The following is a 56836-nucleotide window of genomic DNA, read 5'->3' as shown; positions in this document are numbered from 1 at the left end:
CAAACTCAAACTGCGCAACAACCGGCTGGTGCCGAGCGCTATGGAGCCCCGGGCCTCGCTGGCCCAGTACCACCGGGCCACCGAGGAGTACACCCTCTACACCACCAGCCAGAACCCCCACATCCACCGCCTCATCATCTCGGCCTTTGTGATGGGCATCCCCGAGCACAAGCTGCGGGTGATTGCCCCCGACGTGGGCGGGGGGTTCGGCTCCAAGATCTACCAGTACCCCGAGGAGATCATCGTCCTCTACGCGGCCAAGAAACTGGGCCGGCCCGTCAAGTGGACCGCCCGGCGCTCGGAGAGCTTCGTGATGGACTCCCACGGGCGCGACCACGAGACCGAGGCCGAGATGGCGGTGGACCAGAACGGCAAAATCCTGGCCATCCGGGTGAATACCATCGCCAACATGGGCGCCTACCTGACCACCTTCGCCCCGGCGGTGCCCACCTACCTCTACGGCTGCCTGCTGGCCGGGCCCTACACCACCCCCCACATCTACTGCCACGTGACCGCCCCCTTCACCCACACCACGCCCGTGGACGCCTACCGGGGGGCCGGGCGGCCCGAGGCCACCTACCTGCTGGAGCGGCTGGTGGACCTGGCCGCCCAGGAGCTGGGCATGGACCCGGTGGAGCTGCGGCGCAGGAACCTGATCCCCCCCGACGCCTTCCCCTACCAGACCCCGGTGGCCTTGGTCTACGACTCGGGCAACTACGAGGCAGCCCTGGACCGGGCCTTGGAGATGGCGGACTACCCGGCCCTGCGCAAGCAGCAGGAGGAGCTGCGCAAGCAGGGGCGCTACATCGGGATCGGGGTGGCCACCTACATCGAGGCCTGCGGGCTGGCCCCCTCGGCCCTGGTGGGGAGCCTGGGGGCCCAGGCGGGGCAGTGGGAAAGCGCCTTGGTGCGGGTGATGCCCACCGGCAAGGTGGAGGTCTTTACCGGCACCCATAGCCACGGCCAGGGGCACGAGACCGCCTTTGCCCAGGTGGTGGCCGACGAGCTGCAGATCCCGGTGGAGGACGTGGTGCTGGTCCACGGGGACACCGGCCGGATGCCCTATGGCTGGGGCTCCTACGGCTCCCGCTCGGCGCCTACGGGCCTCTCGGCCATCGTGCTGGCGGCCCGCAAGATCGTGGACAAGGCCAAGCGCATCGCCGCGCACCTCTTGGAGGCGGCCCCCGAGGACATCGTGCACGAGGACGGGAAGTTCATGGTCCGCGGGGTGCCCGACCGGGCCAAGACCTTCTTCGACATCGCCCTGCAGGCCCACCTGGCCCACAACTACCCGGCCGACCTCGAGCCTGGCCTCGAGGCCACCCACTTCTACGACCCCAAGAACTTCGTCTATCCCTTCGGCACCCACATCGCGGTGGTAGAGGTGGACCCCGACACCGGCAAGGTCAAGCTCCTGCGCTACCTCTCGGTAGACGACTGCGGCCCCGTCGTCAACCCCCTGATCGCCGAGGGCCAGGTGCACGGCGGCATCGCCCAGGGCCTGGGCCAGGCCCTGCTGGAGGAGGCCGTCTACGACCAGGAGGGCCAGTTCCTGAGCGGCAACTACCTGGAGTACGCCCTGCCCCGGGCCGACGACATGGTGCAGATTGAACACGACCACACCGTGACCCCCTGCCCGCACAACCCCCTGGGAATCAAGGGCATCGGCGAGGCCGGGACCATCGCCTCTACTGCTGCGGTGGCCAACGCGGTGATGGACGCCCTGCGGCCCTTCGGCATCCGGCACCTGGACATGCCCTACACCCCGGAGAAGGTCTGGCAGGCCATCCACGGAAGCCGGCTGGCCCAGGCCGCCGACTAAGGAGGAAGCATGTACACCGCTGCCTTCAACTACAAGCGCGCCAACAGCCTGGCAGAGGCCCTGGCCCTTCTGCAGCAAGACCCGGAGGCCAAGCTCCTGGCGGGGGGGCACAGCCTGATCCCGGCCATGAAGCTGCGCCTGGCCGCCCCCTCCACCCTGATCGACATCTCCCGGCTGCCCGAGCTCAAGGGGGTGCGCAGGGAGGGCGACACCCTGGTGGTGGGGGCGGCCACCACCTACCGCGAGCTCGAGGACAACCCCCTGGTCAGGGAACACTGCCCCCTCCTGCCCCAGGTGCTCCAGCACGTGGGCGACCCCGCGGTGCGGAGCAAGGGCACATTAGGGGGCTCGCTGGCCCATGCCGACCCCGCCGCCGACCTGCCTGCGGCCATGCTGGCCCTGGGCGCGCGGATGAAGGCCATGGGGCCCACGGGCAGCCGGGTCATCGAGGCCGATGAGTTCTTCACCGGCATGTTCAGCACGGCCCTGAACGAGAAGGAAATCCTAACCGAGATCCACATTCCCATCCGGTCTGGGGCCAAAACAGCCTACGCCAAGTTCCCCCACCCCGCGAGCCGCTATGCCATCGTGGGGGTGGCGGTGGTGGTGGACGGGGGCACGGTGCGGGCCGCGGTCACCGGGGCCGGCGAGCACGCCATGCGCCTCACCAAGCTGGAGGAGGCTCTTTCCGGAAAGGAGCTGACCGCCGAAAACATCGCCCAGGCCTGTCAGAACCTTCTCTCCCCTGAGGCGCTCAACGAGGACCGTGCCGCCTCGCGCACCTACCGCGCCCACCTGGTGGACGTGATGGCCAAGCGCGCCCTGATGCAAGCCCTGGGGCTCTAAGGACCGGCTTGGTGATGGGGGCCGGTGCACCCCGGCCCCTTTTGTGTGAAGATGGAAAACATGCTGCCCACCTCCGTGGAGGAAACCCAAAAGGCCCTCGAGGCACACCAGTACATCGCCGATAAGGGGCTTGCGGTGGCGGTCTTTCTGGCGCTCAGGCTCGAGCGGCCCCTACTTCTAGAGGGCGAGCCCGGGGTAGGCAAGACCGAGATCGTGAAGGTGCTGGCCCGGGTCCTGGGCACCCGCCTGATCCGGCTCCAGTGCTACGAGGGGCTGGATGTGAGCAGCGCGGTCTACGAGTGGGACTATGCGCGGCAGATGCTCCAAATCCGGCTTTTGGAGGCCGCAGGGGAGCGGAGCCAGGAGCGAATCCACCAGGAGGTCTTCGGCCCCAACTTTCTCCTCAAACGCCCCCTGCTCCAGGCCCTGGAAAGCCAGAACGGCAGGCCCCCGGTGCTCCTGATAGACGAGATTGACCGGGCCGATGAGGAGTTCGAGGCCTTTTTGCTGGAGTTCCTCTCCGACTGGCAAATTACCGTGCCCGAGGTGGGCACCCTCAGGGCCGAGCGCCCCCCGGTGGTGGTCATCACCTCGAACCGCACCCGCGAAATCCACGATGCCCTGAAGCGGCGCTGCATGTACTACTGGATTGACTACCCGAGCTTCGAGAAGGAGTACCGCATCGTGCGCCAGAAGGTGCCCGGCGTGCCCGAAAAGCTGGCCCAGCAGGCGGTGGCCTTCGTGCAGGCCCTCCGCCAACAGGACCTGTACAAGGCCCCGGGGGTCGCCGAAACCCTGGACTGGGCGGCCTCGCTGCTCGCTTTGGGCCAGACCGAGCTCACCGAAGGGGTGGTGGAGGAAACCCTGGGCGCGCTCCTCAAGTACCAGGACGACGTGCTCAAGACCAAAAGCCAGGTGCGCGACCTCCTGGCCCGGGCCCAGGTCTCGGTCTAGGAGCCCTATGACCTCCCTCCTCTCCCACGTGGTGGCCTTCGCCCGGGCCCTGCGCCGGGAGGGCATCCCCGTGACGCCGGGGCAGGCCGCGGCCTTTGCCCGGGCTTTGGGGGAGATCGCCATTTTCGATCCGGAGAGCTTTTTCTTCGCCGCCCGCTGCACCCTGGTCACCCGCCGGGAAGACCTGGCCAGGTTCGACGAGGTCTTCCGGCGCTTCTGGAAGGCGCTGGGGCTGGAGGGTTTCCCCGCCGAGCTGCTGCACCAGACCCCTCTGCCCCCCAAAAACCCCAAGGCCCGCCCGGGGGAGGTGGGGCGCAGCCCACAGACCACCCCGTCCACCGACGGGCCGCCGCAGCCCCTGGTGGACCGCGCCCTCACCTTCTCCGAGCTCGAGGTGCTGCGCCAAAAGCGCTTCGACCAGATGAGCGAGGCCGAGCTCGAGGCCGCCCGCCGGCTCATCCAGGGCCTGGCCTGGACCCCACCCGAACGGCGCTCCCGCCGGATGAGGCCCATGGGCCAGGAGCAGCCCGACCTGCGCCGGAGCCTGAGACGGGCCCTGCGGCACCAGGGCGAGGTGCTCTCGCTGGCCTGGCGCAGCCGCAAGCGCAAGCCGCGGCCCATCGTGGCCCTGGCCGACGTCTCGGGCTCCATGGAGCGCTACGCCCGGATGCTCCTCCAGTTCCTGCACGCCTTTGCCTGGGCCGAGACGCGCCGGGGCGTGCGGCGGGTGGAGGTCTTCACCTTCGGTACCCGCCTCACCCGCATCACCCGCTCCATCAAAAAACGCGACGCCAACACCGCCCTGGCCGAGGTGGGGCGGGAGGTCAAGGACTGGTCAGGGGGCACGCGCATCGGGGCCTGCCTGCACACCTTCAACCACACCTGGGGCAAGCGGGTGCTGGGCCAGGGGGCCATCGTGCTCATCATCTCGGATGGCTGGGACCAGGGGGACCCCGAGCTTCTGGCCTTCGAGATGGAGCGGCTGCAGAAGTCCTGCCACCGCCTGGTCTGGCTCAACCCCCTCCTGGGAACCCCTGGCTACCGGCCCCTCACCCGCGGCCTGGTGGCGGCTTTGCCCTACGTGGACCACTTCCTGCCCATCCACAACCTGAGCAGCCTGGAGATGCTGGCGGAGGCCCTAGAGGGGCTCTAGGTAGCCTGCCGCACCTCCTGCACGAACTGCCGGGTCTTCTCGTTATGGGGCCGCGCGACCCAGGGGACGGCCCTGGCCCCCGGCCAGCGGTCAAAGAGGGCATTGAGCCACTGGAGCAGCAACTCGGCGGTCATGGGGCCGGAGGACTGGTAGTGCACCTGCCCCCCCTTCAGCGTCACCTTACCCAGGGCCTCGTAGTGGCTGGGCGAGGTGTGCTGCACCAGGATGCGAAAGGTGTCGCCTGCCTCCTCCCCCACGCACTCCAGCACCTGCCCCTCGGCCAGGCTGTTGATCTTGGATAGGGTGACCATACCCTGATGCTACGCCAGCCGGCCCCAGGTTTCCACGGGTTCACTCCCGCACCACGATGTTCAGCAGCTTCCCGGGCACATAGACCTCCCGGAGCACCTCCTTGCCCGCCAGGTGCTGGGCCACGTTGGGAATCTGCCGGGCGATGGCCCTGACCTCCGCCTCACTGGCCCCCACCGCCACCTGGGCCCGGCCCCGCACCCGGCCGTTGACCTGGACCACCAGCTCGAAGACCTCGGCCACCAGCGCGCCCTGGTCCACCTCCGGCCAGGGATGGTGGAAAACCGAGTCCTGGTGGAACTCGTGCCAGAGCTCCTCGGCCAGATGGGGGGCGAAGGGGGCCAGCATCTGGATGTAGCGCAGCACCGCCTCGCGGAAGACCGGGGTTACCCTAGCCTCCTTGCGGTAGTCGTAGAGGGCATTCAAAAGCTCCATCAGGGCCGCGATGGCGGTGTTGAAACGGAGGTTTTCCAAATCCTCGGTGACCTTCTTGATGGTCTGGTGCAGCTTGCGGTAGAGGGCCCTGTGAACACCCTCCAGCGCGGCCGGCTCGAGCTCCCCAACCTGGGCCAGAAGCTCGGCCCGGTTCTCGGCCACCAGGCGGTAGACCCGGTTCAGGTAGCGCCAGGCCCCCTGCACCCCTTCCTCGGTCCAGACCATCTCGTTTTCCGGCGGAGCGGCGAAGAGGATGGTGATGCGGGCAATGTCGGCCCCCTGCTCCCTCACGAAGGGCCCCACCATCACCCCGTTGCCCAGGCTTTTGCTCATCACCGCGGGCTTCCAGAAGTGGGGCCTACCCCCCTCTTCCCGCAGCTCGGCCCCCATCTTCTGGGCTTCCTCCAGGGTGAGCCCCTGGGGCAGCTCGAGCTTGCTCCGCCGCGCGTCGTCCTGGAAGTAAATCCGGCCCTCCCTCACCTCCACCTCGCCCACATCGGTCCAGCCCATCACCATGCCCTGGGTGAAGAGGCCCTCGAAGGGCTCCTCGGCCTCCACCATGCCCAGATCGTGCAGGAACTTGGTGAAGAAGCGGGCGTAGAGCAGGTGCAAAATGGCGTGCTCCACCCCGCCGATGTACTGGTCCACCGGCATCCAGAAGTTGGCCTTCTGGGGGTCGAAGGGCAGGTTTTCGTTCTTGGGGTCGGTGTAGCGCAGGAAATACCAGGACGAGTCGAAGAAGGTGTCCATGGTATCGGTGTCCCGCCGGGCCGCAGCACCGCACCTGGGGCAGGTGCACTGGTAGAACTCGGGGTGCGCGGCCAGGGGGCTTTTACCCTTGGGCCGGATATCCTCCACGTCCTTGAGGGTGGGCAGCACCACCGGCAGGTCCTCGTAGGGCACCGGCACAATGCCGCAGCTATCGCAGTGGACCATGGGGATGGGGGTGCCCCAGTAGCGCTGGCGGCTTATGAGCCAGTCGCGCAGGCGGTAGTTGACCTTGGCCTGGCCGATGCCCTGCTCCTCCATCCAGGCGATAATCTTCCGCTTGGCCTCCTCCACGTAAAGCCCATTGAGGAAGCCCGAGTTGATGGCAGGGCCGTCCCCGGTGTAGGCCTTGCCTTCCCAGCCCGGCGGGGGCTCCACGGTGCGGATGATCTCCAGCCCGTACTTCTCCGCGAACTCCCAGTCCCGCTCATCTTCACCCGGCACGGCCATGATGGCCCCGGTGCCATAGCCTGCGAGCACGTAGTCGGCTACCCAGATGGGAATCTCCTTGCCGTTGGCGGGGTTGATGGCGTAAGCGCCGGTGAAGACCCCGGTCTTCTCCCGGTCCTCGCGCTGGCGCTCCACCTCGCTTTTGAGCCTGGCCGCGGCCACATAGGCCTCCACCTCGGCCCGCCGCTCGGGGGTGGTAATCTCCGCCACCAGCTCGTGCTCGGGCGCAAGCACCATGAAGGTGGCCCCGAAGATGGTGTCGGGGCGGGTGGAGAAGACCCGGATCTTGACGGGGTGCCCTTTGACCTGGAAGTCGAACTCGGCCCCCACGCTCTTGCCAATCCAGGCCCGCTGCATGGCCTTGACCTTCTCGGGCCAGCGGGGAAGCCTGTCCAGGTCGTTCAAAAGGCGCTCAGCGTAGTCGGTTATCTTGAGGTACCACTGCTCGAGCTCCCGCTTTTCCACCAAAGCCCCGCTGCGCCACCCCCGCCCGTCGATCACCTGCTCGTTGGCCAGCACGCTCTGCTCAACCGGGTCCCAGTTCACCAGGCTCTTCTTGCGGTAAACCAGGCCCCGCTCGTACATCTTGAGGAAGATCCACTGGTTCCACTTGTAGTAGTCGGGCAGACAGGTGGTCACCTCGCGGCTCCAGTCGTACTGGATGCCCATGAGGGCCAAGGACTCCTTGGACTGTTTGATGTTGCCAAAGGTCCACTCGGCGGGGTTTACCCCGAACTTGAGCGCAGCGTTTTCAGCGGGCAGGCCGAAAGCATCCCAGCCAAAGGGGTGAAGCACGCTGTAGCCCTGCTGGACGCGGAAGCGGGCCAGGGCATCGCCCATGGTGTAGTTCTTGAGGTGGCCCATGTGCAGGTCGCCCGAAGGATAGGGAAACATGACCAGGACATAGGCCTTTTTCTTACCTCTGTCCTCGCTGGCCCGCAGAAGACCTATCTCCTCCCAGTACTTCTGCCACTTGGGCTCGATTTCATGCGGGTTGTATCTGTCGGTGGTAACCATGGTTATCCCAGGATATTGTAAGGCCTGGCGCGAGGGGCTCGAGCGCGCTTTGCGTGCTACCCCCCACCAACGACTCAAGCGGTGTGGTGCCGGGGATGGGACTCGAACCCACACGCCCTCGCGGGCAACGGATTTTAAGTCCGTAGCGTCTGCCGTTCCGCCACCCCGGCGAAACCGCCTACCAGTTTAGCAGCTTTGGGCCGGCGCTGCGGCCGCTAAAAAGAGGGGTAGGCGCGGCGTAAAGCCCCACATCCTCACCTCAAGCCTGCAAAGCCCCGCAGGCAGGCCGCCGGGGTCCAGTAAACCCCTGGCTGGAAACAAAGGCTTTATGCGAAAACCCGCGAGCACCCCGCACAAGGAACGCCGGCCTCCACCGGCTAGACTGGGGGGGTGCACAGACTGCCCCGCGAAGTCTACATCCTGGGCTCGGTCAGCTTTCTGAGCGACGTGGCCTCCGAGATGGTTTACCCGCTGCTGCCCCTCTTCCTCACCGGGGTGCTGGGGGCCTCAGCCGTGGCGGTGGGGCTTATCGAGGGCATCGCCGAAGCGACCGCCAGCCTTTTCAAGGTGGTGGGGGGGCGTCTGTCCGACCGGGCAGCCGCGCGCAGGCCCTTTTTGCTGTTGGGCTACGGCCTCCCCGCCTTGCTGAGGCCCGTGCTGGCCCTGGCCCAAACCCCCGCCCACGTGCTCGGCTTCCGCTTCCTAGACCGCATGGGCAAGGGGCTTCGCACGGCCCCCCGCGACGCCCTGATCGCCGAGGCCGCCCCCAAGGAGGCCTACGGCCGGGCCTACGGTCTCCACCGGGCCATGGACACCCTGGGGGCCACCCTGGGGCCCTTCCTGGCTTTCGCCCTGCTGCCCCTGCTCGATTTCAGAGGGGTGTTCTGGGCCTCAGCCATCCCCGCCGCGCTGGCCACCCTGCTCATCGTCTTCTTCCTGCGCGAAAAGCCGCGGCCAAGGCTTCCCCTACCTCCTTTGCGCTTTTCTTCCCTCTCCCCCGCTTACCGTCGGTTCTTGCTGGTAGCGGCCATCGCCACCCTGGGCCTTGCTTCCAACGCCTTCCTGCTGCTCCGCCTGAGCGACCTGGGCCTGAACGTCGCCCAAACCACCCTGGCCTACACCGCCTACAACCTGCTCTACGCCCTGCTGGCCTTTCCCCTGGGCTCCCTGGCCGACCGGCTGGGGCTTCGACGGATGGTGATGGGTGGGTTTGCTTTCCATGCCCTGGCCTACCTGGGCTTTGGGCTGAGCAGCCAGCCCTGGCACGGGGTGGCCTGGCTTCTCTGCTATGCGCTTTATAGCGCGGCCTTCGAGGGCAGCAGCCGCGCCTATCTGGCCTCCATAACCCCCCCACAGGAAAAGGCCAGCGCCATAGGGCTCTACCACACCGTAACCGGCCTGTTGCTGCTGCCCGCTGGCCTGCTTTTTGGCCTGCTTTGGGAGCTGCTGGGCCCGTCTTGGGCTTTCTTCACGGGCTCGAGCCTGGCCCTTCTGGCCCTGGGGCTCTTCTGGCTTGACCCAACCCAGCGGCGCTCCTATACTTAGGGCTTGGCCCTGGGGGCCAGGAGGAGGCTTTGGCCCTCCAGCTAAAGCCCACCCGACGAGGAGAAAAGCATGCCCTTTACGCGCGAAGAAAAAACCAAGATCATCGAAGCATACGCCCAAAAGCCCGGCGACACCGGCTCCACCGAGGTGCAGGTGGCCCTCCTCACCGAGCGCATCAACCGCCTTTCGAACCACCTGAACGCCAACCCAAAGGATATGTCGGCCAAGCGAGGGCTGCTGATGCTGGTGGGGCAGCGCAAGCGGCTTTTGCGTTACCTTCAGAAGACCGACGAGGAGCGTTATAAAGCGCTCATCGAGAAGCTGGGCTTGAGAAAGTAAAAAGGCTCCGGGGGCAACCCCGGAGGCAGTTTTTCGTGTAGAATATTAACTCAGGTAGGCGGGGCCGGGGGCTGGCTCCGCTGCTGGTTTGCAAGAGCCGGCGAATTCCGGGATTGCGCAATTTATGCCGTGCACAACAAAAACGCCCTCTCAACCATCCGCATCAAGTGGGGCTGGGGGGTCTTTCGCGAACCCAAAGCGCGCCCGGCGCTTAAACCGGGTCTGAACTACGGGAGCAAGCATGAGCCAGGAAATCCCAACACCCCAAGGCAGGCGCTACAGCGTGGAGGTGGGGGGCCGCACCCTGAGCATCGAGACCGGAAAGTACGCCAAGCAGGTCTCGGGCTCGGTATGGGTACGCTACGGGGGTACCGTGGTGATGGCCACCGCCCAGGCCTCTGATGCCCCCATCGAGGCCGACTTTCTGCCCCTTACGGTGGAATTCGAGGAACGGCACTATGCGGTGGGCCGCATCCCCGGCAGCTTCATGCGGCGGGAGGGCCGGCCAGGCGAGAAGGCCATCCTATCGGCCCGCCTCACCGACCGGCCCATACGCCCCCTCTTCCCCAAGGGCTTCCGCCACGAGGTGCAGGTCATCCTCACCGTGCTCTCGGCCGACCAGGAGAACACCCCGGACATCCTGGGGCCCATCGCTGCGAGCGCAGCCCTGATGCTCTCCGACATCCCCTGGGAGGGCCCAATAGCAGCGGTGCGCGTGGGGCTGCAGGACGGGCGGCTGGTGCTAAACCCCGTGGCGCAGGAAAACAGCGCCCTGGACCTGGTGGTGGCCGGCTCGAAGGAAGCCATCATCATGGTGGAGGCCGCTGCGCAGGAGGTGCCGGAGGACAAGCTGGTGGAGGCCCTGGAGTTTGCCCACCAGGCCATGCAGCCCATCCTGGCCCTGCAGGAGGTGATGCGGGCCGAACTGGGCAAGGAGAAGTTTGCCTTCACCCCCCCGCCCCAGCTCGAGCCCGAGGCCCAGGCCGCCCTCTACCAGCGCGCGCGGGAGAAGGGCCTGGCCGCCGTGCTGCAGACCGCCTCCAAAGGGGAGCGCTCCAAGGCGCTGGAGGCTTTTGCCCAGGCCCTGGTGGAGGAGTTCGTCCCCCCTGCCGAGGACGGCACGGTGGATGCTGCCCGGCGCAAGCTGGTGGCCGAGGCCTTCGACGAGGTGGTCCGCCAGGAGCTCCGCCGGCTGGTGCTGGAGGAAAACAAGCGGGCCGATGGGCGCACCCCTGAGCAGGTGCGGCCCATCTGGATCGAGACCGATGTGCTGCCCCGGGCCCACGGCTCGGCCATCTTCACCCGGGGTGAGACCCAGGTGCTGGGGGTGGTCACCCTGGGCACCGGCCAGGACGCCCAGCTCGTGGACGACCTGGGCCTCGAGACCGAGGACCCTTTTCTGGTGCACTACAACTTCCCCCCCTACTCCACCGGCGAGGTGCGGCGCCTGCGGGGGGTGAGCCGGCGCGAAGTAGGGCACGGCAACCTGGCCAAGCGCGGCCTCAAGGCGGTCATGCCCTCCCACGAGGAGTTTCCCTACACCGTGCGGGTGGTGGGGGATGTGCTCGAGTCCAACGGTTCTTCCAGCATGGCCACGGTCTGCGCGGGCTGCCTCGCCCTCCTGGACGCGGGTGTGCCGCTTAGGAAGCACGTCGCCGGAGTGGCCATGGGGCTGGTCAAGGAGGGCGAGCGGGCGGTGGTGCTCACCGACATCCTGGGGCTGGAGGACGCCCTGGGGGACATGGACTTCAAGGTGACCGGCACCCGCGACGGCATCACCGCCTTGCAGATGGACATCAAGGTCAAGGGCCTCTCCCCCGCGCTCATGCGCCAGGCCCTCTACCAGGCCCGCGAGGCCAGGCTGCACATCCTGCGCCTGATGGAGCAAGCCCTGCCCACCCACCGGGCCGAGATGAAGCCCCATGTACCGCGCATCCTCACCCTTAAGGTGAGCCCGGAGAAGATCGGCCTCATCATCGGGCCGGGAGGCAAGAATATCCGGCAGCTCGAGGAGCTTGGGGTAGAAATCGATATCGAGCAGGACGGCACCATCCGCATCTACAGCGCCAACGCCACCGCCGCCGAGGAGGCCAGAAATCGCATCCAGGGCCTCACCGCCGAGGCCAAGGTGGGCGAGATATACGAGGGCACCGTCACCCGCATCACCAACTTCGGCGCTTTCGTGGAAATTCTGCCCGGAAAAGATGGCCTGCTGCACATCAGCCAGCTCGCCAAGGGGCGGGTAGAACGGGTAGAGGACGTGCTCAAGCTCGGGCAGAAGGTGCGGGTTAAGGTCAACAGCATCGACGAGCAAGGCCGGGTGGACCTGATTCGCCCAGAGCTGGAGGGCCTCGTGCCCCGCCGCCCCCCAGCCAAGCGCTGATGGCTGCACGAGACTGGGCCGACCGCCAGGCTGCGGTCCGGGCCCTTTAGCAGGAGCAACCATGGACGAAAAACCAGGCTTCAGCCCAAGAGGGCCACGCCGGCGACAACCCCGGCCCAAGCCCAAGGCGCCCCTTCTGCTGGGCAAACCGGGGGGAGCGGTGGAGATTGTCTTCCTGGGCGGTACCGGCGAGATAGGCAAGAACATCACCGTCTTCCGCTATGAGGACGAGATGTTCGTAATCGACGGGGGGCTGGCCTTCCCCGACGAGCGCATGCTGGGGGTGGACATCGTCATCCCCCGCATCGACTACCTGATTCAGCACAAGGAGCTCATCAAAGGCTGGGTGCTCACCCACGGCCACGAGGACCACATCGGGGCCCTGCCCTACCTCCTCCCCCAGCTCCCCAAAGTGCCCATCTACGGGGCCAGGCTCACCCTGGGGCTGGTGCGGGGCAAACTGGAGGAGTTCGGCATCAACCCCGGGGAGTACGAGTTCAAAGAGGTCTCCACCGACGACCAGATCCGCATCGGGCGCTACTTCCTGCTGGACCTCTTCCGCATGACCCACTCCATCCCTGATAACTTCGGGATGATCATCCACACCCCGGTGGGCAAGATTGTCCACACCGGCGACTTCAAGCTAGACCCTCACCCCATCGACGGCCAGACCTCCCACCTGGAAAAGATTGCCCAGGCCGGGGCGGAAGGGGTGCTCTGCCTGATCGCCGACTCCACCAACGGCGAGCGGCCCGGCACCACCCCCAGCGAAAGCGAGGTGGCCGAGGAGCTGGACAGGGTGATTGGGGCGGCCAAGGGGCGCATCTTTGTGACCACCTTTGCCTCCCACATCCACCGGATTCAGTCGGTGGTAACGGCAGGGGAAAAGTACGGGCGCAAGATCGCCGTGGACGGCCGCTCGATGCTCAAGCACGCCCGGATCGCCCTGGAGCTCGGCTACTTCAAGCAGAAGGACCGCTTCTACACCCTGGACGAGGTCAAGGACCTGCCCGACGAGCAGGTGCTGGTGATCACCACGGGCTCCCAGGGCCAGCCCGAGGCCGCCCTGTCCCGCCTGGCAGCGGGAAACCACGCCAAGATTGCCCTCAAAGAGGGCGATACGGTCATCCTGAGCAGCAGCCCCATCCCGGGCAACGAGGAGGCCGTCAATCACGTCATCAACCGCCTCTATGCGCTGGGGGCCTACGTCTTCTACCCCCCCCGCTACAAGGTGCACGCCTCGGGCCACGCCAGCCAGGAGGAGCTCAAGGTCGTGCTCAACCTGGTGCGGCCCCGCTTCCTTCTGCCCTGGCACGGCGAAATTCGTCACCAGGTCAACTTCAAGTGGCTGGCCGAGAGCCTGCCCAACCCGCCGGAGAAAATCCTGATTCCCGAAAACGGCCGCCTTATAAAGCTGACCGCCGACAACATCGAGTTCGACGGCAAGGTGCCCCACGGCCAGCTCTATGTGGACGGCCTGGGGGTCGGCGACATCACCGACGAGATTTTGGAAGACCGCAACCACATGGCCGCCGAGGGGGTGGTGGTCATCACCGCTTTGGTAAGTCGCGACCCTCTGGTGGAGGTTATTTCCAAAGGCTTCGTGAAGGCCGGGGAGCGCCTGCTGGGCGAGGTGCGCAAGATGGCCCTGGACTCCCTTTATCGCGGGATGCGGGAGAAAAAGCGGCTGGAAGAGATTCGCGACGACATCTACTACCCGGTCAAGAAGTTCATCGCCAAGAACACCGGGCGCAACCCGGTCATCCTGCCGATTGTGATTCAGGGCTAGCCCCGGCCAGGACCGCGTGGGCGGCCCGGTACATGGCCCCCACGTCGGGCTTGAGGCCGGTCCAGAGCTCGAAGGCCAGGGCCCCCTGCCAGACCAGCATGGGCAGCCCCCCGAGGACCCGCAGGCCCGCGGCCTGGGCCTCGCGCAACAGGCGGGTCTCGAGGGGGTTGTAAACGATGTCCACCACCACCCCCCGCCGGGGCAGCAGCCCCTCGGGCAGGGGAGAGGCCAGGGGGTCCTTCATGCCCACGCTGGTGGCGTTTACCAGCAGGTCGCAGCCCTGCACCGCCTCTTTCAGCAAGGCCGGGCCCACCCAGCGCACCCCCAGGTCCTGGGCCAGGGCCTGGGCCCGTTCCAGACTGCGGTTGTAGACCGCCACCCAAGCCCCCTGCTCGCGCAGGGCGTAGACCACCGCCCGTGCAGCCCCCCCGGCCCCCAGCACCAAAGCCTGCTTCCCCCGGTAGGGGATGCCGGCCTCATCAAGGCCGGCGATGAAGCCCGCGGCATCGGTGTTGTAGCCCAGCAGCCGACCCCGGTCGTTGAGCACGGTGTTGACCGCGCCAATGGCCTTTGCCTCCGCGCTCAGCTCATCCAGGTAGGGCTGAACGCTTTCCTTGTGGGGGATGGTCACGTTCACCCCGGTGTAGTCCCGCCGCACCTCCTCCAGGCGGGCGCGCAGGAAGGCCGGGGGGGTCTCCAAGGCCCGGTACGACCCCGAAAGGCCGGCGGCCTCGAGGGCGGCCTGGTGCATGGCGGGCGAGACCGTGTGGGTCAGGGGGAAACCGATTAGGCCCAGCTTCACAGGGGGATTCTACAGGCCCTCCGCAACCCAGGCCAGCCCACCCTACACTCCCCAAAGCCTTGCTTGCTAAGATAGTCTTCGGTGAGAAACTTCTTTGCGGCTCTCCTGTTGCTGGCCAGCCTGGCGCAGGCCCGGACCTACATCATCCCCATCGAAGGGACCATCGACGGGCCCCTGGCCACCTTCGTCGAACAATCGCTGGCGCGGGCCGAGCGGGAGGGGGCCAGCGGAGTGGTCTTCCGGGTAAACACCCCAGGCGGACGGGTGGACGCGGCCATCCGCATCACCGACCGCATCCTAGCCTCTACCGTGCCCACCCTGGCGGTGGTGGAGAACGCCTTCTCTGCGGGGGCCCTTATCTCGCTGGCGGCCCAGCAGCTCATGATGCTCCCTGGCTCCAACATCGGGGCCGCGCTGCCGGTGACCGTGACCCCCGTGGTGGGCAACACCAACCCCGCCGACCGCAAGGTGATCTCAGCCCTGAAGGGGAAGTTCCGCGCGGTGGCCGAGGCCCGGGGGCGTCCGGCCAACATCGCCGAGGCCATGGTCGACCCCGAGGTGGAGATTCGCGGCATCACCACCCAGGGCGAGCCCCTTACCCTGTCGGCCCGGCGGGCGGTGGAGCTCAAGGTGGCCGATGCCGAGGTGGCCAGCCTGCGGGCGGCCCTGGAGAAGGCCGGCTTCGACAGCGAAACGGAGCTGCTCGAGCCAGGCCCCCAGATCCGGGTGGCCCGCTTTCTCACCGACCCCACCGTGGCCGCCATCCTGCTGGCGGTGGGGGTTTTGGGGCTCATTCTAGAGTTCTTCACCCCCGGCACCTTCATCCCGGCCATCGTGGGCCTCACCGCGCTGGGGCTTTTCTTCCTGGGGGGCTATCTGGCTGGGCTCTCGAGCGCTCTGACCATCATCCTGCTCTTTGCCGGGCTTTTGCTGGTGGCCTTTGAGCTGTTCGTGACCCCCGGCTTCGGCATACCGGGGCTGGTGGGGCTCGGGCTGATTGGGGCCTCGATCTACTTCACCTTCGGCGATGAGGCCCTGCAGGTGGGCTCCTACGCCATCATCGGGCTCGTGCTGGGGCTTTTCCTGATCTTCCGCTACCTGCCCCGGGGCCGGGTGGCCCGCCCCTTCGTGCTGAGCAGCGCGGTGGAGGAAAAAGCCCCCCCCAAAAACGAGCTCGAGTCCCTCCTGGGGGCCATCGGCACCGCGCTCACCGACCTGCGACCTGCCGGCACCGCGCAGTTCGGCGAGCGCCGGGTGGACGTGGTCACCATGGGCGAGTTCATCGACCGGGGCCAGACCATCCGGGTCATCCAGGTGGAGGGGCCCCGCGTGGTGGTGCGCCGGGTGGAATGAGGCCTGCTTGATTGAATCGGGTAAACTACCCTCGGTAACAGGAGGCGTTTATGGAAGTAGGTGCCCTAATCCTAGCCGGTATCCTTTTGCTGGCGGTTTTCCTCTTCTTTTACCTGGTTCCCGTTCCCCTCTGGATCACCGCGCTCTTCTCCGGGGTGAACGTGCCCCTCACCTCCTTAGTGGGCATGCGCTTCCGCCGGATTCCCCCGGCCAAGATCGTCAACCCCATGATCAAGGCCTTCAAGGCCGGCATACCGGTGGAGACGGCCAAGCTCGAGGCCCAGTACCTGGCCGGGGGCAACGTGGACCGGGTGGTGGACGCCCTGATCGCCGCCGACAAGGCGGGCATCAAGCTTAACTTCGACCGCGCCGCAGCCATCGATCTGGCGGGGCGCGACGTGCTGGAAGCAGTCAAGCTCTCGGTCAACCCCAAGGTGATCACCAGCCCCACGGTGGCCGGGATGGCCAAGGACGGCATCCAGTTGCTGGTCACCGCGCGCATCACCGTGCGGGCCAACATCGACCGGCTGGTGGGGGGTGCGGGCGAGGAGACCATCGTGGCCCGGGTGGGCGAGGGGATTGTGGCCTCCATCGGGCAGTCGGAGGACCACAAGATGGTGCTCGAGCAGCCCGACCGTATCTCCAAGACCGTGCTGGCCAAGGGGCTGGACGCGGGAACGGCCTTCGAGATTCTTTCGGTGGACATCGCCGAAGTGGATGTGGGCAAGAACATCGGGGCCCAGCTTCGCACCGACCAGGCCGAGGCGGACAAAAAGATCGCCCAGGCCAAGGCCGAGGAGCGGCGGGCCATGGCGGTGGCGCTGGAGCAGGAAAACGCCGCCTTGGTGGAGGCCATGCGGGCCAAGCTGGTGGAGGCCCAGGCCGCGGTGCCCCTGGCGCTGGCCGAGGCTTTGCGCAACGGGCGCCTTGGGGTCATGGACTACTACCAGCTCAAGAACATCGAGGCCGACACCGACATGCGCGAATCCATCAGCCGGGCCAGCGGGGGCAGCACCCCGGAGGGCGGCTCGGGCACCACGCCCCCCCGCTAGGAGAGCAGTATGGGTTTAGACGATATCCTCGGGCTTTTGTTCCTGTTCTTCTTTATCATCCTGCCGGCCCTCCAGGGCCTCCTGCGGCGGGGGCAGCAACTGCCTCGCGACTTTGAGCCCGACGAAATTCCACTGCCCGGTGAGAGGCAGCCCCCTTCGCAGCCCCAGGCCGCCCCGCCCCCGCCACCCCCTCCACCCCGCCCCACCCCGCCCAAAACCCAGCCGCCCCGCCCCATCCGGCCCCCACAGCGGAAGCGGCGGGAGGAACCGGAGGCAGAGCGTCTGGCTCCGAAAACGGCCGCGCCCGAACCCCAGTTGCTTCCGAGCCCCAGTCCCGAGCGGCGGAGGCCTGCCCTGAGGTGGCAGTTCTCCGCCCAACCGGATGCTATCCTGAATGGTGTGGTTTGGCACCAGATACTGGCTGAACCCAGGAGCCGATATTGGAGAAGAGTAAGGAAGCCAAAGCGGTAGTGCCGCTGCACTCTCCACAGGAAACCCTGGCCCTTCTGGGCCACGGGGACCAGCATCTGAAAACCCTGCGCAAACTTCTTCCCGCCCAGCTGGTGGTGCGGGGCCAGGAGGTGCAGATCAGCGGAAGGCCCGCCGATGTGCGCCTGGCCGAGCGGGTGGTGCGGGACCTGGTCACCCTGGTGCGCCAGGGAGCCGAGCTGGACCTAAGCACGGTAGAACAGGTGGTGGCAGGGGCCGAGAGCGGCCAGCCCCAGCCTGGGGAGGGCGGCCCCTTACTCCTGGGGGGCGAGATCACCCTGCCGGGGCGGCTCAAGCCCAAAACCCCGGGCCAGCGCCGGTACATCGAGGCCATCAGCACCCACGACATCACCTTCGGCATCGGCCCGGCCGGAACCGGCAAAACCTATCTGGCGGTAGCGATGGCGGTGGCCTTCCTCAAGGCCAAGCGGGTCAAGCGCATCATCCTCACCCGCCCGGCGGTGGAGGCGGGGGAGCGGCTTGGGTTTTTGCCCGGCGACCTTCAGGCTAAGATCGACCCCTACCTGCGGCCCCTTTACGACGCGCTTTTCGACATGATCGATGCCGAACGCTTCGAGCAGTACATCCAGTCCGGGGTCATCGAGGTAGCCCCCCTGGCCTTCATGCGGGGCCGCACCCTGAACGATGCCTTCATCATCCTGGACGAGGCGCAAAACACCACGCCCGAACAGATGAAGATGTTCCTGACCCGCATAGGCTTCAACAGCCGGGTGGTGATTACCGGCGACATCACCCAGATCGACCTGCCCAAAGCGCAAAAAAGCGGCCTGGTGGAGGCCCTGCGCATCCTCAAGGGCATCGAGGGCATCGCCCAGCAGCGTTTTTTGGAATCGGACGTGGTGCGGCACCCGCTGGTGGCCCGCATCATCAAGGCCTACGAGGCCTACGAGCACCAAAGCGGGCCCGCCCCGGGCTAGTTATGCCCATCGTGGACCTGGTAACCCACCTCCCCCTGCCCCGGGGGCTCGCGCCCCGGCTCAGGCGGGCCCTGCAGGGCCTGATGCGCGAGCTGGGCCAGGAGGACAAGGCCCTGACCCTGGTTCTGACGAACGACCAGGAGATAAGGGCCCTCAAAAGGGCCCACTGGGGTGAGGATGCCCCCACCGATGTGCTCTCCTTCCCCACCTACGAGCCAGGCGACCCCTTCATCCCCCCCCACCTGGGGGATATCGTGATCAGCGTGGAGCACGCAGGCCGCCAGGCCGGGGCCCTGGGCCACAGCCTGGAGACGGAGCTGCGGGTGCTGGCCGCGCACGGGCTTTGGCATCTTTTGGGACACGACCACCTGGACGAGGCCGGCTGGGAGGGTTTTCGGCGGGTACAGGCGCGAATCCTAGAGCTCTAGAAGCGGAAGGTGAGGCCCACCCCAAAGCGAATCCCATCGCCGCGAACGCCATCGCTCACCCCTGTGGCCAGGTCCAGGGTCAGGTCAATTCCCAAAGGGCGCAGGGTATAGCCCAAGGTGAGCTCGGGCCTGGGGCGGGGGAAGACCTCGCTGCTGAAGCGGAAGCGGAAATCGCCCTGCTGGTACTCGGCGAAGAGAGTCTGGTAGCCGCGCAGGTCCACGCTGTAGGCCAGGAAGAGCTCCGAGGAAAGGTAGCGCCCCACGGTGAAGCGGGTCTCCTCCAGGGTGCCCCCATTCAAGGCGGGGATCTCCAGGCGCACCTGGTCGAGCCCCAGGGCCCGGGCCAGCTCGCGCTCGAGCTGACCCACGATGAAGTTCTGCACCGCAGCCTGAAGCCCTGTCTGGGCGATGTCCGCCGGCAGGGCCGAAAGGTCGGAGCGACCCAGCAGCAAAAGAGCGTAGATCTCGGCCTCAGTATAGACCTCGCCGTCGTTCTTCCGGGCGGGCTCGCCGCCGGCAAGGGCCACAAAGCTGGGGGTGAGGTTCACCTTAATCCGCCCGTTCTGCCGCACGAAGGTGCCCCGCAGGGTTAGGTTGACCTGGATGCGCTGGTTGTCCTGGGCCCGGTCTAAAACGGTGGTGTCGGCGATTATCTGCAGCTCGGGCAGGATGCCCGCCGAAGGGGTGAAGCGGGCGTAGCTGCGCTCCTGGCCCCGGTCCCGGATGACGAAATCGCGGTCCCACAGCCTGAAGCTGCCCCGCAGGGGCACCACCTCGCCGGATAGGTAGGGGTCGAGCAGGCTCCCGCTCAGGTAGACCTCTCCCGCCAGCTCCCCCTGGGCCAGCGACTCCTGGATCAGCACACCCCGTTCGGCCCGAATCTGGACGTTGACAAACTCCACCGGCATCCCGCCTCCAGCCTGGGCGGGCTCGGCCGGTAGGGCGATGGAGACCTCCCGCTCTCCTTCGGGCAAGCCCAGGCGGGCGCGGAGCACCTCCACCGCCCCCTGCAGGAGGTAGCTCCCCCGCTGGTAACGCAGAATCAGGTTGGTGTCTAAAAGGCCGTCGAGCAGGAAGTAGCGGGGGTAGCTCACCGGTACCTGGCCCTGTAGGGTCAGGATGAGCTGGGGGAAAAGGGTGCCGTAGAGCCGGGCAGGGCGCCGCTGCAGGGTAGCATCGAGGGTGTAGGCCGGGTAGCTAAAGCTCAGGGCAAAGGGCTCGTCCGGGCTAAGCAGGGGCAGGTTGGCGCTTCCAACGGCGCGCACGGTAAAGCTGCTCAGATCGCCCTCCCCGGAAAGCTGGGCCTCGGCGGGGTAGGGGGCGGTGAGGCGGAGGCGCCCCTCGGCCCGGGCAGAGTCGGCCACCCGCACCAGCGCCCGGGGGGTCTCGGCCCGCACCGGGCCCAGCCTGAATTTGAAATCTTCCAAAGCAAGCTCAAAGGTCCGGCCGTTCGCCCTGAGCCGCAGGGTGCCGCTGCCCTCCGGGGTCAGGGGCTTGAGGTTGGGGATTACCTGAAGCACCGGGGTGAAGACGGTGTTCTCCAGGTTGAGCTGCAGGTCGCTGCCCCGCCGGCCGTAGTAGCCCGAGCCGCTCCAGGTGCCCTTGCCCGAGAGGGCCAGGTGGTCGATGTAGAGCCGCTCCTGCTCGAAGCGCAAAGCTGCCCGGCCCACCAGGGTGTCGCCCCCCCCTTCGAAGCGCAGGTACTCCCCCACCCAGACCCCCCTCGAGGCCCAGGGGTCCTCCAGGTTCAGGCTGAAGCGGGCCTGGCCCGTCCAGAAGGCCCGGCCCGCCAGCTCACCGGCCCAGGCAGAAAACAGCCAGTGCAGCGGAAACGCTTGTGCAGAGGCCTCTCCCTCCAGCCGCCCACCCCCAAGCCGCAGCCGCAGGGTGGTGCGGTTGGCGCCGAGCCCCTCCCCTTGCGCGCTGGCGCGCTCCAGGCTGAGCAGCGCCTCCCCACGGCCCCCCTGCCAGACGCCTTCCAGCCGGCTCGCGAGGGCCAGCTCATCCCCCCTGACCCGGAGGGCTGGGCTTTTGAGTTCGAAGCGCAGCCGGCCTTGCTCGTAGAGGAGAGACCCTGTGGCCCGTCCAGTCAGGAAGGGAAGGCGGCCATTCACCCAGGGCACCTCCTCCACGGCCAGGTCGTCGAAGCCGGCCCGGGCGCTGGGCCCCTCGCGGCCCAGGCGGGCCTCCAGATCCAGCCTGCCCAGGTCGCCGCGCAGGTGTCCACGGGCCTCGAGGACCTCCCTTCCCTCCAGCTCGAGCTCCAACCGGCTGGCCAGGGTCTCCAGGGGTAGGTTGGCGCGCAGGCGGCCCTGCCAGGCGCTTTGGGCATAGCGCATCTGGCCCTCGAGCCAGGCCCCCTCGGCCTCCAGCCGGCCCTCCAGCAGCCGGCCCTCAGCCCTGAGCCGCTGCCTGCGCCCGACGTCCTGGTAAAGCAGGCGCCACGCCCCGTCCAACCCCACCCTTCCCTCCAATCCTCCCGCCCCCCAGGGCAGCCAGGGGGTCTCGGGGTGCCGTACGCGCAGCCGAAGCTCCTCGCCGGAGCCTTCCAGGCTGGCCTCCAGCCCGTAAAGCGAGAGGGTCATCGCGCCGCCAAGCTGGCCCTGCGCCAACCTCAGCGCACCCGTGCCCAGCCCGGGGGCGCTGAGCTCGAGGACCAGGGTGCGGAGGTCCAGCTCCGCCAGAAGCCGGCCATCGGCCAGGGGATAGCCCCCCTCCAGCCTGGGCCCCTGCCCCCGGAGCACTAGGCCCGCCAGCGCCAGGCTGCCGCTGGCCTCGCGCCTGGCCAGCTCCAAGGTGAGGTGCCCATCCGGTCGGTTCAGCTCCTCCCTGCTGGCCGCCACCTCCAACCAGGGGTAGCGCAGGCGGAGGGCCAGGCCCAGCGCCTCACCCTCGAGTAAGGGAAGGCCCGTGCCCGAGAGCTCAAAATACCCCTCCCGCAGCTCGAGCCGCCCCTTCCAGGCTCCGTCATAGACCAGCGCGCCGGCCAGGTCGCCCTCCAGCCGGGCCTCCAGCCGCCTCTCCGCCCAGCGGGCCTCCAGTCCCCCCTGGCGGCCCCAGCCTGCCCACTCCAGCCGGGCCGAGAGCGCCTGCCAGGCCCCTTCCAGCACCCCGGAAAGCTGCAGACCCTCTAGGGGCCGGTACCCCGCCAGCCGGGCCGAAAGCCCCTCCGGCGCCAGACGCGCCTCCAGCCCGGGGGCAGAAAGCCGCAGAGTTCTTTCCTCCCCCTCCAGGGCCAGCGCCTGACCGAACCCCTGGTAACGGCCCTGGGCCCAGCGCCCGGGGTAGGTGCCGCGGGCCGTGAGCTCCCCCAAGCCCCTGGGCAGCGCCCCCACGTACGACCAGTCCAGGCGCAAAGGGCGCAGGACCAGCCGACCCTGCAAAGGGTCCAGCCCCTCCTGGCCGCGAACCTCCACCTCCTCCCCCTGGGCCTCCAGGGCCAGACCCCCCCAGCCAGGAAGCTCCAGCTGCCCCCCGCCGCGGAGGGCCAGCGGCGCCCCATCCAGCTCGAAGCGCCCCGAGAACCCGAGCGGCTGGCCGGCCAGGGCCCCCTGCAAGCCAGCCTCCACGCGCCAGCGGGCCGGCTGGCCCCACCCCTCGCGGAGCTGGGCCAGCACCCGACCCCGCAGGCCCTCCTGCCCCTCCAGGGTCACCCGACCCCCATCCAGATCGGCCCGGCCCACGAGGCGCCCTATGGGCAGGGGCAGGTCGAGGCTGAGGAGCCCGCTGGGGGCCCCGTCCACCCAGCGCACCAGCCCGGTGGCGTACGGCCCCTCCAGCCGCAGGCGCGCCATGCCATCGTAGGCCAGCTCAAAGCGCTGGCGCTCGTAGCGGCCGGCAAGCTGGAGCAGGGGCTGGGCCGGCCGGAGGAGGCCCTCGGCCTCGAGATTGGGCCCGCTCAGGCGCAAGGGCAGGACCAGCCGCTCCCAGGGTCCCTCGCCCTGGGTCCTCAGGGAAACGGGCAGGCCCGTGAAGGGCTCGAGGCTCCCGGAGAAGTCCACCCTCAGATGCCTTCCCTCCAGCCGGGCTGAAAGCCCTGCCCCCTCGGCCTCGGCCCAGAGCCCCTCGCGGTAGCCAAAGCGCAGCGCAACTCGAGCCCCCCGGCCCTCCAGCGCCCCCTCGCCCTCCAGCTCGGGCTGGAAGATGCGGCCGCCGAGCCGGGCCTCGACCCGCAGGCTGCTCTCAGCCAGGCGGCGCTCCAGGCCAAGCCGCCCCCCCAGCGAACCCTGAAGGTCGGCATAGGCCTCCAGCCCCACCCCGTAGGCCGTGCCCCGGGCCCAAAGCCGCTCCCCCTCCCCCACCAGGGCCAGGTCTACCGGACCCCCAAGCTGCATCCGCCCCCGGAAGCCCTGCTCCGACAATCCAAGGCGGCCCGAGAGGGGTAGCTGGCCCAGTTCTGGAAGCTCGAGCCTCCCCTGCCCGGCCAGCTCCAGCCGCTCCAGATGGGCCCCCTGCCCGCTGGCCTCCAGGCGCAGGGGGGCCGCCCAGACCGCCTGCCACCGGCCCCCTTCCCCGCTCAGGCGCAGCACCCCCCCCTGGCGCAGGTACTGCAGGCTTTCCAACCGCCCGCTGGCCTGGTAGCGGCTGCCCACGCTGAAGAAGGCAAGGCGACCCTGGGCGTAGGGCCCCCCCAGCTCGAGGCTCCCCTCGGCCCGCTGCCGGGCAAGGATGTAGCTGCCCTGAGCCCTGAGCTCGGCCCAGGGGGTGGCCGCCTCCAGGACCACCTGGGGGCGCTGGAGGGTGCCCTGCAGCTCGGCCACCGCCCGCACCGGGCCCTGGTAGCTCAGGGAGCCGCGCAGCACCTCCCCCAGCTCCACCGTCCCCTCCAGGGCCCCGATGCCCACCAGGCGCGGGGCCTGCCCCGGGGCCAGCTCCGCCACCACCCCGGCCTGGTGCTCGGGCAAGAAGAGGGCCAGGGAGCGGTCTTTGTAGTCGAGCTGCAGCCGCTGGCCCCAGGCCCGCAGCTGCCCTTCCGCCTCGCCCCGGCCCTCCAGGTCCAGCCAGCCCCGCAGCCAGCCCTCGACCTCGAGGCCGAAGGCCTGGGCCAGGGGTGCGGCCGCCAGGTCAAAAAGGGCCTGCCGACCGGCCCACTCCACCCGGCCCCCGGGCAAGGTCAGCCGGGCCTCCAGGCGCTCCAGCGCGGCCTCCGGAAGGCGGAACCAACCCTTTAGGGGCAGCCCCGCGTAGGTGGTCTCGAGCTCCCCCGAAAGGCTCAGCCCCTCCCCCTCCAGCGCCCCCCGCAGCACCCCGGCCCGCCCCTGCAGGCGGTAGGGCCAGTTCACCTGGCCCCGGTAGGCGAGCCCCTGGCCCTCCAGGGCCAGCGGTCCCGAAAGGCGCCAGCCCCTCTCCCACACGTCGGCCTCGAAGCGCCAGGGTAGGGGCTCGAGGTAGGGCAGGGCATAGACGCCCTGGCCCCGGGCCGCCAGGTTTTGCCAAGGGCCCTGCACCGCCAGGGTGCCGCGCAGGTAGGGCAGATTCAGCGTACCGCGAAGGTTGAGGGCCCCGAAATCAGCCCAGCCGGCCAGCGAGGCGTAGGGGCTCTCCACCCGCACCGCAAAGGGCCCCAAAAGGCGGGGGGCCGTAAGCTGGGCCTGGCCGTAAGCCGAGCGAAGGGTAAGCCGCCCTCCCCGCTCCGACCAGCTTCCCCTTACGGTGGCGGGCAGGCCCCAGGGAGCAAGGTCGTAGTCCGAGGCCACAAGCCGGAAGCGCAGTCCCTCCAGCGGCTCCGGCGCCGGGCTGTAGCTCCCTGCCAGGCGCAGGCGGCCGTTCTGCAGCTCCGCTGTGTAGGTCAGGCTGGCGCCCTGACCCTGGAACCAAAGCCCCCCCTCCAGCCTCGGCACCTCCACCCGCCCCTGGTAGGCGAGGCGGAAAAGGTCGGCCAAAAGGCGCAGCTCGGCCTGGTAGCCGGCATAGGCCAGCCGGCCCCGCACCGCCAAGCCCCCCCAGGGCCCCTCGCCGCTGAGCTGGCCGTAGGGCGTGGAGAGCACCAACCGCCCTCGCTCCAGGTTGCCTCGGGCCCAAAGGCGCCCCTCCTCCCCTGCCAGGCGGAAGGGCAGGCTGCCCTCGAAGGGCAGGCCGGCCCTGAGCCGGAGCTCCCCTCCCGCCCAGCGCACCGCCTCGCGGTCTATACGTAAAAAGACGGGCGGCACCTCCAGCGGGCCCACCCTGGGCAGCGTCAGGGGGCCCGAGAGCGCAGGGCTCGGCCAAAGCGGCCCCGAAAGCCGGGCATACCCTTCCGTGCGCAGCCAAAGCCCTTCCCCCCGGCCCTCCACCCGCCCCTGAAGCCAGGGGGTATCGAGGCGCGCCTCCCCCTCGTAGCGCGAGCCCCGCAGACCCAGATTGGCCTCCAGCCGAAGCTGGGGGTTCAGGACCAGGGGCCCCTGGAAGCGCACCCCAAGGGCATCGGCCCGGATGCCAAGGGTGTCCAGCCGGGCCGAAAGCCCCCCGGCATCGGCGGTGCCCACCAGAGGAAGGGCGCGCCAGGGGGTCTTCACCTCTCCTTTGAAGCGGGTCGAGAGCGCCTGCAATACCCCCTCCACCCAAAGCCGCTCGCCCTGCAGGCCCCAGCCGCCCGAGAGCTGCCCTTCGCTGTAGCGCAGCCTACCCGAAAGCCGGAGGGGTTCCAGGACCTCCAGGGGCAGGTCGCGCACCTGCAGGTCGAAAACTCCCCCCGCGTAACGCCCCTGGGCATAGCGGTTGGCCACCCGCCAGGCTCCGTCCTCCTGCCAGAGGCTCAGGGGAAAGCGGGCGTAGGGGGAGTCGTAGGCCAGCTCGGCCTGAAGCCGGCCCCCCTGAAGCCGGCCCCGCCCACCCAGGCTGCCCACCGCCAGCTCGAGGCGGCCCAGCTCGAGCAAGAGGTCGTCCCAGGTACCCCCAAGCCGCAGGGCCCCGAGCTGGCCCTGCACCCGCGCCCCCTCCCCTTCTAGGCGGCCCGAGAGGCTGAAGGGTCTGAACAGGGGCAGGCCCACCCCCTCGGCCCGCACCCCGAGCTGCCAGCGGGCCCCCTCCCCGGCGAAGCGTAGCTCGGCCTCGCCCGCCAGGGGCCGGGGGAGCGCCAACACCCCCTGGCCCGCCAGGCGAGCCCCCCGGCCGTCAAGCCGCAGCTCGCTTTGGTAGGTGTCGCGCACAACCAGCGAATACCCCTCCCCGCGCAAAGCCAGCCGGGCCTGGAAGGTTCGGTCGAAAAAAGCCCCGTCCACCAGGGCATCCAGCCGGAAGAGCTGGTCAAAGGCCAGCGTTCCCTCGTAGCGCAGGGGCTCGCCCAGCATCCGCCCCTCCCCGCTGTAGCGGCCCGAGAGCACCAGGTGCTGCCAGCCCCGCCCCTCCAGCACCAAAGGCCCCTCCCCTTCCACCGGCAGGCGCAGGCCGAAGTGCTGGGCCAAAGCCGGAAGGGTCGGGCGGCCCTCCACCCGGAAGCGGTACTCCTGGCGCTCCAGGTCCACGGTGGCCGCCCCCCTCAAAGGGCCGCCCAGTCCCCGCCCCACCAGGTTGGCCGTCACCAACCGGCCGTCGAAGTCCACGCCGCCGTAAATCTCGCCCAGGTCAAAACCCACCAGCCGCACCCGGGCGCCTTTGATCTGGTTCCGGCCCTGGATTCCCCCCGGCCCCACCGTCCAAATTCCCTCCACCTCCCCGGCCTCCAGGCCGTCAAACCAGTAGCGGGCCGCCCTGAGTTCTCCTCGGGCCTCAATCCGCCAGGCCTCAAAGGCCTGGCCCGTCCGCCAGACTACAGCGTTCAAGCGCCCCTCGGGCAGGCGCAGGTGCACCTGGTAGGGCCCTGTCCCCTCCACCCTTGCCTGCACGGGGGGGAGCATCACCCGGCGCCCTTCCTCGAACTGCACGGCTATGCGGCTGAGCCCCAGCTCCTCTACCCGCAAGGCGATGGGGGAAGGGGCCGCGGGGGCCGCCTCTTCGGGGAACAGGTTCTCCCAGTGAAGGAGGACCTGGCCCTCCTCGGCCCATATGCGCAGCGGCAGCTCTTTTCGCCTCAGGCCCAAAAGATTGTAGCCCAGGCGAAGGCGGTCGGCCTCGAGCCGGAACCCCTCGCCCTCCAGCCGCACTCCCCGCAGCTCGAGGCCGGTGAGGAGATACCCCCCCACCGCCCGCCAGCTCGCCTCGAGGCCTGCGGCCCCCAGGCCCTCCTGCAGCACGCGGGCGATGAGGGGGGGAAAGGCCGGCAGCCCCACCAGAAGGAGGAGCAAAAAAGCCGCCAGCCAGCGCCAAAACCGCACGCCCCTAATCTAAAGCAAAAACCTGAGCCCCACTTAGGAAAACCCCCAACAAGGCCAAAAGATTGCCACAACAGGGCCCCGGGGCCGTATCCTGGTAGCCATGCGCCTGCACCCCGAAGTGGCCCGGGCCCTGGCGGAAGGCCGGCCCGTGGTGGCCCTGGAGTCCACCGTCATCACCCACGGCCTGCCCCGGCCCCTCAACCTGGCCCTGGCCCGGCGGCTCGAGGCCGTCGTGCGCGAGGCCGGGGCCACCCCGGCGACCATCGCGGTGATGAGAGGGGAGGTGGCGGTGGGGCTCGATGAAGAAGAGCTGGAGGCCCTGGCCACCGACCCCTCGGCCGACAAGGCCAGCCTGTGGAACCTGGGGGCCCTGCTGGCCCAGAAAAAGACCGCCGGCACCACCGTGGCGGCCACCACCTTTTTGGCCCACAGGGCCGGCCTGAAGGTCTTCGCCACCGGCGGCATCGGTGGGGTCCACCCTGAGCCTTACGACGAGTCGGCAGACCTAATAGAGCTCTCCCGCACCCCCTTGCTGGTGGTCTCAGCCGGGCCCAAGAGCATCCTCAACCTGTCCGCCACGCTAGAGCGGCTGGAGTCCTTAGGGGTGGGCCTGCTCGGCTACCAGACCAACCACCTGCCCGCCTTCCACAGCCCTCAAAGCCCCTACCCCCTCCCCGCCCGGGTAAATTCGGCGCTGGAGGCGGCCCAGGCCTTCCGGGCCGCACGGTCCCTGGGGCTGCCTGGGGCCACCCTGGTGCTCAAGCCCATCTCCCAGGGCCTCCCCTTCGAGCAGGTGCAGCGCTGGGTGGAGGAGGCCACCCAGGAAGCGGCCCGGCGGGGCATAGGGGGAAAGGCCCTGACCCCCTTCCTCCTGCGCCGGCTCTCCGAGCTGAGCGCCGGCCAGACCGATGAGGCCAACCTGCGGCTGCTGGAGGAGAACGCCCGGCTGGCGGCCGAGATCGCTAGTGCCCTGGCCCAGCCCTGAGGGCCCAGAGCGCCGCCCGGCGCAGCAGGCCGAGGTAGGCCCCGGGGGTATGGGCCGGGGCCTCTGCCACCGCCCAGGCCCCCCGGTAGGGCTCTGAGAGCCGCCACCAGGCCTCCGGCTGGCCCGGAAGCCACAAAATCCCCGGTGCCAGCCAGGGGGCCTCCCCGGCACCCAGGGCCTGGTCGATGCGCGCGGCCAGCGCCCGGGTGGGCATGGGCTGGAGGGGCGGGCCCGGGGGCTCCTCGGCCCACCCCAGGGCCCAGGCCAGCGAGCGGTAGTCGGCCCAGGTGTCCACATCGGCGCTCCAAAGCCCCGGGCCCCACTCCACGCAGACCACCCGCTCCCGCTCGGCCCGCAGCAAAGCCCTGGCCCCCTGGTCGCCCCCCAGGCGGTGGAGCGCAGGGAAAAGTTCCCGCGAAAGAAACACCGGGGGCCGGGCTTCCCCCCCCAGGCAGGGGGCCACCGCCAGGCTTCCTGGGGGGCGCTTTTGGATGGCCCGGGCCAGCTCGCCCAGGCGCTCCGCATCCAACCCCGGCATGTCGGCCAGGAAGACCCAGGCCCCCGCCGAGGCCCCCAGCACCTCCAGCCCCCGCTTGAGCGAGCTGCTCTGGCCCTCGGCATAGCGGGGGTTCTCCACCAGCCTCACCCGCCCTGCTGCCGGACGCCCCGCCAGAGCGCAGCGGGCCAGCTCCGCCCGGTGGCCAAGCACCACCACCACCTGCCCCCGGACCACCCCCAAGACCAGCTCCAGCACCCGGGTCAGAAGCACCTGGCCGGGGCCCGCGGGCAGCAAAAACTTGGGCACCCCCAGGCGCGAGGCCCGGCCTGCCGCGAGCACAATGGCATCCAGGGGTTCCACCACCCCCAAGCTTTCCACAGGCCAGGCCGGGGGTCAATCGCGGGCTTCCAAAACAGGGCGCCCAGGATATAAGCTGTCGGCTGTGAAGCTCGAGTACAAGGGACAGGAAAAGGTCCAGGCCAGCGCTGATAAGGTCTGGGAATTCATCCAAAACCCCGAGAAGGTGGCCGCCTGTCTGCCTGCGCTGAAGGAGGTGGAAATCAAGGACCCCCGCAACCTGGTGGCCACCGTCGGGGTGGCGGTGGGGCCGGTACGGGGCAATTTCAAGTTCAACATCGAGCTCGAGCCCAGGCCGGAGGAGAACAAGGTGTGGGTGCGCCTGCGGGGAGGGGGCCTGGGAAGCGCAGTAGAGCTCAGCGCCAGCGCCGACATCCAGCCCCAGGGCGATCAAACCACCCTTCTCGACTGGCAGGGCCAGGCCACCGTGAGCGGCCCCGCAGCTACCCTAGGGGGGCGGGTGCTGGATGCCCAGGCCAAAAAGCTGATCGAGACCGTCTTCGCCAACCTCAGCCAGAAAATCGCCGAGAGCTAGCCCATGCAGGCCCCCCCGGAGGTCCTGAGGCTGCTCCAGAACCTGCTCGAGCACGCCTACGCCCCCTACTCTGGCTACCCCGTGGCCGCGGTGGTGCGCTCCAGCCGCGGCAACCTCTACGGCGGGGTCAACGTGGAGAACGCCGCCTACCCCCTCTCCCGCTGCGCCGAGCAGGCCGCGGTCTTGCAGATGGTCTCCGCCGGCGAGCGCGAGATCGCCGAGGTCTGGGTGCTGAGCCGGGGAGAGGCCCCCGCCACCCCCTGCGGGGGCTGCCGGCAGGTCCTGAGCGAGTTCGCCCCGCCCTGGGCGCCCGTGCACTGCCTGAGCACCGGGGGGGGCGAGCTCCACACCACCCTAGGGCAGCTCCTGCCCCATGCCTTTTCCAGGAACCATCTGCGCTAGCGCCTATCCGGCACCACAATCCGCCCGGCGATGATGGCCTGCCGCACCGCATTCACCTCCCGCCGCAGGCTGTCGGGCAGCAGGGCCTGGTTGTAGATGTCCAGCGCATAGCCGAGGCCGTTTTCCTTCAGGCCTAGGCTGAAGACCCCCCCACGGAAGGTGCCCCGGGCCACCGATTCCACCGCGAGCTGCGCGGCCACGTCCACCCGCTTGAGCATACAGGTCAGACCGTGGTTCAGGGTGGCGGGGTTGTTGTCGGTATCCCCCAGGAAGTTGAGGTTGCCATCCCCCCCGATGAAGAACATGGGCCGGGTGTCCCCGCTGCACTCGCGGTTGTAGGCCTCGTACTTGGGCACCCGGGCAAAGGGGTTGCTGCGGAAGCGCACCCCCCGGGGCAGCTCGTTGGCCCGGAGGCATTTGACCTGCTTCACGTAATCGAAGACCCCCAGGCCCGAAGCCCCCGCCGCAGCGTAGATGATGTCCGCCCCCTGGGAGCGCTGGAAGGCCGCGATTTCCTTGGCCTTGGCAGGGTCGGAAAAGGCCGCCGGGGTGTTGCCCACGTAGTTCACCACCACCCGGCAGGTGGGGCAGGCCCGCCTGACCCCCTCGCGGTAGCCCACCTCGAACTTGTGGATGAGGGGGATGTCCATCCCCCCCACGAAGCCCACCACCCCGGTCTGGGAAAGCCGGCCGGCGATGTAGCCTACCAGGAAGGTCCCCTCGTTCTCGCGGAAAACATACGAGGCCACGTTGGGCGCCTCGGTGGCGGTGTCTATGAGGGCAAAGCGCTGCTCACGAAATTCCCGCGCCGCGGCGGCCACCCCGGGCTCGGTGGCAAAGCCCAGGCCGATGATGAGGTCGAAGCGCTCGCTGGCAAAGCGGCGGATAGCGCCGGGAATCTGCGAGGGGTCGGCCGGCTCAAAGTCGAAAAGACGCCCGCCAAACTGCTGCACCGTGCGCAAAGCTCCCCCGTAGGCCACCCCGTTGAAGGTGGGGTCGGTCTTGGCCCCTTCGCTGAAAACCATGGCCACGTTGCCCAGGGACTGGGCTAAAGCCAGCCCCAGCAGGGAAAATCCGGCGAAAAGCCACCTTTTCATGGCGGCAAGGCTAACACAGCCCGCGCTAGGGCCGCAAGTGCGGATGGGCCCCCTCGTGGCACAAAAGCCAGTCCTTCAAGTCTTCACGCCCCGCAAACCCCCCAAGCCGCCCGTCGGCGTGAATCACCCGCTGGGCCGGCACCACCAGAAAGAAGGGGTTGGCCCGCAAAGCCGCGCCCACCGCGCGGGGGGTGAGGCCTGTAAGGCGGGCCATCTCGGCGTAGCTCCGGGTCTCCCCCATGGGAATGCGCCGCACCGCCTCGTAAAGGGCCACCCGGCTGGCCTGCAGGCCGCTGTAGTCCAGCGGCAAGGCCAGGAAGGTCTCGCCCTGCCGCGCAAAGTAGCGTTCTACCTGGTCGGCCAGCTCCTCTAGCAAAGGGCTGGTGCGCTCTTTCTCCTCCACCCCAAGCCGGATTTCCACCGAGCGCAGCGCCCGTTCGCTGGCCCTGGCCAGCAGGAGACCGATGGGGGTAGGGATCACCCGGACGTACACTCTACTTTGGAAACCTCACGGGCCAGGGCCCCCTCCAGCATCAGGCTCAAAAACTTGTTCATCTCGTCCTTGAGCTGGCGCCCCGGCGTGTAGGCCGCCCAGCGCAGGGCCGAGAGCAGATACACATCGGCAATGGAACGGGAGATGCGCTCCAGCGACATGTCGCTGCGGAGCCCCCCCTGGGCTCTTAGGGGCCTTAGGATATCGGCGATTAGGTCGCCCAGCGGCAGGGCCTCAAAGGCGGCCTTGGCCCGCGCAGGGTCGGGGTTCAAAAGCTCGTAGGCCAGCGGCGAGAGCAGCGCCCGCTCGCGCTCGCTCACCTCGGCCAGGCGTTCCCAAAGGCGGTAGAGCACCTCCAAAGGGGCATCGCCCCGCTCCAGCTCGGCCATGGCCTGCTGCCGCATCTCCTGCAAAAGCTGGGCGCCGAACTCCAGGAGCACCGCCTCCTTATAGGCGTAGTAGTTGAAAAAAGTGCCGCGCGAGACATGCGAGGCCCTGGCGATGTCGGTGGCGGTGGTTTGATGAAAACCCTTCTCACGAAAAAGGTTGATTGCAGTGCGGAAGATGCGATCCCGACGGCGCAACTTCTGCCTCTCTCGCAGGCTGAGCATAATGAGATTGTACCCAGGTCCAATAATTTGCGCTAGCTACAAGAGCTCCCGCAGGGTCCTGGCTCCCAGCCGCTCCCGCAGGAGCAAGAAAAGCTCAGCTGTGGCCAGGGCATCCCACAGGGCATGGTGTTCCAGGTGGGGCGGCAGGCCCAAAGAGCGCCGGGCTGCCCCCAGGGCCGAGGGCAGGGGCTGGGCGTAGGGCTCGAGCCGCTGGCGGCGGTGGTTGAGGCGGCTCAAAAGCACCGCGGTGTCCACCACCCTGGGCCTCGGCCAGCCCAGGCCCAGGGACCGGCAGGCCTGCTTTAAAAAGCCCAGGTCGAGGGGGGCAAAGTGCAGGAGAAGCACCCCCTGGCCCACCCGGTGCAGCACCTTTTCCATCACCACAGCCAGGGGCGGGGCGCTCTCCAGCTCAGCCGGCAGGATGTGGTGGGCCCGGATGCCCTCCAGCGAGAGCTCCTCTGGCCGCTGGGGGCGGACCAAACTGTAGAAGTGAGCCCCGAACTCGATCACCCCCTCGCGAATGGGGACCATCCCCACCGAGAGAATCTGGTCGGAGGGCTCGAGCCCGCTGGTCTCCAGGTCGAGGGCCCAGTAGGTCGCCTCCCACCAAGAAGGCGTTTTGCCGTGGGGGTAGGGATGCCAGGGGAACCAAAGGCGGTTGGCAAGCATAGTTACAGGCGTTCGTAGGCGTGGCTCAGGGCTTCCTGCATCTCGCGGATGTGCAGGAAGGCCTCCTTCAGGTGGCGGCGCTCGAGGGGGGAGAGGCGCTCTAAGGGCACCCTGTTGCTGGGGGGCTCCCCCCGGTGAAGGCTGGCGAGCTGCTCCCTCAGGCGCAGACGCATCAGGAAACCAAAGGCCTCCACCAACGTCTCGGCCCCCTCCTGGCTCAGCCGGTTCTGCCGGGCCGCAACGCGGAGACGCTCCACTGTGCTCCGGGCCTGGCTGCCGGCCTCCAGGGCGTAGACCCGGGCCAGGCCCACGATGGGCACAATGCCCCCTTTCTTGAGGTCCACCCCTCCCTCCTCCTCCCGAATGCGGCGGAAAAAGCCGATGGGGGGCCGGAGCTGCAGGGCCGCTCTGGCCAGGTGGGCCAGAAAGATGCCCTGTTTGGCGCTTTGGGCCACCACCTGCTCCAGCGGCTCTAGGGAAAGCGAGCCGTAGACCGGCCTGAAGTCGAAGAAAATCTGGGCCTCCAAAAGCTCCTGGGGGGTGGGGGTTTCGATCCAGTGGCGAAACAGGCGAAGCCACTCGGCCAGGGGTTTGCACCAGCGGGTGGCCATATACCCCCCTGGACAAGGGGGAAACCCGGCTTCCAAAAGGCCCTCCACCACGAATTCGGCCATCCGCTGGAAGTAGGCCGCTGCTTCGGCTGAGGCCTCGGCGTAAACCAGGGCGTTGTCCTGGTCGGTGAGCAGGGTCTGCTCCATGCGCCCCTCAGAGCCGAAGACCATCCAGGCGTAAGGGGTGGGAGGAGGCCCAAGCTCCGCTTCGGCCAGGCGCAAGAGGATCCGAATGAGCTGGTCGTTGATGGCGCTCACGCTGCGGCCGATCTCGCCGGCCCCCAGCCCTCCCTGCAGCAGCAGCTCGACCACCCCGCCAAGCTCCTGGCCATAGCCCCGCAGGTCGCTTCGCCGCCGGGTGCGCTCCAACCGCCGCAGCAGGTGGAGGGGGCTTCTGGCCTGCTGACGCATGAAGACGGTGTCGGTCACCACCCCCACAATCTGGCCCTCCTCTTCCAGGGGCAGGTGGTGAATCCCCTGCTCCACCATGTAGGCCAGCGCCTCAAAAAGGGGGGTGGAGGCAGGCCGGCTCTTGAGGGGCGCGCTCATCACCTCCTGCACCAGCGTCTCTGGACCCCGTCCTTCGGCCAGCACCCGGTTGCGCAGGTCCCGGTCGGTGAGGATGCCCAGGGGCCTCCCCTCCACCAGCACCGAGCTGATCTGGTGGGCCCGCATGAGCCGAGCAGCCTCCCCTACGGTGGCCGTAGGGGCGATAAAAACCGGCGGCCGCGTTACCAGCTCACCTACCGGCAAGGACAAATCCAGCCCCACCAGGCTCTCCAGGCGCTGGGATATCCTGAGCCGCTCGGCCAGGCCCCGGGTGAAGAAGGCTGCGAACTCGGGGTACTGCATGAGCTGCCGGAAGACCCCTTCCCCCCAGCGGTAGACCAACAGGTCCTCCTCGGCCAGTACATCAAAGGCCGGGGCCTCCTGGGCGAGAAGCGAGGGGTAGCCGAAGACCTCCCCCTCCTCCAAAAGCAGCACCGGTTGCCCGTCCCGCTCTAGCCGGGCCAGGCCCTTGCGGATCAGGTAGAGGTGCTGGCTTCGCTCCCCTCCCTGCTCCAGCACCTTGGTGTTCTTGGGGTAGAAGGTGATCTCGAGGCCCCGCGCCACCTTCTGCAGGGCCTCTTCTGGAAGGAGGTTGAAGGGGGCCTGCTGGCAGACGAAGTCCAGGGGGTTCACAGCGCCTATTTTCTGGCCTCTGGGGGTGATTTTTGCCCCTCCTGGGGCAAACGCACGATCAGGCCGGAGGCCAGCCAGGCCGAGAGGGGCACGATCAAGCTCAGGGCCTGGTTGGCCGAAAGCAGAATCTGCAGGCCATACCCCAGCACCAAAGCTGGCAAGAGCAGAAAGAAGATGCGAAAAATGCGCTCAAACCCAGGCTCTGGAGGCAGCGGCCAAAAGCGGGCGAAGACCAGGCCCACCCCTCCCCCCACCAGCACCGCCGCGGCAATCCGCAAAAGATCGAGCGGGGTGGGAAAGGGCCAGCCTGTTAGGTAATGGCCCACCGTGTAGAAGAGGAACAAAAAGCTGGCTATGCCCAAAAGCAGCCGGGTGAGGCGTAGGGCCAGGTTGGGCGGGACATAAGCCTTGGACGGGCCTGGGGTCTTCACAGCCATAGCCTAATCCAGACAAGGGGGCTGCCCCCACACCAGTGGGGGCAGCGGCCTAGTGGTAGTGGGCCTCCTTGGCCCCCCGCGGAATCCGCACCGACTCCACCAGCTCCTGCACCTCCTTGGGCGGCTCAGGGGTCAGGCGCGAGACGGTGTAGGTGATGATCAGGTTGAGCAGCATCCCCACCGTACCGATGCCCTCGGGGCTTACCCCAAAGAACCAGCGCGGCATCCCGAAGTAGCTGGTGCCGATGATGTAGCTGGCGGTAAAGACCAGCCCCACCACCATCCCGGCAATGGCCCCCTCGCGGGTGGTCCGCTTGTCAAAAATTCCAAGCAGAATGGCGGGGAAGAAACTGCTGGCCGCCAGCCCGAAGGCAAAGGCCACCAGCTGCGCGATAAGCCCGGGTGGGTTCTGTCCAAAGTAGCCGGCGATCAGCACCGCCACGAGTATGCCGAACCGTGCGATGAGCAGCCGCTGGGCCTCGGTGGCCCGGGGGTTGATGATGCGGTAGTAGAGGTCGTGGGAAAGCGCCGAGGAAATCACGATGAGTAGCCCCGAGGCCGTAGAGAGGGCCGCCGCCAGGCCCCCAGCCGCCACCAAAGCGATGATGAGCGGGGCCAGCTTGGCCACTTCGGGGGTGGCCAGCACGATGATGTCGTTGTTGATGAAGACCTCGTTCTTCGACTTCTCGTTGGGGCTGTTGAAGTCAGGGCGGTTGGTGCCAGGGATCAGGTTGAAAGCCCGGCCTGGAGCAACAGTAATTTTGCCGTCCCCATCCTTGTCCACGAACCGGAGCAGCCCGGTCCGCTCCCATTTGGCCACCCAGTCGATCTGCTTGACCTCCTCGAAGGTCTTGCCGTGCAGGGTGTTGATCAGGTTATAGCGGGCAAAGACCGCGATGGCTGGCGCGGTGGTATAGAGCAAAGCGATGAAGAGCAGGGCCCAGCCTGCCGAGGCCCGGGCATCCTTCACCGTAGGCACGGTGTAGAAGCGAATGATAACGTGGGGCAGCCCCGCCGTGCCGAACATCAAGCAGGCCGTGATGAGCAGGATGTTCAGCATGTCGAAGCTCTGGAAGGGCTGGGTGTACTGGGTGAAGCCCAGCTCTACCTGGATTTGGTTGAGCCTCTCGGTGATATCGGAGAAGGTCAGGGCCAGCTGGGGAATGGGGTTCCCGGTCAGGATGCTGGCGATGGCAAACCCCGGAATCAGGTAGGCGGTAATCAGCACGGTGTACTGGGCCACCTGGGTCCAGGTGATGCCCTTCATCCCGCCCAGCACGGCGAACAGGGCAGTCACAGCCACCCCAACCCAAAGACCAGTGACGCTGGGCACCCCCAGGTAACGGGCAAAAACGGTACCCACCCCCACAAGCTGGGGAATCACGTACACAAAGGACACAAAAACCGCGGCCAAGACCGCCACCACCCGCGCGGTCTGGGAGTAGTAGCGGTCCCCCACGAAGTCGGGTACGGTGAACTTACCGAATTTGCGCAGGTAAGGGGCCAGCAGCAAGGCCAGCAGCACATACCCCCCGGTCCAACCCATCAAGTAGATGGTGCCGTCGTAGCCCAGGGTGGAGATGAGGCCGGCCATGGAGATAAAGCTGGCCGCGCTCATCCAGTCGGCCGCGGTGGCCATCCCGTTGGCCACCGCCGGCACCCCCCGCCCAGCCACATAGAACCCTTCGGTCTCACGCACCCGGGCCCAGATCCCAATCCCAACGTAGAGACCGAAGGTCAGGAAGACCATGGTCCAGGTCCAAAGCTCAACGCTCATCGGCCAGCCTCCTATTCGTGCACGTCGAACTGCTGATCGATCTTGTTCATCTGCGAAGCGTAGATGAAGATCAGGATGACGAAGATGATGATGGCCCCCTGGTGGGCAAACCAGAAGCCCAGGGGCAGCGAGCCCAGCTTGATGTTGTTGAGCAGGTTGACCAACAAGATCCCAAAGCCGTACGAAACCAAGGCCCAGACGATGAGCAGGTTTCGGATCAGGGTGATGTTGGCCCTCCAGTATGCCTCGGCCTTCGCTTTATCCATGCCAACCTCCGTGTAGCACAAGTCAGCCACCGCTTCTGGTGGTCGCCTGAGCGCTTTTCAGACTTGCGCCACGAATCTAGCACCAGAAATTGTAGCTTGGCAAGTTATCTGCGGTTTTCGGATATCTGCGAAAGTGGGGGTTTTATGAGAGCCCACCTCCGCTCGAGCTTGCCCGCGTCACCCTCATGCAGCGCAGTATTGGCGCCTTGCCCCAGGCGTGATAGCATGCACAGCTAGCTATGGCGCTCGTTGTGCAAAAATACGGCGGCACCAGCGTAGGCGACCTCGATCGCATCCACAAGGTGGCCCAGCGCATCCACCACTACCGCGAAAAGGGCCATCGGTTGGCGGTGGTGGTCTCGGCCATGGGCCGCATGACCGATGAGCTCATCGCCCTAGCCAAGCGGGTCAACAGACGCCCGCCCCCGCGCGAGCTGGATATGCTCACCACCATTGGCGAGCAGCAGTCGGTGGCTTTGCTCTCGATGCAGCTCAACGCCATGGGCATCCCGGCCCGGGGCTTCACCCAGCACCAGATTGGCATCACCACCGACGGGCGCTACGGCGATGCCCGCATCCTGCGGGTGGAGCCCACCCTCATCCAGCAGTCGCTGGAGCGGGGGGAGGTGGCGGTGGTGGCGGGCTTCATGGGCACCACCCCCGAGGGCGAGCTCACCACTTTGGGGCGGGGCGGCTCCGACACCACCGCGGTGGCCCTGGCCGCTGCGCTGGGGGCGGAGGAGTGCGAAATTTTCACCGACACCGAAGGGGTCTACACCACCGACCCTCATGCCATCCCTGAGGCCCAGAAACTCCCCCGCATCGGCTACGACCAGATGCTCGAGATGGCCGCCCTGGGGGCCAGGGTGCTCCACCCCCGGGCGGTCTACTACGGAAAGCGCTACAAGGTGAGGATTCACGTGCGCAGCAGCTTCTCTTACAACCCAGGAACCCTGGTAACGGAGGACGGCATGGAACTCGACCGCCCGGTGACCGGCGTAGCCCTCGACGAGGAGATTGCCCAGATTGGCCTGGTGGGCATCCCCGACCGCCCTGGCATCGCCGCCCAGGTCTTCGAGGCCCTAGGGCGCAAGGGGGTGGCGGTGGACATGATTATCCAGGGCGTGCCCGGCCACGAGCCGAGCCGCACCCAGATGGCCTTCACGGTCAACCAGGACTTCGCCGAGGAGGCCCTGGAAGCCCTGGAGCCGGTTCTAGCAGAAATCGGTGGGGAAGCCCAGCTCCGGCGGGACGTTTGCAAAATTTCCATCGTGGGGGTGGCCCTGGCCTCCACCCCGGGCATCCCCGCGCGGATGTTCCAGGCCCTGGCCAGCGTAGGAGCCAACATCGAGATGATTGCCAGCAGCGAGGTGCGCATCTCGGCCATCATTCCCTCCCAGTACGCCGAGGCTGCCCTGCGCGCGGTGCACAGCGCCTTTGAGCTGGACAAGCCCATTCGCTAGGAGAGCACATGCACCCGGCCCCGGGCTACGCAGAGAAGCAGTACCTGAGCTGGCAGGACATCACCCAGTTGGTAGCACGACTCCTGGGCCAGGTCAACCCCCTCGAGTTCGACTGCATCCTGGCCATAACCCGGGGCGGCATGATCCCAGCCTGCCTGGTTTCGGAGGCCACCGACCAGCGCAACATCCTCACCGCGGCGGTGATGTTCTACACCGACGTAGGCGAAACTGTCCAGGACCCGGTCTTTCTCCAGTTCCCCTCCGACCACCTGCTCTATGGCAAGCGGGTGCTGGTGGTGGACGACGTGTGGGACTCGGGCAAGACCGCGGTGGCGGTGCGGGAACGCGTTAGGTTAGCTGGTGGACACCCGAGGATTGCCGTGCTCCACTACAAGCCCAAGAGAAACCGCTTTCCCGGCGACGGGCCCGACTACTACGCCGCCGAGACCGATGCCTGGATCGTCTACCCCTGGGACCCGGCCCAGGGCTGGACCACGCCAGGTCGGGAGGCCGGCCAGGCCTAGCCCCTGAAGACCAGGCTGAGGAAGAGCAGCACCAGCGCCGCCACCCCAAAGATCAGCAGCAAGGGCGGCAGCAGCAAAGAATAGGCCGCGATGACCAGGGCCAGGTAGTCCTTCCAGTCGGGCTTCAACTCGCCAGGGGGGTCTTTCTCCCGCATATTCCGATTCTACTACCCCTCTTTGGGCGGGACAGCGGCCCCGTGCCGGCCCTCCCCTGCTCTGAAGCGGCGGGCCCCCTCCAAGGGCTCCCCTGACTCGATGACTCCAAGCCCGAGCCGAAACTCCAGCGCCATGGCCTGGTCAAAGTCCAGCTCGAGGCCGCGGTAGGCCGCCTCGCGGTCGCTGCGCAGACAGCGCTGGGGAAAAGCGGCCATCTCCTCAGCCAGCCCCTCCGCAGCCTCCCGCGCCCTGCCCGGCTCCACCAGCCGCTGGGCCAGCCCTATGGCAAAGGCTTCTTCGCCGCTGCAGGGGCGGCCGGTCAGGATCAGGTCCAGGGCCCGGCTCAGGCCAATGAGGCGGGGCAGGCGCTGGGTGCCCCCATCGATCAGGGGAACACCGAAGCGCCGGCTGAAAACCCCCAACACGGCGTTCCGCTCGACCACCCGGATATCGCACCACAGCGCCAGCTCGAGCCCCCCGGCCACAGCGTAACCGGAGATGGCCGCAATCACCGGTTTGGACAGCCACATGCGCGTGGGCCCCATGGGCCCGTCCTGGCGCATATCCGCCGCCAACAGGTTGCCTCGCCCCTCAGCAAAGGCCTTAAGGTCGGCGCCGCTGCAAAAGTGCCCGCCCGCTCCCCACAGCACCGCCACGTGAAGTGAGTCGTCGGCCTCGAAGCGCCGAAAGGCCTCGGCCAGGGCATGGGCGGTTTCTGCGTCCACCGCGTTGCGCACCTCGGGCCGGTGCAGGATCACCGTGCACACCCGCCCCTTCCGCTCGAAAAGCACCCCCATGTTTGGCCCCTCGCCCCCATTAAGCGGGCCCCGGGGTTTTATGTCAAACCAACCCTCTCCCCCAAAAGGAAGCGCACCGCGCCTTGGCCCGCCGCCTGGCCCATCCGCACCACCTCCGGCAGACCCACCCCCCAGTAGGCCGCGCCGGCCAGAAAAAGGCCGGGCAGGGCCTCGGCCCCCAGGGCCTGGTGGACGCGTTCCAGGTGCCCCACGGTGTAGCGGGGCAGGCCCAGGGGCCAGCGAAACACCCAGGTCCGAAGCGGCTTGGGCGCCCTTCCCCAGAGCCGCTCGAGGTCGCGCAGCGCCGCTGCCACCAGCTCATCCGGAGTAGCCTCCAGCCCCGAAAAGTAGGCCCGCACCAACCCTAAGCCTTCGGGGGCCCGCTCCGGCCACTTCTGGTCGGCCCAGGTGAAGCCCCTGGCGGCAAACCCCTGGCCTGCAGCCAGCAGAATTCCGTGGCCTATCCGCGGCGGTAGGTGATTTTTGTCGAAGGCCAGGCTGACGGTAGCCGAAGTGCCGTAGGGAATGCTCTGTAGGGCGTGGGCTGCCTCGGGGGCAAGTTTTTCCAGCAACCGCGCCGCAGGCCCTGCTGGCACGGCCAGCACCACGGCATCGGCCTGCAGCGAGCCCTCAGGGGTGTAAAGCTGCCAGCCCCCGGCCTGCTCGAGCCCCACCACAGGGGCACCAAGCCGAACCTCTACGCCGGCCAGCCGGGCCTCCAGGGCCCGCACCAAGCCCCCCAGGCCGCTCCTGAGCGAGACGAACAGCTGCCCGGCCTCGCGGCTGCCCCGCAGCCTGCGCTGAACCATGGCCCCCCGGATCAGGCTGCCGTGCTCCTGCTCGAGGGCCTTGAGCTGGGGAAAGGCCGCCAGGGTGGAAAGCTCGGCCGGGTCGCCCCCGTAAATGCCGCCCGAGAGAGGGGCCACCAGCCGCTCCCAAACCTGCCGCCCCAACCGGCGCTTTATGAAATCGCCAAAGGCCTCGTCCCCGGGGGAGCCCTTGGGCCAGACCAGGTCCAAAAGCGCCCGGGCCTTGCCCAGGGGGCTCAGCAGGGGGCTTCTGGCCAGGGCCCACAGATTGCCCGGCACCACCATCTGCAGCCCTTCGGGAATGGGCCGGGCCGCCCGGCCATCGTGGATCAGGGCCGAGGGCCGCGCCGGCAGGGTGCCCACCCACTCTCCCTCCAGGCCCAAGGCCCGCATGAGCGAGAGGGCCCAGGGCTTGTAGCGCACCACCGCATCGGGACCGCCTTCCACCACGAAGCCATCCTCGAGCGCGGTGAGCACCTTGCCGCCCAGGCGGGGCTCGGCCTCCAGCAGGGTTATCCTCAGGTGAGGGGCCGCTTCCCTGGCGTAAAAGGCGGCCGAAAGGCCCGCCATGCCTCCCCCCACCACCGCCAGGTGGGCCATGCTAAACCACCCTTTCGGCCACCTCAAAGCGGGCCCACTCCGCCACCACCAGGTTGCGCAGCACCTCGATGTAGTCGGGGTCAGCGTTCAGGCTGCGGGTGCGCAGGAGCCGCAGGCCGAGCCGGGTGGCGGTGTTCTGGGCCTCGTAGTCGAGGTCGTAGAAGACCTCGAGGTGGTCCGAGGGAAAGCCCACCGCCGTGACCACCACCTCGCCGTAGCCCTCCGCCGCGGCCTCCTCCAGGCGTTCGTTTATGTCGGGGCCAATCCAGGGCTCGGGCGTGCGCCCCGCCGACTGCCAGGCCACATCCCAGCGGGCTAGGCCAAGCTGCCGGGCCACCCCGGCCGCCGTGGCCCGCACCTGCGCCTGGTAGACCCCATCTGCGGCCGACTTTTCGGGAATGGAGTGGGCGGTAAAGAGGAAAAGAGCCCGGTGCGGCTCGCGAAGCTGCCAGAGCTGCTCCAGCACCCGCCGGCAAAGGGCCTCGATGTAAAGGGGGTGCTCGGGGTAGGCCTCCACCATGCGGAACTCAAAAGGGTGGCCCAGCTCCGCTAAAGCCTGCTCCACCTTCTCGCGGTACTCGGCGATGCTGCGGGCGGAGTAGTGCGGGGCGGCCACGATGCCCACCGCCTGCCTCACCCCGTCCTCGGCCATGGCCCGCACCGCCTCGGCGATGAAAGGGTGCCAGTGCTTGGTGCCCACGTAGACCCTGGCCGGGCCCCGGACCCTGGGGCCGGGGGGGACCTGAAAGGGCCTGGGGTAGAGCGGCAGGCTGGCGTTCAGGGCCGCCTCGAGCCGCACCGCCTGGGCGAAGGTAATCTCGTTCAGGGGGCTTCGGCCAATCTGCTGGTAGCGCGCCTCGAGTTCGGCCAAAAGCTCCGGGCTGGGGGGCCGCCCGCGCCGGATATCGGTGTAGTAGGGCCCAATCTCCTCAGGCCGGTAGGGGGTGCCGTAGGCCATCAAAAGCACGTTCATCCGCACACCTCGCTTCAGGCCAGATCGTCCAGAACCTCCCGAATCTCCTTGCGCAGGCAGGTGAACATGGGGGTGTCCTTCAGGGTGTACTGGCTGGCCTCGGTAAAGCGCAGACGGTGGACCAGGTCCAAAAACTCCTGGGGGTAGTCGGAATCGAAGGCCACCACGAACTCCTGGTCGTCGATGCCATAGGAGTAGGAGGTGTTGAGGGTGACCCCGGTGAACGGGGCCGAGACGTAGATGTGCTCGTCCATCATGCCCTGGCGGGCCTGGGGGGAGAGGTTGTACCAGGCCCTGGTCTTGATGAAGGGGTAGACGAACAGGTAGCGCCCCTGCCCCGGCAACAACTCCACCCCCTCCCCCTCGGGGTTGAAGCGGTCCACGTAGAGCGAGCGTTTCTGCATGGAGAGAAACGAGTAGGGCTGGTGCAGGTAGGCGGCCAGAGCGGTGCGGTTCAGCTCGCGCTGCATGGCCTGGAAGTCGGGCACATTGAAGCTGATGCGCCAGAGCATGAAGTCCACGTCGGCCCTGAGGCCCACCAGGCTGTAGGTGCGCAGGATGAAGCCCTCACCCCGCTTCGCCCAGCGCTCGCATACCTCGGCGAACTCGGCCTTGGCCTGCTCGATGGCCTCACGGCCCTGTCGGCGAAAGGCCGGGTCTAGCTTGAAGAAGGCGTAGTTCATGAACTGCCGCTTGGCCCGGTCGGGGGCCTTGCGGCTCAGAAGCCCTGCCGGGTCCAGGTCTACCATACGCCGGGTTTCCTTTTCCCTGTATTCGCGCGTCTCTTTCTCGCTCATAGCACCTCCGAACGCCGGTCAAAGGCGTGCACCACCTCCACCAGGTGGGCCACATGCTCAGGGGGGGTGGTGCGCAAAAGGCCGTGGCCTAGGTTGAAGATGTGGGCCCCTCCCAGGCCAGCCTGGAGCACCCTGCGGGCCTCCTGGGCAATGACCTCCGGTGGAGCCAGGAGCACCGCGGGGTCGAGGTTGCCCTGCAGGGCGCGACCGGGGAAAAGGGGGCGCACCTGGCTTAGGGGCAGCCGCCAGTCCACGCTCACCCCTTCGCAGGGCAGCTCGGCCACGAGGGGGTAGAGGTGGCTGGCCCCCACCGCCAGATAGAGCCGGGGCACTTCCAGCGCCTCCAGCACCCGCCGGTGGTAGGGCAGGGCGAAGGTGCGGTAGGCCTCGGGGTCGAGCAGGCCGGCCCAGGTATCGAAAAGCTGGATGGCCTCCGCCCCCGCCGCCGCCTGCATCCGCAGGTAGCGGATGGAGAGCAGGGTGAGCTTTTCCAGCAGGCGGTGGGCCAACCGGGGCTCCTGGCGCAAAAAGGCCCGAAAGTCCTCGAAGTCTTTGGACCCGGCCCCCTGCACCAGGTAGGCGGCCAGGGTCAGGGGCGCCCCGCCAAAGCCGATGAGGGCCACGGGCTTGCCGCCGAGCTCCTTGCGCACCAGCCGGATGGCCTCGGCCACAAAGGGCGCGATGGCCTCGGCCTCGGGCACCTCCAGGGCCTCGAGCTGGGCTGGGGTTCGCAGCGGCTCGGCCACCACCGGGCCCGGATTGAACTCGATGCGCAGGCCCATGGCCGGCAGGGGGGTCATGATGTCGCTGAAGAGGATGGCCGCGTCCAGCGAAAAGCGGCACAGGGGCTGGAGGGTGATCTCCGCGGCCAGCTCAGGGGTGCGCACCATCTCCCAGAAGGTGGCCTTCTCCTTGATGGCCCGGTACTCAGGCAGGTAACGCCCAGCCTGGCGCATGAGCCAGATGGGGGCCCGGGGGGTGTCTTCCCCCAGCAGGGCGCGAAGAAAGAGGCTGGCGGTTGTTCGAGCTTCTGTCACGCGGGCTCCTTGGATGTGAACTCGGGCTCGGGGGTGAAGCGGTAGCCCACCCCCCAGACGGTGTGGAAGTGCACCGGATGGGCCGGGTCGGGTTCGAAGATTCGCCTCAGGCGCAGCACGAAGTTGTCGATGGTGCGGCTGCTGGGAAAGACCTCCTGGCCCCAGACCCGGTCCAGAATCTCGTCGCGGCTCACCACCTCCCCGGCGCGCTCGATGAGCAGGCGGAGGATGGCCATCTCGCGCTCGCTCAAGGCCTCCTTGCGGCCGTCCTTGAGGTGGACTGTCCAGGAGCGAAAGTCGATGCGGTGGCCGCCGAACTCGTAGGCCATGGGGGCCTCGGCCCGGCGGCGCAGGAGGTTTTTTACCCGGAGCAAAAACTCCGGCAGGTGGAAGGGTTTGGCCAGGTAGTCGTCGCCCCCCACCCGCAGCCCCTCCACCCGTTCCTCAGGGGCCCCTTTGGCCGAGAGGAAGAGCACCGGGGTGGTGTGGCCCAAAGCCCGCATCCGCTGGCAAACCTGAAGCCCATTCACCCCCGGAAGCATCACATCCAGCACCACCAGGTCGGGGTTCCAGTCGGCCCAGCGAGCAAGGGCTGTGGGGCCGTCCGGGGCCACCTCCACCACGTAGCCCTCCCCCTCCAGGTTGTCGGCCAAAGCGGCGGCCAGCGCCGGCTCGTCCTCTACCAACAGCACCTTGGACCTCACGCGGGCCTCCTCTCCAGGGCCGCATCCAGGGCCCCCAGCGGAAAGCTCAGCACGAAGCGGCTGCCCTCGGGCAAGGCCTCGGCCCGCACCCGCCCCCCCAGCAGCTCGGTGAGGCTCTTCACCAGGTAAAGCCCCAGGCCCAGCCCCCGTGTGCGGCGGGTGGCCTCGTCCCCCACCCGGTAGAAGGGCTCGAAGATCTGCTCCAGCTCTCCTTTGGGCAGGCCCACCCCTCGGTCCTCCACCTCCAGCACCGCCTGGCCCCTATCGGCCCGCAGGCGCACCCAGACCGGTTTTTCCGGGCCGGGGCTATACTTCACTGCATTCTCGAGCAGGTTGGAAAGCACCAAAGCAAAGGCCTCGGGGTCAAGGGCCACCGGAAGGGGGAGGGGAGCCGGCTCGAAGTAAAGGGTGGCCCCCCGAGCCTGGAGGGCGCTTTGCTGCCGGGCCAAGCAGCGCCCCACGGCCTGGTTCAGGTCCTCCAGCCGGGGCTCCACCCGGCCCAGCCCCTGGGCCAGCCTCGAGGTGGCCAGAAGGCGCTCGGTCAGGTCCTCCAGACGGTCTATCTCGTGGGTCATGTGGGTCAGGTAGGAAAGCGCTTTTTCCCGGGGCAGCTCGCGCATCTGCAGGGTCTGGGCCAAAAGGCGCAGGGTGCTCAGGGGGGTGCGGAACTCGTGCGAGGCGGCCATCAGAAAGTTCTGTTGGCGCCGCTTGTACTCATGCTCGCGCCGAAGGCTCCGGCCAATGAGGTAAAGCCCCAAAAGCATCACCAGCAGGAAGACCGGCCCCTCAAAGGCGAACATGCGCAAATAGCGCATCTGCTCAGCCCGGTAGGCCGCCAGCCGCTCGGGCCTCACGTAAACCCTTTCCCCATCGACCTCGAGGTGGGGAAAGGCCTCTTTGAGCTCAGCCAGGAGAGCCGGGCGCTCCTCGGGAGCGGTGGCGGCCCAGAGCCTCTGCACCAAGGCGGCCTCCTGCAGCCAGGCGGTCTCGGCGTACTCGATGTTCTGCTGGATGTAGTTGCGCTGGAAGGTGAGCCACCAGGTCACCTGGACCAGCAAAAAGCCCACCACCAGGCCAAAGGCCAGCCAGACCCGATGTTGGAAAAAAAAGCGCCGCATCGCCAACTAAAGCCACCCTAACTCGAAAGCCTCCAAGGCGTAGTAGCTCACAATCAGGTCAGCCCCAGCCCGCTTGATGGCCAAAAGGGTCTCCCGCACCGCCAAAGCCTCGTCCAGGGCCCCAGCCCGGGCCGCGGCCTTGAGCATGGCGTACTCCCCGCTCACCTGGTAGGCCACCAGAGGCAGTTGGGTCTGGGGGCGCAGCCGGGCCAGGATGTCCAGGTAGGCCAAAGCCGGCTTGACCATGAGCATGTCGGCCCCCTCAGTCTCATCAAGCGCAGCCTCGCGCAGGGCCTCCCGGGCGTTGCGGATGTCCATCTGGTAGGTCTTGCGGTCGCCAAAGCTGGGGGCGCTTTTGGCCGCCTCGCGGAAAGGGCCGTAGAAGGCGCTGGCGTACTTGACGGCGTAGGAGAGGATGCCCACCTCGCTGTAGCCCGCCTGGTCGAGGGCCCGCCGGAGATAGGCCACCCGCCCATCCATCATGTCCGATGGAGCCACGAAGTCGGCCCCGGCCTCGGCGTGGGCCAGGGCCATGGCCGCGAGCCGCTGCAAAGAGGCGTCGTTGTCGATCCGCACCCCCCGTGGGGTTTCCTTCAGCACCCCGCAGTGGCCGTGGGTGGTGTGGGCGCAAAGGCAGACATCGGTGTAGATCACCACCTCCTCCCCAAAGGCCGCCCGCGCCGCGCGAATGGCCTGGGGCACAGGGCCGGCAGGGTCGGCTGCGCTTCGCCCCAAGGGGTCTTTGGCCGCCTCGGGCAGAACCCCGAATAGAAGGAGCGACCTGACCCCAAGCCCGAGGGCTCGCTCGGCCTGGCGCAAAAAGCCATCCACGCTGTGGCGGTAGACCCCTGGCAGAGCAGCAATAGGCTCGGCCACCTTCTGGCCCGGGGTAACGAAAAAGGGCAGGATGAAGTCGGCGGGGCGCAGGTGGGTCTCGGCCACGCTTTCGCGCAAGACAGCGCTCTGGCGCAGCCGACGGGGCCGGACGGGAAGCTCTAAAAGGGTTTCAGGGGGTTTTAGGTCGAGCATGGGTCACCTCGAAAACAGCGCACCGCCTCCAAAACGGCTTCCACGCTGGGCCTGGGCAAAAGGGTATGGGCCAGCCCCCGCGCCGCCAGCGCCCTGGCGGTAGCAGGCCCTATGGCCAGGCAGCGGGCGCTGCGGCCTATCGCCTCGGGCAGGGCCTCCACCGCCGAGGGGCTGGCCAGAAGGACTAAGTCGGGCGCGGGCAGCCCCTGGGGCCAGGCCAGGGTGCGGGTTTCGTAGACCACCACGCTGCGCACAAGGTAGCCCGCAGCCCTAAGCCGCTCTTCCAGAAGAGGCCCCGCCCGGCGGCCCCGGGGCCAGCCCACCGGGCCCGAAGGGCGCCGGGCTAAAAAGGCCTCGGCCAGGCTCTTTGCGTTCTCCAATGGGGCAACCAACCCCACCTGTCCCCCGGCCTCCTCCAAAGCCCGCCGGGTGGCCTGGCCCACCGCCCCCAGAAGGCGGCCCCCCAGGCTTGCCCCGTTCGCCCTTACCCCTTCGACCGCCGCTGCACTGGTGAAGAGCCACCAGGGGCAGTCCTCGAGGGGTGAGAGGTCGGCGGAAAGACTCTGGGTGGCCACCAGCGGCACCCGGAGCACCTCGAGCCCCAGGGCGGCAAGCCGCTCTTCTAAACCAGCCAGACGGCCTTCGGACTGGGTCAGGGCGATGCGCATGCCACCTCCGGGTTCTCCTGGCGAATCTGCTCGAAGACGGCCTGGGCCACCACCTCCGGGCTGGAGCCCTGGGCTTGGTAGAGCCGGCCCGCGTACCAGGCGCAAAGCTCCAGGCCCTCCGCCAGCTCGCGGGCGTAGGCGCCTAGGGCCAGCTGACACCCCCCCGCCAGCCGCGCCATAAGCCCCCGCTCAGCAGCCACGGTTCTGCGGGCCTGGGGATCGTCCAGGGGCTTCAGCAGGGCTTTCATCTTTTCATCGTCCTGGCGGCACTCCAGCGCCAGCGCGCCCTGGGCCGGGGCCGGTACCCACAGGGTAGGGGGCAACACCCGGGCGAAAAAGGGACTTAAGTCCAGCCCCAGCCGGCGCACCCCCGCGTAGGCCAGCAGAATGGCCCCATACTCGCCCCTAGCGAGCTTCTCGACACGGGTGGGCACGTTGCCGCGCAGCTCCACCGGTTCCAGGTCGGGCCGCAGGGCACGAAGCTGGGCCTGGCGGCGGGCTGCACTGCTTCCCACCCGCACCCCCTTGCACAGAGGCAGGCCAGGGGCTGCCTCATCCACCACCTCTGGCCGCGCTAAGAGCAGCTCCCGAGGGTCCTCGCGTGAGGGGACAGCCGCAATCACCAGCCCCTCCGGGCGGGCGCTCGGCAGGTCCTTGTAGGAGTGCACCGCCATATCGGCCTGGCCCCGCAACACAGCCTCCTGCACGGCCTTGGTGAAAAAACCCTGGCCCTGCATCTGGGCAAAAGGCAGCCGCTCCCGGTCGCCCTGGGTCTCCACCACCACCAGCTCGACCTCTACCCCCTGTTGACGGAGGCGCTCCGCGACCCAGCCCGCCTGCAGGAGGGCCAGCCGGCTGCCCCGCGTGGCCAGGCGCACCCTACTCATGTCCTACCTCCACAAGGCCAGCAGCCTCTAGAAAGGTCTGGGCCGCTTCGGTTCCATGCCGGCGGGCCAGCCCCCGCAGGCCCTTTACGGGGAAGTGGGCGAAACGGTGGGCCAGCCGGTCCAGAAGCTCGGGCTCCACCAGCTCCCCCACCAGCTCCTCCAGGGTGCGGCGGTAGGCTGCGCGCATCCGGGCTATAGCGGGGGCGATGGCCCGCTCAGCCCACTCGGCCACCACCTGCTCCACTTCCTCGAGCACGATCCCCTCGGCTCGAGCCAGATCAGCCTTGAGGCGGGCCCGGCGCTCCTCACCCAGCCGCTGCAAATGCTCCAAATCGAAAAGCACCGCTTCCCCCACGGCCTCGGCCACCACGTTCTTGGGCATGCCCAGGTCCACCACCGCCTTTAGCCCTGGCTGCCGGCGGAAGAAGGCCCATCCCAGAAGCCCCGCCACCGGGGTGGCCGCGACCACCGCGTCCAGGGAGGGCGGGGAGGCCAGAAAAACCTCCAACGCCATGCAACGCCCTCCCAGCTCCTCGGCCAGCGCCTGCGCCCTTTCGGGGGTGCGGTTCACCAGCCAGAGCTCTACCCCGGGCAAGGCAGCCAGGCTGCGGGCGGCCAGGGTGCCCATCTTTCCTACCCCCACCACCGCCACCCGGGCTGGGCGGGGCAGAATTGCTTCCAGCGCGGGTCTCGCCAGACTGAAAAGCGAGGTCTGGGCCGGGGCCAGCGCCACCTCACGGCGCACCCGCTTGGCAATCCGAAGGGCATGCTGAAAGGCGAAGCTGGTCACCGGCCCCACAGTGCCGGCCCGGCGCGCGGCCTCAAAGGCCTGGCGCACCTGCTGCATGATCTGGTCCTCACCGGGGTTGACCGAGTCCAGCGAGGCCGCCACCCGGGCCAGATGCTCCAGCGCAGCCTCCCCGGCAAAGGCATAGCCCCGGGGCAGGTGGGGGGGAATGAGCCGCTGGCGCAGGGCCTCGAGCCCCACCCCCTCTTCCAGGGCCAGCACCAGCTCGCTGCGGTTGCAGGTCAGAAGGCGCACGTGCTCCCGCACCCACCCAGGGGGAAACTCGAGGGGGGCTTGCAGCCAGGCGTTCCAGGCAGCCAGGGCCGCACTGCCCCCCCGTCGCTGGGAGACCCCGATGAGCGCCAATCGCTCCATACACAACTGATTATCAGTCGCAAGTACTCCAAAAAAGTGTCACAAAACTGTCACAAAAAAGCCGCCACATGGCGGCTCCTTTGGAGCGGGAGACGGGATTCGAACCCGCGACATTCAGCTTGGAAGGCTGACGCTCTGCCAACTGAGCTACTCCCGCGCGGTGCTTCATGGTCGGGGAGACTGGATTCGAACCAGCGACCCTCTGCTCCCAAAGCAGATGCGCTACCAGACTGCGCTACTCCCCGGCGCGCAGGCTCGAGGATAGCACGCCGGGGTCGGGCTGGTCAAAGGGGGCCGCGCCGTTGGGCCATGAACCGGGCGAACTCCGTCACCAAGGCCCCCAGCCGCTCGACGCGGGGATACCAGCAGCGTATGCCTGCCTCCTGCAGGGGAATAGCGGTGATATGCCCGATGGCAAGGGCCCAGACTCGCTCAAAAGCGGCCTGCAAACGACAGAACTGGCCGGTCTTCTCTGCGTGGGCCAGCAGGTAATCCACCTGGGGCTGGCTGGTAAAAACCAGGGCGTCCAGCTCCCCTTCCAGAACCTCGAGGATAAGCCTATCCAAGGCCGCCTCGCTGGCCGGGATGTGCCGGTAGGGCATCAGCTCCTCCACGCCGGCCCCTTGCTCCTTCAAGAAGCGCACCAGCCGGGGGGCGGGCTGGCCGTAGAGCTGGACGAAAACCTGCAGCCCTGCCAGCGGATGGGCCCTCAAGGCCTCGATAAGCCCGTCCACGGTGCCATCCTCATCCCAGGCCACCGCCTGCAACCCCCGCTGGCGCAGCGCCCGGTCGGACTTGTAGCCGCGCTGGGCCAGTTTGCTCTGCTTCAATCGGGCATACACCGCTTCCCAAAGCCCCAGGGCCTCGGCCTGGCGGTGAAGCTCCTCCACCCCCGCCCCGCTGGTAAAGATGACCCAGTCGGCCCCCTGGTAAACCAGCTTGCTAAGCCGGGCCTGTAGCACCTCCGGCGGCGCCAGAATGGTCCTCACCGTGGGCCGATGCAAAGCCACAGCCCCCTGTTTTTCCAGAATCAGGGCCAGGTCGGCTGCCCTGCGCGGGCCGCACAGGGCAAAGCGCATGCCCTCTAGAGGCCTAGATGGAGACCGGTTCATCCTCCTCCACCGGCACCCCCACCCACACCTCCCCCTCCTCGCACCGAACGGCATAGGTGGGAAGGCGCACCTGGGGGTCGTCCAGGCACTCGCCACTCCTCAGGTCGAAGCGGTGTTTGAGCAGCGGGGAGGCCACCGTGCGCCGCTCGCCGTGGTTGCCCAGCAGGCCCCGGCTGAGCACGTTGGCCCGGGTAAAGGGGTCGTGGTTGGAAAGGGCATAGAGCTGGCCCTCCAGGCGAAATATGGCTACCTGCTCCCCCTCTACCTTGGCGCAGACCCCGGTGCCCTCGAGGATATCCTCCAGGTAGCAGACCCGAACCCAGCGCAGTTTAGCCATGGGAACCCCCCTGGGCCATGGGCAGGGCCTCCAGCCGCTCAAAGTCGTAGGCCGGGCGGTACTGGCCGCGCTCCTCCACCCGCACGATGTTCTCGTCGGGGTCGTCGGAGTTGATGAAGTGGCGGAAGCGCTTGAGCTTTTCCGGGTCTTTTAGGGTGGCGGCCCACTCATCCTGGTAGCTGGCCACAATCCGGGCCATCTGGGCCTCGAGTTCGGCACAAATTCCCAGCTTGTCCTCCACAATCACCTGCCGCAGATACTCAATTCCCCCCTCTAGCTTCTCCAGCCACACGCTGGTGCGCTGCAGGTGGTCGGCGGTGCGGATGTAGAACATCAAGAAGCGGTCTATGTAGCGGACCAGGGTTTCCTCGTCCAGGTCTGCGGCCAAAAGGTCGGCGTGGCGGGGCTTCGCACCCCCGTTGCCGCAGACGTACAGGTTCCAGCCCCGCTCGGTGGCAATCACGCCGAAGTCCTTGCTCTGGGCCTCGGCGCACTCGCGCACGCAGCCCGAGACCGCGGCCTTGATCTTGTGGGGGGCCCGCAGCCCCTTGTAGCGGTTCTCCAGCCGGATGGCCAGGCCCACCGAGTCCTGCACCCCGTAGCGGCACCAGGTGCTGCCCACGCAGCTTTTTACGGTACGCAGGGCCTTGCCGTAGGCGTGCCCGGACTCAAACCCCGCGGCCACCAGCTCGGCCCAGATCTGGGGGAGCTGGTGGAGCTGGGCGCCGAAGAGGTCTATGCGCTGCCCGCCGGTGATTTTGGTGTAAAGCCCGTACTTCTTGGCCACCTGGGCGATGGCCATGAGCTTATCCGGGGTAATCTCCCCGCCGGGAATGCGGGGCACCACGGAGTAGGTGCCGTCGCGCTGGATGTTGGCCAAAAAGCGGTCGTTGGTGTCCTGTAGGGGGAGGTGCTCGTCCTTGAGGATGTACTCGTTGTGCAGCGAGGCCAGGATGGAGGCCACCGCGGGCTTGCAGACCTCGCACCCTAGCCCGCGGCCGTGTCCTTTGAGCACCTCCTCGAAGGTGCGGTAGCCCATCACCCGGATGATGTCGAAGAGCTCGGCCCGGCTGAAGGGGAAGTGCTCGCACAGGTGGTGGTTCACCGCCTCGCCCAGGGCCTTTAGCTCCTCCTGCAGGATGCCCTTCATCGCCGGCACGCAGCCGCCGCAGCCGGTGCCGGCCTGGGTGGCCTTCTTGAGGGCCGCCAGGTCGCGGGCCCCGGCCCGCACGGCCTCACGGATTTGCTCCCGGCTCACCCCCAGGCAGTTGCATACCCGGGCATGGGCGGGTTGGGGCAAGGGCGCCTCGCCGGGGGGTAGGAGGAGGTGTTCGGGGTGTTCGATGGGCTGGCCCAGGAGGCCGTGCAGGGTGGGGTAGGCTGTGGTATCTCCCACCAAAATCCCACCCAGAAGCCGGCCCTCGGCGGAGAGAACCAGCTTTTTGTAATGGCCTTTGGCGAAATCGGTGTAGATGACCTCCGCTGCGCCCGGGGTTTGTGCCAGGGCATCGCCAAAACTGGCCACCTCCACCCCCAAAAGCTTGAGCCGGGTGGAGGTATCCGCCCCGGTGAAGCGGCTTTCCCTGCCCAGAAGCACATCGGCCAGCACCTTGGCCATCTGGTATCCCGGGCCCACCAGGCCGTAGATGCGCCCCCGGTGCAGGGCGCACTCCCCGATGGCGTAGATCTGGGGGTCGGAGGTGCGGCAGCAATCGTCAATCACCACCCCGCCCCGCTCGCCCACCTCCAGGCCGGCCTGGCGGGCCAGCTCGTCCCGGGGCCTGACGCCCGCCGCAAAGACCACCAAATCGGCTTCCAACACCTCCCCGTCAGCAAACTCAATGGCTTTTACCCGCCCCTGCGGGCCCAGGATACGCCGGGTGGCCTTGCCCAGGTGCACCTCGATGCCCAGGGCCTTCACCTGCCGCAGCAGGTGCTTGCCCCCCAGCTCGTCCACCTGCTGGGGCAGGAGCCTGGGGGCGAGCTCCACCACATGGACCTTCAGTCCCAAAGCCTGGAGGGCCCCAGCGGCCTCCAGGCCCAAAAGCCCCCCGCCCACCACCACCCCCGTCTGGGCCTTTGGGGCGTAGGCCTCGAGGCGGGCCAGGTCTTCTAGGGTGCGGTAGACAAAACAGCCCTCCAGCTCGCGGCCCTCCACGGGCGGTACGAAGGGATAGGAGCCGGTGGCCAGCACCAGGAGGTCGTAGGGAACCTCGAGGCCCCCCGCCTTCACCACCCGCGGCACGCGGTCAATGGCCTCGGCCCGGGCATGGATCACCTCCACCCCCCAGGCCCGGTAGGTCTCGGGGTCGGCCAGGCTCAGGTTCGGGCGGGGGGTCTGGAAGTAGTGGCTCAGGTGCACCCGGTCGTAGGCCAGGTGGGGCTCCTCGCAGAAGACAGCGATCTGGAATCCGTGGGGCTCTTGGCATAGGGTCTCGATGAACTTGTGCCCCACCATGCCGTTGCCGATCACCACCAAGCGCTTTGTCATCTTGGGCCTCCTTCAAGCGGCCTCGCGGTGGCCGTATTTTTCAGTTAGGAGGTAGAGCAGGTGTTCCTTCAGCTCCACGTAGCGGGGGCTTTCCAGCATCTGCCGGCGCTCGCGAGGGCGGGGCAGGGGCACCTCCACCACCTCGCCCACCGTGGCCCGGGGACCATTGGTCATGACCACGATGCGGTCGGATAGGTAGATGGCCTCGTCGATGTCATGGGTAACCAGCAGGATGGTCTTGCGCTCCTCGCCCCACAAAGCCCTAAGCAGCTCGTCCTCTAGGGTAGCGTCCCAGATGGCAAGGAGCTGATCCTGTAAGGCGGCGCGGGTCAGGGCGTCTAGCGCACCAAAGGGCTCGTCCAACAGCAGCACCTTGGGGTTGATGGCCAGGGCCCGGGCAATGGCCGTGCGCTGCTTCATGCCCCCGGAGATCTGGCCCGGCCGTTTGTGCCGGTGCTCCCAGAGCCTGACCATGCGCAGGAATTTCTCGCACAGGCGAACCTTTTCCTCTGCGGTCAGGTCGCGGTGTACCGCATCTACTGCTTGGTAAACGTTCTGGTAGACCGAAAGCCAGGGCAGAAGGGAGTAGTTCTGGAAGACCACCCCCCGGTCGGGGCCGGGGCCCTTGAGGGGGTGGCCCTCCAGGGTAATCTGCCCAGAGCTGGGGGAAATAAGCCCGGCCACCATGGAGAGCACCGTGGACTTGCCGCAGCCCGAGTGTCCGATGAGCGAGACCACCTCGCCCTGGGCCACCCGCAGGCTAAAGTTCTCCACCGCCACATAGTCGCCAAACCGCTTGCCCACTTCCGATAGCAGCAGGTAACCCATACCCTCCCCCCTAGGACAGCGCCTTGCGGTGCAGGTAGCTGAGCGCGCTGTCAATGGCCCAGCCCACCAAACCAATCAGCAAAATGGCCGCCATCACCCGCTCCAGATCCAAGGCGTTGTAGCTATCCCAGATGAAGAAGCCCACCCCGGTGCCCCCCGAGAGCATCTCCGCCGCCACAATCACCATCCAGGCGATGCCCAGCCCTAAGCGGAAGCCGGTGAGCACGTAGGGCAGGGCATAGGGCAGGAGCACCCGGGTCAGGTACTTCCAGGGCGAGAAGCGGAAGACCCGGGCCACGTTCTTGTAGTCCTCGGGCACCGAGGCCACCCCCACCGCGGTGTTGATCAAGGTGGGCCATAAGGAGCAGATGGCGATGACGAAGACCGCGGCCTTTTCCGAAGCAGCGAAGGCCGCCAGCCCCACCGGAAACCAGGCCAAAGGCGAGACCGGGCGCAGGAGCTGCACCACCGGGTTGAGGGCCTTGTACAAGGCCTCCGAGGCCCCGATGAGCACCCCCACCGGCAGGGCAATGGCGATCCCAATCAAAAAGCCCAGCCCCACCCGGTAGAGCGAGGTGGCCAGTTGGATGGCAATGCCCTTGTCGTTGGGGCCGTTGTCGTAGAAGGGGCTGCGCACCATCTCCCACAGGGTGCCCAGGGTGGCCAGGGGATCGGGCACCTTGGGGGCTACGGTGTGGCTCAGCAGGTACCACAAGAGGCCGAAGAACAGGAAGCCCGCAACAGGGCCGAGCACCCCGGCAACCCAGCGGGGCAAGCGAAAGCCATTAGCAGGGGGTCTAGCTACGGTAATCCGTTCCATACGATCTCCTAAAGCTCCCGCACCTTGTACCTGGCCAGGCTGGCCTCGGGGTTCTTGGGGTCGAAGACCACCCCGTCGATGAAACCCGTCAGGGGCTGCATGTCGTCGTTGGGGATGGGTATTTTGAGCTCCCGGGCTACCTCGAGGTAGAAGTCCTGGCGCACTAGGCTCTCGGCCACCTTCTCGTAATCAGGGGCCTCTTTGACAAGCCCCCAGCGGCGGTACTGGGCCATGAACCAGATGGCATGGGCCTTGCGGGGGAAGGTGGTCTGGCCGCCCCGGTAAAAGAGCATCATGTCGTCGGTGTAGTTTTTGCGTCCGAGGCCTCCCCCCAGCTCGTACACCCCCTGCAGCCGTGCGTCAATTACCTCGGCGGGGGCGTTGACGTAGGGGCGCTGGGCAATCACCTTGGCCGCCTCCCGCCGGGCTGCGGGCTGGTCTAGGAGCCTACAGGCCTCCAGCACCGCTTTGGCCAGGGCCTTGGCCTCATCCCTTCGCCGGGAAAAGAACTCGTTGTTGAAAACCAGGGCCTTCTCGGGGTGGTGTTTCCAAATATCTTGCGTGGCTAAGGCGGTGAAGCCGATGCCCTCCCGCACCGCCACCCCGTTCCACGGCTCCCCCACGCAGTAGCCATCCATGTTCCCCACGCTCATGTTGGCCACCATCTGGGGTGGGGGCACGGGGATGATCTTGACATCCCTCACCGGGTTGACCCCGCAGGCCCCCAGCCAGTAGCGCAGCCACATGTCGTGGGTGCCGCCGGGGAAGGTCATGGCAAAGGTGAGGGGCCTGCCCTCAGCCTTTTTGGCCAGGATGGCCTTCCTGGCACCCTCCAAGTCCTTAAAGCCTACTTTGCCGCCAAAGTCCTGCTGCGAAAGGGTGATGGCTTGGCCATTGTTGTTGAGTACCATCCCGATGGGCAGCACCCGTCCGGCGGGGCCGCCGATGCCCAGGTAAACCGAGATGGGCAGGCTAAAAAGGCAGTGCGCAGCGACAATCTCCCCATTCAGGAGATGGTCCCGGGTGGTGGGCCAGGAAGCCTCCTTGGTGACCTCCACCTCGAGGCCATGCTTCTTGTAAAGCCCCCATTCCTGGGCCATGATCACGGGGGCGGCATCGGTTAGGGCGATGAACCCCACCTTGAGCTTGCTGCCCTGAGCCCGGCCCCGCATCAGGCCCGTAAGGGCCAGGGCCGTGGCGCCCTTAAGCAGTTTCCGACGGTTGATCGTGTGCATGGGTACCTCCTAAAAAGGCTTTGGCCGAAAGTAAACCCCGCCAGCGCACCACTTCCCCTATTACCCACACAGCGGGGGCCTCCACGGCGACCTCTCCTTGGGCCACCTGGGCTAAGGTGGCCTCCACCACCCGCTCCTTGGGGGTACTGCTCCGTTCAATGAAGGCCACCGGCTCAGCCGGCGGCCGCCCCAGGGCGATGAGCTGGGCGGCCAGCTGTTGCCGCTGGCTTACCCCCATCAGCACCACCAGGGTCTCCACCCCGGC

Annotated in this window: 49 protein-coding genes and 3 tRNA genes (1 of these 52 cut by a window edge); 17 read left to right on the top strand and 35 right to left on the bottom strand. The window is 67.8% G+C overall.

Going from position 1 to position 56836, the window contains the following annotated elements:
• The 4 genes in view from DV704_RS11035 to DV704_RS11020 are tightly spaced (at most 60 nt apart) and all read left to right on the top strand, a layout consistent with a single transcriptional unit that may run on beyond the window.
• Positions 1 to 1822: the 3' portion of a xanthine dehydrogenase family protein molybdopterin-binding subunit gene (locus DV704_RS11035; protein ID WP_114799635.1), read on the top strand. It extends 545 nt beyond the left edge of the window; 1822 of the gene's 2367 nt are visible here — the last part of the coding sequence; its start codon lies beyond the left edge, outside the window; the stop codon is at positions 1820 to 1822.
• A 9-nt stretch (positions 1823 to 1831) separates the two neighbouring features.
• Positions 1832 to 2668: a xanthine dehydrogenase family protein subunit M gene (locus DV704_RS11030; RefSeq protein ID WP_114799634.1), complete on the top strand. Its 837-nt coding sequence runs from the start codon at positions 1832 to 1834 to the stop codon at positions 2666 to 2668.
• A 60-nt stretch (positions 2669 to 2728) separates the two neighbouring features.
• Positions 2729 to 3622: a MoxR family ATPase gene (locus DV704_RS11025; RefSeq protein WP_114799633.1), complete on the top strand. Its 894-nt coding sequence runs from the start codon at positions 2729 to 2731 to the stop codon at positions 3620 to 3622.
• Between the two features lie 7 nt (positions 3623 to 3629).
• Complete coding sequence (locus DV704_RS11020; protein ID WP_114799632.1) at positions 3630 to 4775, top strand: VWA domain-containing protein; 1146 nt, start codon at positions 3630 to 3632, stop codon at positions 4773 to 4775.
• On the opposite strand, the gene DV704_RS11015 is transcribed toward DV704_RS11020, so the two are convergent.
• From DV704_RS11015 to DV704_RS11005, 3 genes are all read right to left on the bottom strand, one after another.
• Positions 4772 to 5086, bottom strand: coding sequence for a hypothetical protein (locus DV704_RS11015; RefSeq protein WP_114799631.1), 315 nt, complete (start codon positions 5084 to 5086; stop codon positions 4772 to 4774). The genes DV704_RS11020 and DV704_RS11015 overlap by 4 nt on opposite strands.
• Positions 5087 to 5126: 40 nt before the next feature.
• Positions 5127 to 7754 carry a leucine--tRNA ligase gene (gene leuS / locus DV704_RS11010; RefSeq protein WP_114799630.1) on the bottom strand — a complete coding sequence of 876 codons (2628 nt, stop codon included), beginning with the start codon at positions 7752 to 7754 and terminating at the stop codon, positions 5127 to 5129.
• A gap of 84 nt (positions 7755 to 7838) precedes the next feature.
• A tRNA-Leu gene (locus DV704_RS11005) sits at positions 7839 to 7924 on the bottom strand.
• Between the two features lie 220 nt (positions 7925 to 8144).
• Here DV704_RS11005 and DV704_RS11000 point away from each other — a divergent pair.
• From DV704_RS11000 to DV704_RS10985, 4 genes are all read left to right on the top strand, one after another.
• The gene (locus DV704_RS11000) at positions 8145 to 9299 is read left to right on the top strand and encodes an MFS transporter (RefSeq protein ID WP_114799629.1); all 1155 of its coding nucleotides are present in this window, start codon (positions 8145 to 8147) and stop codon (positions 9297 to 9299) included.
• A 69-nt stretch (positions 9300 to 9368) separates the two neighbouring features.
• Complete coding sequence (gene rpsO, locus DV704_RS10995) at positions 9369 to 9638, top strand: 30S ribosomal protein S15 (RefSeq protein WP_114799628.1); 270 nt, start codon at positions 9369 to 9371, stop codon at positions 9636 to 9638.
• A 241-nt stretch (positions 9639 to 9879) separates the two neighbouring features.
• The gene (pnp, locus tag DV704_RS10990) at positions 9880 to 12021 is read left to right on the top strand and encodes a polyribonucleotide nucleotidyltransferase (protein ID WP_114799627.1); all 2142 of its coding nucleotides are present in this window, start codon (positions 9880 to 9882) and stop codon (positions 12019 to 12021) included.
• A 61-nt stretch (positions 12022 to 12082) separates the two neighbouring features.
• Positions 12083 to 13810, top strand: coding sequence for a ribonuclease J (locus DV704_RS10985; RefSeq protein ID WP_114799626.1), 1728 nt, complete (start codon positions 12083 to 12085; stop codon positions 13808 to 13810).
• Here the strand turns inward: DV704_RS10985 and aroE are convergent.
• Positions 13782 to 14561: a shikimate dehydrogenase gene (gene aroE, locus DV704_RS10980; RefSeq protein WP_233498339.1), complete on the bottom strand. Its 780-nt coding sequence runs from the start codon at positions 14559 to 14561 to the stop codon at positions 13782 to 13784. The two genes, DV704_RS10985 and aroE, sit on opposite strands and share 29 nt — an antisense overlap.
• A 132-nt stretch (positions 14562 to 14693) precedes the next feature.
• Here aroE and DV704_RS10975 point away from each other — a divergent pair, with 132 nt between their 5' ends.
• From DV704_RS10975 to ybeY, 4 genes are all read left to right on the top strand, one after another.
• Positions 14694 to 15965, top strand: a complete 1272-nt coding sequence (locus DV704_RS10975; RefSeq protein ID WP_114799624.1) for a nodulation protein NfeD — start codon at positions 14694 to 14696, stop codon at positions 15963 to 15965.
• 50 nt (positions 15966 to 16015) lie between these two features.
• Positions 16016 to 17017: a flotillin-like protein FloA gene (floA, locus tag DV704_RS10970; protein WP_114799623.1), complete on the top strand. Its 1002-nt coding sequence runs from the start codon at positions 16016 to 16018 to the stop codon at positions 17015 to 17017.
• Between the two features lie 437 nt (positions 17018 to 17454).
• The gene (locus DV704_RS10960) at positions 17455 to 18444 is read left to right on the top strand and encodes a PhoH family protein (RefSeq protein WP_369911225.1); all 990 of its coding nucleotides are present in this window, start codon (positions 17455 to 17457) and stop codon (positions 18442 to 18444) included.
• 2 nt (positions 18445 to 18446) lie between these two features.
• Positions 18447 to 18872 (top strand): rRNA maturation RNase YbeY, encoded by a 426-nt coding sequence (gene ybeY / locus DV704_RS10955; RefSeq protein ID WP_114799620.1) that lies wholly within the window; start codon positions 18447 to 18449, stop codon positions 18870 to 18872.
• On the opposite strand, the gene DV704_RS10950 is transcribed toward ybeY, so the two are convergent.
• Entirely contained in the window at positions 18869 to 27103 is an 8235-nt protein-coding gene (locus DV704_RS10950) for a translocation/assembly module TamB domain-containing protein (protein ID WP_114799619.1), read from the bottom strand. The two genes, ybeY and DV704_RS10950, sit on opposite strands and share 4 nt — an antisense overlap.
• A gap of 100 nt (positions 27104 to 27203) precedes the next feature.
• On the opposite strand from DV704_RS10950, the gene DV704_RS10945 reads away from it, so the two are divergent.
• On the top strand, positions 27204 to 28088 hold the full coding sequence (locus DV704_RS10945) for a pseudouridine-5'-phosphate glycosidase (protein WP_114799618.1): 885 nt from the start codon (positions 27204 to 27206) through the stop codon (positions 28086 to 28088).
• Here DV704_RS10945 and DV704_RS10940 read toward each other — a convergent pair.
• Positions 28066 to 28950: an NTP transferase domain-containing protein gene (locus DV704_RS10940; protein ID WP_233498338.1), complete on the bottom strand. Its 885-nt coding sequence runs from the start codon at positions 28948 to 28950 to the stop codon at positions 28066 to 28068. The genes DV704_RS10945 and DV704_RS10940 overlap by 23 nt on opposite strands.
• A 79-nt stretch (positions 28951 to 29029) precedes the next feature.
• Between DV704_RS10940 and DV704_RS10935 the strand changes: the two genes are divergently transcribed.
• Positions 29030 to 29479, top strand: coding sequence for a carbon monoxide dehydrogenase subunit G (locus tag DV704_RS10935; RefSeq protein ID WP_114799617.1), 450 nt, complete (start codon positions 29030 to 29032; stop codon positions 29477 to 29479).
• Between the two features lie 3 nt (positions 29480 to 29482).
• Positions 29483 to 29881 (top strand): cytidine deaminase, encoded by a 399-nt coding sequence (gene cdd, locus DV704_RS10930; protein ID WP_114799616.1) that lies wholly within the window; start codon positions 29483 to 29485, stop codon positions 29879 to 29881.
• On the opposite strand, the gene DV704_RS10925 is transcribed toward cdd, so the two are convergent.
• From DV704_RS10925 to DV704_RS10890, 8 genes are read right to left on the bottom strand one after another with little or no spacing between them, the layout of a single operon-like run.
• The gene (locus DV704_RS10925) at positions 29878 to 30978 is read right to left on the bottom strand and encodes a BMP family protein (protein WP_114799615.1); all 1101 of its coding nucleotides are present in this window, start codon (positions 30976 to 30978) and stop codon (positions 29878 to 29880) included. The genes cdd and DV704_RS10925 overlap by 4 nt on opposite strands.
• A 25-nt stretch (positions 30979 to 31003) precedes the next feature.
• Positions 31004 to 31471 (bottom strand): methylated-DNA--[protein]-cysteine S-methyltransferase, encoded by a 468-nt coding sequence (locus DV704_RS10920; protein WP_114799614.1) that lies wholly within the window; start codon positions 31469 to 31471, stop codon positions 31004 to 31006.
• On the bottom strand, positions 31456 to 32082 hold the full coding sequence (locus tag DV704_RS10915) for a TetR/AcrR family transcriptional regulator (protein ID WP_114799613.1): 627 nt from the start codon (positions 32080 to 32082) through the stop codon (positions 31456 to 31458). The genes DV704_RS10920 and DV704_RS10915 overlap by 16 nt, the downstream gene beginning before the upstream one ends.
• Positions 32083 to 32118: 36 nt before the next feature.
• The gene (locus DV704_RS10910) at positions 32119 to 32751 is read right to left on the bottom strand and encodes a PolC-type DNA polymerase III (RefSeq protein WP_114799612.1); all 633 of its coding nucleotides are present in this window, start codon (positions 32749 to 32751) and stop codon (positions 32119 to 32121) included.
• Between the two features lie 2 nt (positions 32752 to 32753).
• On the bottom strand, positions 32754 to 34544 hold the full coding sequence (locus DV704_RS10905) for a putative nucleotidyltransferase substrate binding domain-containing protein (RefSeq protein ID WP_114799611.1): 1791 nt from the start codon (positions 34542 to 34544) through the stop codon (positions 32754 to 32756).
• A gap of 5 nt (positions 34545 to 34549) precedes the next feature.
• Positions 34550 to 34981, bottom strand: a complete 432-nt coding sequence (locus DV704_RS10900; RefSeq protein ID WP_114799610.1) for a hypothetical protein — start codon at positions 34979 to 34981, stop codon at positions 34550 to 34552.
• A 49-nt stretch (positions 34982 to 35030) separates the two neighbouring features.
• On the bottom strand, positions 35031 to 36758 hold the full coding sequence (locus tag DV704_RS10895; protein WP_114799609.1) for a sodium:solute symporter family protein: 1728 nt from the start codon (positions 36756 to 36758) through the stop codon (positions 35031 to 35033).
• Between the two features lie 11 nt (positions 36759 to 36769).
• The gene (locus DV704_RS10890; protein WP_114799608.1) at positions 36770 to 37024 is read right to left on the bottom strand and encodes a DUF4212 domain-containing protein; all 255 of its coding nucleotides are present in this window, start codon (positions 37022 to 37024) and stop codon (positions 36770 to 36772) included.
• Between the two features lie 239 nt (positions 37025 to 37263).
• Here DV704_RS10890 and DV704_RS10885 point away from each other — a divergent pair, with 239 nt between their 5' ends.
• Positions 37264 to 38487: an aspartate kinase gene (locus DV704_RS10885; protein WP_114799607.1), complete on the top strand. Its 1224-nt coding sequence runs from the start codon at positions 37264 to 37266 to the stop codon at positions 38485 to 38487.
• An 8-nt stretch (positions 38488 to 38495) separates the two neighbouring features.
• On the top strand, positions 38496 to 39011 hold the full coding sequence (locus DV704_RS10880) for a phosphoribosyltransferase (RefSeq protein WP_114799606.1): 516 nt from the start codon (positions 38496 to 38498) through the stop codon (positions 39009 to 39011).
• On the opposite strand, the gene DV704_RS12215 is transcribed toward DV704_RS10880, so the two are convergent.
• The 21 genes from DV704_RS12215 to DV704_RS12190 all read right to left on the bottom strand — a co-directional run.
• Positions 39008 to 39166, bottom strand: a complete 159-nt coding sequence (locus DV704_RS12215) for a hypothetical protein (RefSeq protein WP_199489982.1) — start codon at positions 39164 to 39166, stop codon at positions 39008 to 39010. The two genes, DV704_RS10880 and DV704_RS12215, sit on opposite strands and share 4 nt — an antisense overlap.
• A 12-nt stretch (positions 39167 to 39178) precedes the next feature.
• Positions 39179 to 39964 (bottom strand): crotonase/enoyl-CoA hydratase family protein, encoded by a 786-nt coding sequence (locus tag DV704_RS10875; protein ID WP_114799605.1) that lies wholly within the window; start codon positions 39962 to 39964, stop codon positions 39179 to 39181.
• A gap of 38 nt (positions 39965 to 40002) precedes the next feature.
• Positions 40003 to 41373, bottom strand: coding sequence for a protoporphyrinogen oxidase (gene hemG / locus DV704_RS10870; protein WP_114799604.1), 1371 nt, complete (start codon positions 41371 to 41373; stop codon positions 40003 to 40005).
• Position 41374: 1 nt separating this feature from the next.
• A complete protein-coding gene (hemH, locus tag DV704_RS10865) occupies positions 41375 to 42346 on the bottom strand; it encodes a ferrochelatase (protein WP_114799603.1) in 972 nt (323 codons plus the stop codon).
• A gap of 14 nt (positions 42347 to 42360) precedes the next feature.
• Complete coding sequence (locus tag DV704_RS10860; protein ID WP_114799602.1) at positions 42361 to 43143, bottom strand: chlorite dismutase family protein; 783 nt, start codon at positions 43141 to 43143, stop codon at positions 42361 to 42363.
• Positions 43140 to 44180, bottom strand: coding sequence for a uroporphyrinogen decarboxylase (gene hemE / locus DV704_RS10855; protein ID WP_114799601.1), 1041 nt, complete (start codon positions 44178 to 44180; stop codon positions 43140 to 43142). Before hemE ends, DV704_RS10860 begins: the two co-directional genes overlap by 4 nt.
• A complete protein-coding gene (locus DV704_RS10850) occupies positions 44177 to 44884 on the bottom strand; it encodes a response regulator transcription factor (RefSeq protein WP_114799600.1) in 708 nt (235 codons plus the stop codon). Before DV704_RS10850 ends, hemE begins: the two co-directional genes overlap by 4 nt.
• Positions 44881 to 46002 carry a sensor histidine kinase KdpD gene (locus DV704_RS10845; RefSeq protein WP_114799599.1) on the bottom strand — a complete coding sequence of 374 codons (1122 nt, stop codon included), beginning with the start codon at positions 46000 to 46002 and terminating at the stop codon, positions 44881 to 44883. Before DV704_RS10845 ends, DV704_RS10850 begins: the two co-directional genes overlap by 4 nt.
• 6 nt (positions 46003 to 46008) lie before the next feature.
• Positions 46009 to 47031 carry a porphobilinogen synthase gene (hemB, locus tag DV704_RS10840; protein ID WP_114799598.1) on the bottom strand — a complete coding sequence of 341 codons (1023 nt, stop codon included), beginning with the start codon at positions 47029 to 47031 and terminating at the stop codon, positions 46009 to 46011.
• Positions 47019 to 47699, bottom strand: a complete 681-nt coding sequence (locus DV704_RS10835; RefSeq protein ID WP_114799597.1) for a uroporphyrinogen-III synthase — start codon at positions 47697 to 47699, stop codon at positions 47019 to 47021. Before DV704_RS10835 ends, hemB begins: the two co-directional genes overlap by 13 nt.
• On the bottom strand, positions 47684 to 48586 hold the full coding sequence (gene hemC / locus DV704_RS10830; RefSeq protein ID WP_114799596.1) for a hydroxymethylbilane synthase: 903 nt from the start codon (positions 48584 to 48586) through the stop codon (positions 47684 to 47686). Before hemC ends, DV704_RS10835 begins: the two co-directional genes overlap by 16 nt.
• The gene (locus tag DV704_RS10825) at positions 48579 to 49748 is read right to left on the bottom strand and encodes a glutamyl-tRNA reductase (protein ID WP_114799595.1); all 1170 of its coding nucleotides are present in this window, start codon (positions 49746 to 49748) and stop codon (positions 48579 to 48581) included. Before DV704_RS10825 ends, hemC begins: the two co-directional genes overlap by 8 nt.
• A gap of 81 nt (positions 49749 to 49829) precedes the next feature.
• Positions 49830 to 49905: transfer RNA gene (locus DV704_RS10820), tRNA-Gly, on the bottom strand.
• Positions 49906 to 49916: 11 nt separating this feature from the next.
• Positions 49917 to 49993: transfer RNA gene (locus DV704_RS10815), tRNA-Pro, on the bottom strand.
• Between the two features lie 39 nt (positions 49994 to 50032).
• Positions 50033 to 50827, bottom strand: coding sequence for a uroporphyrinogen-III synthase (locus tag DV704_RS10810; RefSeq protein ID WP_158539625.1), 795 nt, complete (start codon positions 50825 to 50827; stop codon positions 50033 to 50035).
• Between the two features lie 13 nt (positions 50828 to 50840).
• Positions 50841 to 51197 (bottom strand): nitrite reductase small subunit NirD, encoded by a 357-nt coding sequence (gene nirD / locus DV704_RS10805; RefSeq protein ID WP_114799593.1) that lies wholly within the window; start codon positions 51195 to 51197, stop codon positions 50841 to 50843.
• Positions 51190 to 53688 (bottom strand): nitrite reductase large subunit NirB, encoded by a 2499-nt coding sequence (gene nirB / locus DV704_RS10800; RefSeq protein ID WP_114799592.1) that lies wholly within the window; start codon positions 53686 to 53688, stop codon positions 51190 to 51192. Before nirB ends, nirD begins: the two co-directional genes overlap by 8 nt.
• A gap of 12 nt (positions 53689 to 53700) precedes the next feature.
• A complete protein-coding gene (locus DV704_RS10795) occupies positions 53701 to 54516 on the bottom strand; it encodes an ABC transporter ATP-binding protein (protein ID WP_114799591.1) in 816 nt (271 codons plus the stop codon).
• A 10-nt stretch (positions 54517 to 54526) separates the two neighbouring features.
• Positions 54527 to 55291, bottom strand: coding sequence for a nitrate ABC transporter permease (gene ntrB / locus DV704_RS10790; RefSeq protein WP_199489981.1), 765 nt, complete (start codon positions 55289 to 55291; stop codon positions 54527 to 54529).
• A 53-nt stretch (positions 55292 to 55344) separates the two neighbouring features.
• Positions 55345 to 56571, bottom strand: a complete 1227-nt coding sequence (locus tag DV704_RS10785) for a CmpA/NrtA family ABC transporter substrate-binding protein (RefSeq protein ID WP_114799589.1) — start codon at positions 56569 to 56571, stop codon at positions 55345 to 55347.
• A partial coding sequence (locus tag DV704_RS12190) for an SAM-dependent methyltransferase (RefSeq protein WP_369911215.1) occupies positions 56540 to 56836 on the bottom strand: 297 nt, incomplete at its 5' end. The genes DV704_RS12190 and DV704_RS10785, both read right to left, overlap by 32 nt.

This window comes from Meiothermus sp. QL-1, from assembly GCF_003351145.1.
Classification (GTDB): domain Bacteria; phylum Deinococcota; class Deinococci; order Deinococcales; family Thermaceae; genus Meiothermus.
This window is presented reverse-complemented; position numbering and strand designations above follow the sequence as displayed.

Bases quoted from the DNA above. Each gene is read 5' to 3' on its own strand.
- hemH (WP_114799603.1), bottom strand. From the start codon at position 42,346: ATGAACGTGCTTTTGATGGCCTACGGCACCCCCTACCGGCCTGAGGAG.
- DV704_RS10875 (WP_114799605.1), bottom strand. From the start codon at position 39,964: ATGGGGGTGCTTTTCGAGCGGAAGGGGCGGGTGTGCACGGTGATCCTG.
- aroE (WP_233498339.1), bottom strand. From the start codon at position 14,561: ATGCACCAGGCCGCCCTCGAGGCCGCCGGCCTTTCGGGGTCGTACCGG.
- DV704_RS10860 (WP_114799602.1), bottom strand. From the start codon at position 43,143: ATGAGCGAGAAAGAGACGCGCGAATACAGGGAAAAGGAAACCCGGCGT.
- DV704_RS11020 (WP_114799632.1), top strand. From the start codon at position 3,630: ATGACCTCCCTCCTCTCCCACGTGGTGGCCTTCGCCCGGGCCCTGCGC.
- DV704_RS10845 (WP_114799599.1), bottom strand. From the start codon at position 46,002: ATGCGGCGCTTTTTTTTCCAACATCGGGTCTGGCTGGCCTTTGGCCTG.
- DV704_RS10885 (WP_114799607.1), top strand. From the start codon at position 37,264: ATGGCGCTCGTTGTGCAAAAATACGGCGGCACCAGCGTAGGCGACCTC.
- DV704_RS10900 (WP_114799610.1), bottom strand. From the start codon at position 34,981: ATGGCTGTGAAGACCCCAGGCCCGTCCAAGGCTTATGTCCCGCCCAAC.
- DV704_RS10945 (WP_114799618.1), top strand. From the start codon at position 27,204: ATGCGCCTGCACCCCGAAGTGGCCCGGGCCCTGGCGGAAGGCCGGCCC.
- DV704_RS10810 (WP_158539625.1), bottom strand. From the start codon at position 50,827: ATGCGCTTTGCCCTGTGCGGCCCGCGCAGGGCAGCCGACCTGGCCCTG.
- DV704_RS10835 (WP_114799597.1), bottom strand. From the start codon at position 47,699: ATGCGCATCGCCCTGACCCAGTCCGAAGGCCGTCTGGCTGGTTTAGAA.
- ybeY (WP_114799620.1), top strand. From the start codon at position 18,447: ATGCCCATCGTGGACCTGGTAACCCACCTCCCCCTGCCCCGGGGGCTC.
- hemB (WP_114799598.1), bottom strand. From the start codon at position 47,031: ATGCTCGACCTAAAACCCCCTGAAACCCTTTTAGAGCTTCCCGTCCGG.
- floA (WP_114799623.1), top strand. From the start codon at position 16,016: ATGGAAGTAGGTGCCCTAATCCTAGCCGGTATCCTTTTGCTGGCGGTT.
- DV704_RS10985 (WP_114799626.1), top strand. From the start codon at position 12,083: ATGGACGAAAAACCAGGCTTCAGCCCAAGAGGGCCACGCCGGCGACAA.
- DV704_RS10825 (WP_114799595.1), bottom strand. From the start codon at position 49,748: ATGGAGCGATTGGCGCTCATCGGGGTCTCCCAGCGACGGGGGGGCAGT.
- DV704_RS10795 (WP_114799591.1), bottom strand. From the start codon at position 54,516: ATGGGTTACCTGCTGCTATCGGAAGTGGGCAAGCGGTTTGGCGACTAT.
- DV704_RS11015 (WP_114799631.1), bottom strand. From the start codon at position 5,086: ATGGTCACCCTATCCAAGATCAACAGCCTGGCCGAGGGGCAGGTGCTG.
- leuS (WP_114799630.1), bottom strand. From the start codon at position 7,754: ATGGTTACCACCGACAGATACAACCCGCATGAAATCGAGCCCAAGTGG.
- rpsO (WP_114799628.1), top strand. From the start codon at position 9,369: ATGCCCTTTACGCGCGAAGAAAAAACCAAGATCATCGAAGCATACGCC.
- hemG (WP_114799604.1), bottom strand. From the start codon at position 41,373: ATGGCCCACCTGGCGGTGGTGGGGGGAGGCATGGCGGGCCTTTCGGCC.
- DV704_RS12215 (WP_199489982.1), bottom strand. From the start codon at position 39,166: ATGCGGGAGAAAGACCCCCCTGGCGAGTTGAAGCCCGACTGGAAGGAC.
- nirD (WP_114799593.1), bottom strand. From the start codon at position 51,197: ATGGCTAAACTGCGCTGGGTTCGGGTCTGCTACCTGGAGGATATCCTC.
- DV704_RS10925 (WP_114799615.1), bottom strand. From the start codon at position 30,978: ATGAAAAGGTGGCTTTTCGCCGGATTTTCCCTGCTGGGGCTGGCTTTA.
- DV704_RS11030 (WP_114799634.1), top strand. From the start codon at position 1,832: ATGTACACCGCTGCCTTCAACTACAAGCGCGCCAACAGCCTGGCAGAG.
- hemC (WP_114799596.1), bottom strand. From the start codon at position 48,586: ATGAGTAGGGTGCGCCTGGCCACGCGGGGCAGCCGGCTGGCCCTCCTG.
- DV704_RS10895 (WP_114799609.1), bottom strand. From the start codon at position 36,758: ATGAGCGTTGAGCTTTGGACCTGGACCATGGTCTTCCTGACCTTCGGT.
- nirB (WP_114799592.1), bottom strand. From the start codon at position 53,688: ATGACAAAGCGCTTGGTGGTGATCGGCAACGGCATGGTGGGGCACAAG.
- cdd (WP_114799616.1), top strand. From the start codon at position 29,483: ATGCAGGCCCCCCCGGAGGTCCTGAGGCTGCTCCAGAACCTGCTCGAG.
- DV704_RS10915 (WP_114799613.1), bottom strand. From the start codon at position 32,082: ATGCTCAGCCTGCGAGAGAGGCAGAAGTTGCGCCGTCGGGATCGCATC.
- DV704_RS10890 (WP_114799608.1), bottom strand. From the start codon at position 37,024: ATGGATAAAGCGAAGGCCGAGGCATACTGGAGGGCCAACATCACCCTG.
- DV704_RS11025 (WP_114799633.1), top strand. From the start codon at position 2,729: ATGCTGCCCACCTCCGTGGAGGAAACCCAAAAGGCCCTCGAGGCACAC.
- pnp (WP_114799627.1), top strand. From the start codon at position 9,880: ATGAGCCAGGAAATCCCAACACCCCAAGGCAGGCGCTACAGCGTGGAG.
- DV704_RS10910 (WP_114799612.1), bottom strand. From the start codon at position 32,751: ATGCTTGCCAACCGCCTTTGGTTCCCCTGGCATCCCTACCCCCACGGC.
- DV704_RS10880 (WP_114799606.1), top strand. From the start codon at position 38,496: ATGCACCCGGCCCCGGGCTACGCAGAGAAGCAGTACCTGAGCTGGCAG.
- DV704_RS10785 (WP_114799589.1), bottom strand. From the start codon at position 56,571: ATGCACACGATCAACCGTCGGAAACTGCTTAAGGGCGCCACGGCCCTG.